Here is a 57,671-nt window from a genome sequence, read left to right on the forward strand (position 1 = left end):
GGACGTGGTCGACTCCGCGGGTCGCAGCGCGGACACCGCCGGCGAGTTGCTCGACGCCTACGCGCCGATCGCCGGGCAGGCCGCTCCCCTCGCCTCGCAGTTCGTCGAGGAACTCAGCCCCGAGGAGGTGCATGCCGCCATTTCGATGCTCGATCAGTTCCCCGAACTGGCCGACCACATGCGTTCCCTCATGCCGATCCTCGGCACCCTGCAGTCCGTGGCTCCCGAGATCCACGAACTGCTCGGCGTCGCCAAGGACGTGCGCCACGCGATCGTCGGGGTGCCCGGCTTCAATTTCCTGCGACGCCGCGGGGAAGACAAGGAAGACGACTGACGATCAGGCGCGATAGCCGTCGGTTCCCGCTCGGCTGAGCACGAGTCGCGACAGCACCGCCCGCGACGACAGTTTCAGCAACGCATCGACGATCTCGACGACATCGCCCACCTCGAGCATCTCGTTCGCCGGGATCTTCTCCTTGATCCAGTCCGACATGTCGGTGTCGACGTATGCCGGGGCGATCGACGACGCGCAGATCCCGTTGCCCGATTCCTCCGCGTTGAGGGTTTCCACGAGGGAGATCAACGCGGCCTTCGTCGCGCCGTAGACAGACAGCCCTGCTTCCGAGAAGACACCGGTGATCGACGACAATGCAATAACTTTCGCACCTCGGTCGGGTTCGGCTGCGGCTGCGGCGCGCAGCAGCGGCAGCGACGCCTGCAGCAACGCGAACGGGGCGGCCAGGTTCACCGCGAGGGTCTTGTCGAATCGTCGCATCGGAAATTCGGCGATGGTACCCGACGTCCCGACACCGGCGTTGAGGACCAGCGCCCGCATCGTCCCGAATGCTTCCTCGTGGGCACCGACGATCTGCGCGGCCGCGGACGGGTCCGCGAGATCCACGGTGACCACCCGCACCTCGGGCGCGCCGATCCCTCGCAACCGCGCGGCGACCTCCTCGAGCCGCTCCGGGTCGCGTGCAGTGACGGTCAGCCCGTAGCCCCTGTTCGGCGAGGCGGGTGGCGACCCCCAGTCCGATACCGCGGGACGCCCCGGTGACGAGCGCGCTACGAGTGCTCATGCTGCGTGTCCTTTCAGGGCCGCGAGGCCCGCCGCGACGAAGGCCGGAACGGAGTCGCCGGCCTTGTCGAAGCCGTCACCGACGGTCGCACCGACTCGCCAGCGGTGGTTGATGCCCTCGGCGATCACGGCGAGTTTGAAGTTCGCCAGGGCGAGATAGAAGTCCCAGTGCGCGATATCGCGTCCGGTGGCGACCGCGTACATCTGGGCGAGGTCGTCGGTGGACGGTAGCCGCGGACTGGTCCACGCGGCGGGCATGCCGAGCACCAGGTCGAGCGCAGGATTGCGGTACACGCACATCATCGCGAGGTCGGTGAAGGGGTCGCCGAGCGTTGCCATCTCCCAGTCGACCACGGCGACAACCTCTCCCACATCGCTCGGGGAGAGGATGGTGTTGTCGATACGATAGTCGCCGTGGACGATCGACGGTGCGGGTGATTCGGGGATTGCTTCGACGAGTGCCGCGTGCAATCGGTCGATGTCGGGGAGATCGCGGGTCTTGACGCGCTCCCACTGCCCCGCCCACAGCTTCACCTGTCGGGTCACGTAGCCGCCTGGTCGCCCGAACTCACCGAGCCCGACGGCGCGGTAGTCGACGTTGTGCAACTCGGCGATCACACGCACCAGCTCGCCCGTGCACAAGGCGATTTCGTCGGCAGAGAGGGTGTCGAGATCGTCCTTGCTGCGGATCACTCGGCCGGGCACGCGGGCCACGATGCTGAATGGTGCACCCATTACCGTGTCGTCCTCGCACAACGCGACGGTGTGCGCGACCGGAACGGCGGAGTCCTGCAGAGCGTGCGCGACCCGGTATTCGCGGGCCACGTCGTGCGCCGACGGGGTGAGTCCGGAGGTCGGGGGACGACGCAGAACCCAGTCGGAGGCACCGTCGGTGATGCCGTAGGTGAGGTTCGATTTGCCCCCGGAAATCAGCTCTGCGCTGAGCTCACCGGCGACAGCAACACCCGAGTGTTCCAGAAATCGCTGCAGTGCAGTCAGATCCAGGCCCTCATGGCGAACAGCCGTCACGACTGCACCCCCCGTGCTGCTGCCGCCTTGCGTGCAGCGCCGATCGTGCGCTTGGCGATGGCCCAGCGATGCACCTCGGACGGCCCGTCGTACACGCGGAACGGGCGGACTTCACGAGACAGACGCGCGAGCGGCAGATCTTCGGACACACCGAGCCCTCCGCACATCTGAACGGAGCGGTCCACGATGCGGAAAATCGCTTCGGCTGCAAACGTTTTGGCGATAGATGTCTCGTTCGCAGCGTGTGATCCGGCGTCGAGCGCCCAGCACGCCTGTACCAGCAGTGCCCGGGTGGCGGCGATGTCGATCTCGTTGTCGGCGACCATCTTCTGGATCATACCGAGATCCCCGAGTCGGGAGCCGAAACCTTCGCGTTCGGCGACGTAGCCGACTGCGATATCGTGGCCGCGGCGGGCGGCACCGAGCCACCGCATCACGTGTGTCATGCGGGCCGGTCCGAGCCGGACCTGTGCGTACGCGAAACCCTGGTCGACCTCACCGAGTACCGCCGAATCCGGAACGACGACGTCCTCGAAGGACACCTCGCAGTGGCCGCCGATCATCGACTTGTCGAGGGTGTTGATGTGCCTGCCGACGGTCAGTCCCGGAGTATCGGCGGGGGCGAGGAACATCGTGGCGCCGCCTCGCTGCCCGGGCTCACCGGAGGTGCGGGCCATGATGATGAAGAATCCGGCTCCGTCGGCGCCGGTGATGAAGTGCTTGAGCCCATTGATCTTCCATCCGCCCGGGGCCTTCTCGGCTCGGGTCCGCAACGCGTTGGGGTCGGCGCCCGCACCGGGGGCAGGCTCGGTCATGGCGAACGCGGATCGCACGTCGCCGGACGCGAGCGGCGCCAGGAACTGCCGCTTCTGCTCGTCGGTCGCGATGTGAGCGAGCATGTGCATGTTGCCCTCGTCGGGGGCTGCGATGTTCAGCGCGGTCGGCCCGAACAGGGAGTATCCTGCGGCCTCGAAGACGGGTGCCCGGTTGACCATGCCCAGTCCGTGTCCGCCGTATTCGACCGACACGTGCGGGGCGAAGACGCCGGCGTCCTTGGCTGCCTTCTGGAGTTCGACGCGGGCGGTCTCGCCGCCGGCCGCGGCGATATCGCCGCCGTGTGCGTCCTCGACGGGCAGCACCACGTCCCGGATGAACTCCTCGGTCTTCACCACCAGTTCGGTCACCCGGTCCGGATACGACAAGTCGACTGCCATCACCACTCCTCCCATAAACCGACCGATCGATCGCTCGGTACTGAATACCGTGGCACACCCGACTGGTGAGGGTCAACCCCGACCGGCGGTTACCGCACGCCGACCGAACTACGCGCGATCGTCAGATACCGCTCGACGATCTCGTCGGGCGACTGCGGCCCGCCCGCCCGGTACCAACTCGCCACGGCCACGCACATGGTCGTCACTGCCCGGCTCGCATCCTCCGGATAGGGCGTGCCGAACGCCCCCGTCGTTACCCCCTCGCGGACGATCTCGTCGATCATGCGTTGTTGACTGTCGCGCAGCGCGACGAAGGCCGCCCGACTCTCCGGTTCCATACTGCGCATCTCCGTGGATGCCACAAAAGCTTCGTTGCGGCGGAACATGTGGAAGCGCAGCAGCGATTCGACGACCGCGTCGAACTTCTCCGACGGACTCGGCCCCGCCTCGGCGAACGCACGGCGACTGCGATCGAGCAGATCGTTCATCACGGTCGTCGTCAACGACACCAGCAGCGCCTGCTTGGACGGATAGTGATGATAGAGACCGGGGACCGAGAGCCCTGCCCGCGCCGCGACCTCGCGGATCGACGTGCCGTCGTAGCCGCGCTCGGCGAACGCCTCGAGCGCGGCCGCCAGTGGCTTCGGTAGCACCGCCGGTTCGTACGTGCGCCACGAGCCGGTGCTGCCGGCGTCGAAATCCTCTCGGGTGCCCATGAGATACCACCGTAGGCGACGCCGGAGCACCCCTGATCGACATGAACGCGCAAGCCGCAACCCGCCGATCTCCTATCCGATACAGTGAGTAACTGTAACTTGCGTCACGAAAGGTTCGGCAAAATGATCCACGTTCAGCACAGCGCCGTCGCCGCGATTCCCCTCGACATTGCATTCGCCTACGTGGACGACCATCGCACCGTCCCCGAATGGATGTTCGGGATCAGCCGGTTCGAGCCGGTCGGCGCGCAGGTCAGCGGACTCGGCGCGCTCTTCGACGCCACCATGCGCATCGGACCGAAGAGCCTCGATTCCCGCGTCGAGGTCGTTGCGTGGGAACGCGATCGCACCATCGTGCTGAGTGCGGTCTCGGGCTTTCGCACGTCGTCGAGCTGGAGCTTCACCGACCTCGGCGACGGACACTCCCGGCTCGACGTCGACTTCGGATACGAACTTCCCGGCGGTCTCGCCGGGCGCGCGCTGGGCATGCTCATCGAACCGGCGGTCGGCACCGCCGTCCCCCAGACCGAGCAGGCGCTGCGCGCACGGCTCGGACAGCTGGCCTGATCAGAAGTTGCCGCGCGCGGCCTGCTCCCGCTCGATCGCCTCGAACAGTGCCTTGAAGTTGCCCTTGCCGAAGCCCAGCGACCCGTGCCGTTCGATCAGTTCGAAGAACACCGTCGGGCGGTCACCGATCGGTGTGGTGAAGATCTGCAGCAGATAGCCGTCCTCGTCGCGGTCGACGAGGATCCCCCGCCGCTGCAATTCGCCGATCGGCACCCGCACCTCCCCGATCCGGGCACGTAGTTCCGGGTCCTCGTAGTAGGCGGATGGGGTCGCGAGGAACTCGACGCCGTCGTCCCGCATCCGATCGACCGCTGCGAGGATGTCACCGGTCGCCAGCGCCAGATGTTGCACGCCGGGGCCACGGTGGAACTCGAGGAATTCGTCGATCTGGGATCGCTTCTTGCCGACGGCCGGTTCGTTGAGCGGGATTTTGATCCGATGGTTGCCGCTGCACACCACCTTGCTCATCAGTGCGGAGTACTCGGTGGCGATGTCGTCGCCGACGAACTCGGCCATGTTCGCGAAACCCATTACCCGGTTGTAGAATTCGACCCACGTGTCCATCCGGCCGATCTCGACATTGCCGACGACGTGATCGAGTGCCTGGAAGAGAGTGTGCGGTGCCCGCCTGCGGTAGGCGGAGGCCTTCGCGACGTATCCGGGCAGATAGGGGCCGCCGTATCGTGAACGGTCGACCAGCGTGTGACGGGTCTGCCCGTACGTCGCAACGGCGGCGAGTCGCACCGTGCCGTGTTCGTCGGCAATCTCGTGTGGACCGTCGAGGATCGTTGCGCCGCAATGACGTGCATGCTCGATACACCGGTCGACGTCGGGAACCTGAAGTGCGATGTCGACGACCCCGTCGCCGTGCACGCGATGCTGCTCCGCGAGGAGACTATCCGGATCGACCGCACCTTCGACAACGAATCGTACTGCGCCACTGATAAGTACATACGAATGGCGGTCTCGGTTCCCGGTTACCGGACCGGAGTAGGCAACCAGATCCATGCCGTACGCGGACTGGAGATAGTGCGCGGTCTGCGTCGCATTCCCGACAACCCACACCACGGCGTCCCACCCTTCGACGGGGAACGGGTCGCGGTCTGAATCATATTCGACGAGACCGACCAACCGGCGCAGCGTCTCGGCGTCGAGCCGGGCACGCCGCTCACTGTCGGTCAGTATGTATTCGAGCGTCATGGCGGAGTCCTCCTTCGGCGACGACCGGGTGTCACCGTGCGGCCTGCATTCCCAGGAGACCGCGTGATCAGGAACTGCGCAATCCCGTGTCACGGAGGTGGTCGAACTGCCCGGAACTGGGGGCGAAAGCGCAATTCAGCTATACAATCGGTACAGTTTCGCCCGCGATCGGGAGGACATGACCGTGCGCGCACCCGTGCAATTGGACGAACTCGACTTCGCACTGCTCCAGGCCATCCACGCCGAACCGAAAGCCGGAGCACTCGAACTGTCCCGGACACTCGAGGTCGCCCGCGCCACCGTCTCCGCACGCCTGCGCCGACTCGAGGAATCGGGTCTCGTCGCCGGATACGAACCACACATCGACTTGGCCGCAGCCGGATTCGAGGTACACGCATTCGTGACGATGGAGATCGCGCAGGGCGCCCTCGAAGCGGTTTCCGGGGAACTCGACGCGATCCCCGGCGTCCTCGAAGCGTTTGTGACCACCGGCTCCGGCGACATCCTCTGCCGTATCGCGGCAATGTCCCACCAGGGCCTGCAGGACACACTCATCGAACTGAACCGGTCATCGGTGATCACTCGGTCGACGAGCGTGATCGTCTTGTCCGAATTGGTGCCGTACCGGACGATGCCGTTGTTACGCACCCTGCAACCTGCCGGGTCCGCGAAAGCGCCGGCCTACCGGCGGCCGCGATGAATCCGCTGCCGCCGGCAGGCCGGTCATGTGCGGAACACAGCAGACCCGGGTCCGTGCTCACCCCTCCGCGAGCACGAACCATGACGGGTACCAACTCTGCTCTGTTCCCCGCTGATCAGCGGTACGAGTAGTCCGTGTACGAGGGGATGTCGTTCACCGCGGACATTGCGGCGGCGAAGACCGCAATCCACAGCACGATCCCGACAACCATGAACACCGCCCATACGATCAGCGCGATCTTGCCGAGCTTCTTCGTCCGGTCCGATGCTGCCTGAGAACCGGTGAAATCACCTGCGGCCCATAGGGGATACACCTTCGACGAGTGCGAGAACGCCGAGAACGCCAACGGCCAGAAGAAGATGATCGTCGCGATCGCCCAGCCCTTGTTGTCCGGCGGCATCACCGGAAGGGACTGCTGTGCGGGACCGCCGATCTGGTATCCGGGCTGCGGGTATCCGGGCTGCGGGTATCCGGGCTGCGGCATCTGCGGAACGTGGTGGGTCATTCTTACTCCGTTGCTCGTATCGACTGTGGCGAGCGCAGCGACGGGGAACCGCCTGGACAGCTGGATCCCCCTGTGAACCCGTCTGACGATGAGAGGAGCCCCGGCGATGAAATGTTCCCGGCTGTCGACATTGCCTTCCACGCCTGTCGTATGTGCTCCCACGATGATTCGGTGCGACCGCCGGTGAAGTCGCGAACGTCTGCCATGAACAACAAACTAGAAGGCTTCGAATTTCGGGACGGCATACTGGCTCGATAACTGGGGTTATCGATCGTGAACTCTCCCGCAACCTCGGCGGCATCGACGATCTAATCGTTCCGTTCCCGGTCTTCACGAATCGAGCCGTCTCATGAGCAGCCCGCACCAGCCTGATCCCCGCATCCAGCCGCCGTACCCGAACCACGCGCCGCAGCAGCCGGGCGGATGGCAGCCCGCCGGATTCCCGCCGGCGCAGCAGCCGAAGAAGAAGCGAAGGTGGCCGTGGATCGTCGGCGGGATCGCCGCGGTCTTCGTCGTCGCCTCGATCGCCGGCGGCGGGGAGGAGAAGCCGACGGGATCTGCGGGTGCAGGTTCCGACAGTCCGGCCGGAGTCGCGGATGCACCGCCCGCTCCGGTGCCCGATGATGCGCCTGCCGCGATGAACACCCCGGTCCGTGACGGCAAGTTCGAGTTCGTCGTGACCGGCGTGGAGGCGGGCCTGACGTCGCTGGGTGACAATCCTTTCCTCGCCGAGGATGCACAGGGACAGTTCGTGGTCGTCACTATGACCGTCACCAACGTCTCCGACGCGCCGAAGGGCCTGAGCCCGAGTGATCAGAAGCTGATCGATGCACAGGGCCGCGAGTTCGGCCCTGATTCGTCGGCTGCGCTGAATCTCGATACGGATGTGGCGTTCTGGGACGAGATCAACCCTGGCAACACCGTATCGATGCCCGTCGTATTCGACATGCCCGCCGACGCGGTACCAGCCGCGATCGAACTGCACGACTCCATGTTCTCCGGTGGAGTGACCGTTTCCCTTCGATAGTCGCCCGGTGTGCCGTTGTGGACCCTCCAACAGCCACAAAGGCACACCGGTCGAAAGGACCTCCGATGACCGACAACAACACACCCGCCGGCTGGTACCCACAACCCGATGGCAGCCAACGCTTCTGGAACGGATCGGCATGGCTCGACCTGCCCGATCCCACCGCGTCCGCCGTCGCACCGAAACGCACGATCCCGAAGAAGCCGATCATCATCGGTCTCGTCGTCGTGGCCCTCGCCGCCGGAGGAGGCACGGTGGCGTGGAAGGTCAACCACGACGCTCAGGTCGCGGCGCAGGTCGCCGCCGCGGAGGAAGCCGCGAATCGCGAAGCCGAGCGCATCGCGACGGAGAAGGCAGAGCAGGAAAGCCGCGATGCCGCCGAACGACTGTCCAGGTCGCTGAGTGTCGCCCAGATCGAATCGAGCATCGAGACGATGGCGAACGAACATGTGAACAAGGGTATGTTCGACGGGCCGGTCCTCAACGTCAGTTGCTCACCGACCAACGGAGGATCCACCGACAATCTCACCGAAACCACCACGGTGTTCGAATGTTTCGTTGCCACCGAGGAGGTGGGGGACGGACGCATGCGCGGCTACACCTACCACGCGACCATGAACTGGTCGACCGAGAAGTTCACCTACGGGTTCGGCGCACCGTAGCAGCCGGATGATGGACGACCCGTCGGCCGGGCAGTGTGAGTCGCCGCCACGCGGGGAACAACGCGCCGACGACAACACCCCGAATCGAAAACACCGGAGTTTGACCTTCACGTTGGTTGAAGTTCGATGATGGCCGGGTGCACACTTCTGATCTGATGTCCATCGGGGCGTTCGCCGAACTGACCGGCCTGACCCCCAGCGCCCTGCGGTTCTATGCCGACTCCTCGCTACTCCTCCCCGCCGAGACGGACCCGGTGTCGGCGTATCGCCGCTACCACCCCGATCAGGTGCCGCGCGCGACGATGCTCCGCCGGCTCCGGGAAATTGCGATGCCGCTGAACTCGGTGAGGGCCGTGCTCGACGCGGAACCCGCCGAGGCGGCCCGGTTGGTCGACGAGCACATCACCACGGTTCTCGACGAGGCCGCCGCCGCACGACGAACCGCGGCACGCCTCACCGCGGCGCTCACCGACGCGCCCGGCACGACGATCGCCGTGCTGAAGGGACCGGTACTGGCCGATGCGATCGAGCAGGTGTCGACCGCGACGACACGGAACCCGGCGATGCCGGTCCTCGACGGCATCCACCTGGAAGCCGGACCGCAGGCCGTCACATTGACCGCGACCGATCGGTACCGGCTTTCGACGCGCACACTGGTGCCAGAGAAGCCCATATCGGCGACCTGGTCCGCGACCGTCGACGCCGGTGATCTGCGATCCGCGGTATCCGAGGTGCGGCGCAGCACGCTGGTACGCATCGATGCGTCGACGCACGGAATCCGGCTGCGACTCACCGACCGTGACGATCAGCATTGCGGGTTCGTGGCCGAACCGTTCCCCGACTACCGCGCGATGCTCGCGGGCACGCCCGCGCCGTCCACTCATGTGACGGTCTCGAAACACCTGCTGTTGCGCGCGTTGGAGGACGGCTCCGGTGACCTGTTCGGGCTGACCGTGACCGACCGGGTTCCCGACTTCGTCGGGGCCGACGGGCAGTCACTCGGCTCGCTCGAGGCCGCAGCGACCGGGGACGATATTCGGATCACGTTCCAGCTCACCACGTTCTATCCCGCGATCAGCACCGCGATCGGCCCCGATGTACTGCTCGACCTTCGGGGGGAGGGTCAGCCCGTGACGGTCCGGTCCGCCGACCGCGGTGACCTCACAACACTCGCAATGCCCGTTCGCCCCGACGACTTTGCCTGACGCATCCCCGAGGAGTAGTCGATGACCATGACCCACCCTGACCCGATCATGATTGCGATCACCCACGCGGTCGCCGACGGTCGGGCCGGCGACACCACGTCGGCCCGGACGAAACTGCAGACACTGTGGTCCGAGATCGGTGTCCTCGGCGATCCGTTGCACCGGTGCACACTCGCACACTATCTTGCAGACCTCTACGCCGATGCAGCCCAGGCTCTTACGTGGGACGTGCGCGCCCTGGATGCCGCGCAGGCGGTGACCGAGCAACGCGTGCAGCAGCACGACACGTCTCTGCACATCGCGGGCTTCGCGCCGTCGTTGCATCTGAATCTCGCGGACAACTACCGCCGACTCCGCTCTTTCGAGGCTGCTGCAGAACACATCTCGGCTGCCCGCGAGCATACGGCGGATCTGCCGAGCGGGCCGTACGGCGACACCATCCGCACCGCGATCGCCGAAGTAGCCGACGCGATCATCCGGAAGGACTGCACGCCACGCGCTTCCGCGCCCGGCACTTCCGGGTGACACCTCGCATGTTCAGCGGTGCACCACGCCGAGGATCCGCCGCGACATGTGCGCCATACCTGCGGCATTCGGGTGCAGCGGGCTCGACGACGGTCCCGCCTCGCGCCCCTCGAACCACCGTTGACCGGGAGCGGCGCACGCGTCGTGTCCTTCCACCCCCGTGGTGACATCGACGAATTCGACGCCGGCGGTGACTGCCGCCGTCGCGAGGACACCGTTCATCATCCCGAAGAAGCCCTTGGCCCACACGGCGTCGGCGTCGCTGACCGGAAGGTTCGGCCAGCATCCGTGATCGCCGACGATGCCACCGTGCCCGACGAGCACGACGCGCGCGGTGGGCGCTTTCGCCCGGATCGCGACGAGTGTCGACCACACCTTCGGGCCGAGTCCCGCGAGCGCCGACATTGCCCGGTCCGTGACCGCCGGATCGTTGCGGCAGCCGGCATCACCGCCGGGTGTGGTGGTGTAGCACGGGGAAATTATTGTGGGCCAGGCAATGTCGTTTCCGCCGATGCTGAGGGTCACGAGTGTGGTGTCCGCCGGCATTCGCTCGAGCTGTGGCGGAACCGGCCCCGCCGACGTCGGTTGCGGTGTGGTCGTCACGTGTTCGGTGCGAGCTCCGGTACACGACAGGTTGAGGTACGATGCGGCGCCCGCGCCCTGCGCGACGAGGCCCGGATAGCCGAGATCCGAGCGTTGACACCCGCCGGTTCGGGCGGCCGCATCGAGTGATGGTCCGGCGGCCCGGGAATCCCCCAGGGCGACGTACCGCACGCCGCCGGAGGCGGGGGCAGCCCCGACGGTCGCAGGAAGCGCGATCGAGACGGCGGCTGTCATCGCGACGACGGCGGCGCGAACTCCAACATGCATTCTCATGATCAACAGTATCGGCGACAACCGCGGTGACGGCGGGGAGATCGAGGGCCGCGTTTCCTGCGTTACGGAACGACGGGGTGGGCGTCCGGCTCCGCTTCGCAGCCGGACTGCCCTCGTCAACGAGCCACGATCCCCGATGCCACTTCGCTCCTGATCACACGCTCGAGCAGTTTGCCGGACGCATTGCGGGGCAAGGTGTCGACGTGCTGACCGGGCACTTGTAGTGCGCAAGCCGAGTCCTGGCGTAGTCGACGACGTCGGCTTCGGTGACAGCGGTACCCGGCATGGCTACGACGACGGCATCCGGAGACTCCCCCATCGTGCCGAAGGCACGCCGAGCATTTCGCTGCCCTACGCAGCTATCTCGCCACGACCGCCACGCATGGCATCGACGGACTCGACGCCCTCATCCACCTCGCAATCGGCGAACTGATGTGGGCAGCACAAGAAGTGATCGCAGCAGCCAACTCCGCCGCGATGTTCTTCCACATGGGCCCACCCATGCACTTGGTCCCGGTCGCCGAAGGTACCGACACCCAGAAGCGCTGGACAATCCACGCATTCGCCGAACACCGGGTCGACACAATGGCACTGACCGAATCCGAAGCTGAACCCGAAGCCGGGTCCGACATCGGCGCCGACCGCACCAAAGCCATCGAACAACCCGACGGAACCTGGCACATCGAGGGCGTGAAGCGATTCGTCTCCGGCGGCAGGTGCGGGTGGCCGCACGGAGTTTCGCCTTCCGGCTACCCGACCCTGGTCAAGGACCTGAGGAAGAACGCGAGGTTGGCGGGACGTTCGGCGAGGCGGCGCATGAAGTAGCCGTACCACTGCTGTCCGTAGGGTAGGTAGACCCGCAGGTGCTGCTGGCCGGCGACGAGCCGGAGTTGTTCGGTGTCGCGGATGCCGTAGAGCATCTGGAGTTCGAATTCGTCGGCGGTGCGGCCCTTTGACTCGGCGAAGTGCAGCGCCGCATTGACCATCGCCGGGTCGTGGGACGCGACCATCGGGTAGCCCTGACCGTTCATCAGGATCCGCAGGCACCGAAGGTACGCCGCGTCGACCGCGGTCTTCCCCTGGTACGCAACCGAGGCAGGTTCCTTGTAGGCGCCCTTACACAACCGGATTCGCGATCCGGGGCCGGACAGGTCCTTGCAATCGGTCTCGGTGCGTTTCAGGTAGGCCTGCAAGACCGTGCCGAGCGACGGGAATTCCTCGCGGAGTTCGCGCACGATCGACAACGTCGAGTCGGTGGTGGTGTGGTCTTCGGCGTCCACGGTCACCCACGCGCCGGCCTCCTCTGCGGCGGTACAGATCTTGTGGGCGTTCTCGAGGGCGATCTTGTGTCCGTCTCGGGGCAGGAGCTGCCCTAGCGCCGAGAGCTTGAGCGATACCTCCACATTGCGCACGTGGGAGGGCGGGAAGGCCACCGTGTCCTTCTCACCGTTCTGTGTGAACTCGGACAGGGGCGACAGCAGAGCGAGGTAGTGCGAGACCGTGTTGGTGGCCTGCGCGAGGTCGGTGGTGTCCTCGCCGAGGTGGTCGATGGTGATGTATCGGCCGGAGTCCAAAATCGAGGTGGCCGCGGCCACGGCCTGGTCCTCGGTTTCGCCGGCGACGAACCGGTCGACGAGGTTGCGGGTCACCGGGATCTTGGTGACGGTGCGTTCCATGCGGGGAGAGCGGGCTGCGGCCAGCAGGGCGGGACGCAGCAGGGCGGACAGTGCCATCAGATGTCCTGGTGCGGGTAGCGGTGGTCGGTGGCGGGAACGAAGGTTTCCTTGATGGTGCGGGTGGAGGCCCAGCGCAGCAGGTTCTGCGGGGAGCCGGCCTTGTCGTTGGTGCCCGAGGCTCGGGCGCCACCGAACGGCTGCTGGCCGACGACGGCGCCGGTGGGCTTGTCGTTGATGTAGAAGTTGCCGGCGGCGAACCGCAGGTCGTCGGTGGCCTTGGCGATTGCGGCGCGGTCGTCGGCGATGATCGACCCGGTCAGCGCGTACGCGGAGCCCTTGTCGACGAGGTCGAGGACCTTCTCGAACGATCCGGCGGCGGAGTCGTCGTAGACGTGCACGGACAGGATGGGCCCGAAGTACTCGGTGCGGAACGCGTCGTCGGTGGGGTCGTCACCGAGGAGCACGGTGGGGTCGACGAAGTAGCCGACGCTGTCGTCGACGTGGCCGCCAGCGGCGATGGTCAGGCTGGGGGTGGCCTTGGCGCGGGCGATGGCGTCGGCGTTGCGGTCGAAGGCCCGCTTGTCGATGACGGCGCCACCGAAGTTCGAGAAGTCTGTGACGTCAACATATTTCAGCGTCGACGCCTTGTCGATGAAGTCGTCACCCATTTTCGCCCACACCGACTTCGGGACGAACGCGCGGGAGGCGGCGGAGCACTTCTGACCCTGGTAGTCGAACGCGCCGCGGAGCAGCGCGGTGGTCAGGGTGTCGGGGTTCGCGGAGGAGTGCGCGAGGACGAAGTCCTTGCCGCCGGTCTCGCCGACCAGTCGAGGGTATGAGTGGTAGTTCGAGATGTTGTTGCCGACCTGCTGCCACAGGTGCTGGAACGTGGCGGTGGAACCGGTGAAGTGGATTCCGGCGAGGCGGGTGTCGGCGAGAACGACGTCGGAGACCGCGGCGCCGGAGCCGTTGACGAGGTTGATCACACCGGGCGGCAGTCCGGCGGCCTCGAGCAACTTCATCGTCCAGTACGCGGCAACGGCCTGCGTCTGCGACGGTTTCCACACCACCGTGTTCCCCATCAGTGCGGGCGCGGTCGGCAGGTTGCCGGCGATGGCGGTGAAGTTGAACGGGGTGATCGCGTACACGAAGCCCTCGAGCGAGCGGTACTCGAGCTTGTTCCACACGCCGGGGGAGGAGATCGGCTGGTCGGCGAGGATCTGGCGGGCGAAATGAACGTTGAACCGCCAGAAGTCGATCAGTTCGCACGGGGTGTCGATCTCGGCCTGGTACGCGGTTTTCGACTGTCCGAGCATGGTTGCGGCGGCGAGGGTTTCGCGCCAGGGCCCGGACAGCAGGTCGGCTGCGCGCAGGAACACCGCCGCCCGGTCTTCGAACGCGAGTGCCCGCCAGGCCGGGGCTGCGGCGGTGGCCGCGGCGACCGCGTCCTGTATGTCCTGTGCGCCTGCGTTGGCGAAAGTGCCCAGGACGGCGGCGTGCCGGTGTGGCTGGACGACATCGACGGCGGGGGTGTTGCCGCGCCGGTGCTGCCCGCCGATCACGTGGTGGATCTCCGTCGGATTCGACCCGAGTTCGGCCAACTTCGCCTGCAGCCGCGCCCGCTCCGCACTGCCCGGCGCGAACGACCCCACCGGCTCGTTGACGGGCTGCGGGGTGGTGATGATGGCGTCCATATAAACCTCCTACGGGATGTGGCGGCGAAGTCGGCCGCCGCAACGAACTAGCCGTAGTCAACACCAGCTCGGCGACAAAAGAATGAGCCAGTCGAACAAATCTCTATTATGTCAGTTGTACTATCAGCCAACTGATCGTGTCATCCCGAAGTGGAGATGGTCCCGTGAATTCTGATGGCGGAACCAATGGGGGTTCAACTGATTCGTCCGGCCGTGCCACCGGAAGCATCACGCTGCGTGAGCTTCTCAGCGTCCTCGACACCTCGGTCGTCGAACTGGTCGACGCGCCGGCCGGCACCGAGATCGCGCTGTCGTCCGTCGCACTCGTCGACAGTTCCGATCTGGCCGCCGAGACCGATTCGCAATTTCCGCTGTCGGACCTGTACCTGCACGTCGGGATCGGCACGACGGCGGCCGTGCGCTGGTTCGACGACATTGCCCTCCGCCCGCCCGAGCGCCGGATGCGTGCGGTGATGTCCAAGAATGCGGCCACCACGACGGTACTGCAGGCAGCGGCGCGCCGTGCCGGCGTCGCGTTGGTGGCGGTGCACCCGAAGGCCCGCTGGGACCACGTATTCCCGCTGGTGCGGCGCATGCTGGACCGCTCGCGCCGCAGCACGGGCCTGGATGATCCGGATTTGGTCGCCACCGACACCGACCTGTTCGGGTTGGCGCAGATCGTCGCGCAGAACGCCGGCGGCATGGTGTCGATCGAGGACGCGCAGTCGCACGTGCTGGCCTATTCCGCCTCTGACGAGGCCGCGGACGAGTTGCGGACGCTGTCGATCCTCGGCCGCGAAGGACCTCGTGAATACCTGCGGGCACTGCAGCAGTGGGGAGTTTTCGACCGCCTCCGCAGCAGCGACGAGGTCATCGACGTACCCGCCCACCGCAAGCTCGGCACGAAGCGGCGACTGGTGGTCGGCATCCGGCAGTCCTCCGAGGACGCCACGTCATCGGCGCGCACGCTCGGGTCCATCTGGCTGCAACAGGGGGTGGCGCCGTTCGCCGAGGACGCCGAGGACGTGCTGCGCGGCGCGTCCGCGATCGCCGCGCGGATCATCTCCCGCAGTCTCAATGCGCCGTCCACGGAGGGGCTGCTGATCCAGCGGCTGTTCGGGGTCCGCGGGGGTGGCGTGGACGTCCCGTCCGTGGTCAATGCCCTGAACCTGCCTGCGACCGGGCCCGCGGCGGTCGTCGGTTTCGCTGTTGGCGCCACCGATGCCACCGGTGCCGGCCTTAGCGAACTGGGCAGCATGTTGCGCCTGCAGGCCAGTTCCTTTCGCCGCGACTCCGTCGCCACGATTGTCGGTGAACGCGCCTACGTGTTGCTCCCGCGCTACACCAGCCCGAAGTCGGTGACCACCTGGACTCGGCAACTCGTCGAGCAGTTCGAGGCGAAACGGTCGGTCGTGCTCCGGGCGGCGATCGCGATCCCGGTACCCGATCTGGGGCAGGTCGCGGGAGCGCGGGTGGAGGTCGATCGTGTTCTCGACGGCACCGCCGCGACCTTTCCGGAGGGCCGGGTGACCACCCTCGCGGAATCCCGCACCGCGGTGCTGCTCGGCGAGATCCTCGATCTCGTCGACGGACATCCCGAACTCCACGACCCGCGGTTGGACGCCCTGTTCGAGTACGACCGCAAGCACGCGTCGAACCTGTGCGAGAGCGCGGAGAGCTACCTTGCTCATTACGGCGATGTTCGCGGCGCCGCAACCGTTTTGCAGGTGCATCCGAATACCCTGCGCTATCGCATCCGCCGCGTCGAAGAGATTGTCGGGGTCGACTTGCAAGACGCCTCCGATCGCCTGCTCCTCGAACTACAGCTCACCCTGCGCCTACGGAAAGAAGGGGGCACGCCGACCGCCTGAGCATGGCGACCTCCGTAGCCTCCGCCTTGGCGAGCAGGCCAAAAAGTCGCCGCTCTTTTCAAACGGCTGACCCAATACTTCACAGGGGATGTCCCGGTTAACTATTCGCCACGGGTTCGTGGCAATGGGGCCGCGCTCGACAACCTTTCGGCGAAGGAATGGTGAGCTCACGGTGAGCATGTCGATAGAGTCCGATGCACGCGAGAAGTCGCTTCGGTTCGCGTCTCAGGTCGAGAAGTTCGACGATGTGCGTTCGGCGTTCTTCCGCCATGCAGCCCAGGACGACACCGTGGCGGCGGACTCCACCGTGCGCCAGCACCTGGATCTGGCCGCCCACCGCGCGCCTGCCGCCGATCTGGTCGCCTTCCTTCCCTCCGACCTCGACGCGCGCACCGATCCCGCGCTGGTCGTCGTCACCGACGACATGCCGCTGCTGGTCGACGCCTTGACCGCCGTCGTCGAGTCGATGGGCGCTCCGATCTCCCGCCTCCTTCATCCGGTGCTCTCCGCGATCCGGACGCCCGAGGGCGAACTGGTGGACCTCGAGCGCGGCAGCAATACCGGCGAGCCGATCGCCGAATCGTGGATGCGCATCGAATTCGTCTCGGCGCCGAGCGGGAAGGTCCGTGACCGCATCATCGGCTCGGTACGGCACACACTGCTGACGCTGCGCCAGATCACCGCCGACCAGTCTGCGATGGCCGACCGGCAGCGCGAGGTCGTTGCCGCGGTGAAGCGGATCGAGACAACCGGGGCGGCGGTCCCGTGGAGCCCGCAGGAGCTCGGGGACACCGCCGACCTCCTCGATTGGCTCCGGGCCGGGAACTTCACGTTCCTCGGATACCAGTACTGCACCGCCGACGGCGCCGGCCGGAGCCTCGGTCTGGTCCGCGCCACCGACGGCTACCACCACGCTCTGCCGGAGTGGACTCCCGGCCGGACGCCCTCCGTGATCACCGTCGCAAAGGCGCCGGAGTTCCCGAGCGCGGCCCAGGGCCTGCATCCCCACATGATCTCGGTCGCCGACTTCAACGGCAGCGCCGTCGCCGGCGAGCACCGATTCATCGGACTGTTCACCGTCACCGCACTGCACGAGAACGTCCTCGACATCCCGGTCCTGGCCCGCCGGGCCAGGGATGTGATCGCCCGGGCCGGCTACCGGCTCGAATCGCACTCCGGTCAGGCGTTACTCGAGATCATCCAGGACCATCCGCGCCCGGAACTGTTCGCCATCGACGACGACGACCTCTATCGCACCGTGGTCGCGGTGCTCGGCGCCGCCGCTCACCAGCAACTGCTGTTGTTCCTGCGCCCGCGAACCGGTCAGGGGATGATCTCCGCGCTCGTCTACCTCCCCCGCGACCGGTACACCACCGGCGTGCGGATCGCCATGCAGAACCTACTGCTCGGCGAGTTCCCCGGATCGAGCATCGATCACACGGTGCGCGTCACCGAAAACCCAATGGCACTGGTGTGTTTCACGATCCGCACCGAAAAAGACACCGCGATCGACCCGGACTTCGACTGGGGCGCCACCCGGGCGAGGGTCCAGCAGCGCCTGACGGCAGTGAGCCGCACCTGGGACGACGAACTTCACGACGTTCTGTGCGGCGAAGGCGGAGCCCGCACCGCGCTCGGTGCGCACTACGCCGCGCGCCTGCCCGAGTCCTACAAGCAGGACTTCAACCCTCGCCGCGGGGCCGCCGATCTCGCCCGGCTCGAGAACCTCGACGCACACGGCATCGACGTCCGGATCTATCCGCGCCGCACCGGGGAACACACCGAGCTGCGTTGCACGCTCTACGTTGCCGGGGTGCGAATCTCGCTGAGCGAGGTTCTGCCCATCCTGCACAGCCTCGGTGTGGACGTCCTCGACGAGCGTCCCTACCCGGTCGTCCGCCCGGACGGGTTGTCGACGTGGATCTACGATTTCGGGCTGCACCACCCGCGGACGCTGGCCGATCTGACCGCCACCGGCGCCGACGCCGGAACCGCGCAGGGCGGGAGGGACGGCCTCGCGACACGGTTCTGCGACACGTTCGTCGCTGCCTGGTCCGGCCAGGCCGAAGTCGATTCGTTCAACACCCTCGTTCCCCGCGCCGGCCTGACCTGGTCGGAGACCGCCCTGCTCCGGGCGTACGCGAAGTACTTGCGTCAGGCCGGCTTCGTGCACAGCACCGAACGCATCGCGAGCGTGCTGGCCGAGCATCCGCGCACCGTCCGGGCCCTCGTGCAGCTTTTCGCCGCCCGACTCGACCCCGACCGCGCCGACACCGAGAACGCGGAATCGCTGACCGGACAGATCACCGAGGCGATCGACGAGGTCGTCAGCCTCGAAGCCGACCGCATCCTGCGCGCCTACCTCAACCTGCTGCACGCCACCGTGCGCACCAACTACTACCGACGCGGCAACGCTCAGGTCCATTCGTCGAGCGCTCTGGCGCTCAAGTTCGAACCCGCCGCGTTGACCGAATTACCGCAGCCACGACCGCGGTTCGAGATCTTCGTGTATTCACCCGAGGTCGAGGGTACGCACCTGCGCTTCGGGCTCGTCGCCCGCGGCGGCCTGCGCTGGTCCGACCGGATCGAGGACTTCCGCACCGAGATCCTCGGGCTGGTCAAGGCACAGGCAGTGAAGAACGCAGTCATCGTCCCGGTCGGCGCCAAGGGCGGCTTCGTCGTCAAACGACCACCTGCCTCCACCGGCGACGCCGACGCTGACCGCGATGCCTTGCGCTCCAGTGGAATCGACTGCTACCGCGCGTTCATCGGAGCCCTGCTCGATGTCACCGACAACGTCACCCCCGCTACCGGCGACCTGGTGCCGCCGCTGTCGGTGGTGCGCCGCGACGGCGACGATCCCTATTTGGTGGTCGCCGCAGACAAGGGCACCGCGACCTTCTCCGACGAAGCCAACACCGTCGCGCAGCGATACGGGTTCTGGCTCGGCGACGCCTTCGCCTCGGGCGGCTCGGTGGGCTACGACCACAAGGCCATGGGCATCACCGCCAAGGGCGCGTGGGAAAGCGTGAAGCGGCATTTCCGGGAAATGGGAATCGACACCCAGACCGAGGACTTCACCGCTGTCGGTGTCGGCGACATGAGCGGTGACGTCTTCGGTAACGGCATGCTGCTCAGCGAGCGCATCCGGCTCGTCGCCGCGTTCGATCACCGGCACATCTTCCTCGATCCCGAGCCCGATGCGGCCGGCTCGTACCGGGAGCGGCGCCGGTTGTTCGAACTGCCGCGCTCATCCTGGGACGACTACGACCGGTCGCTGATCAGTGCTGGGGGAGGGATTTTCGAACGGACCGCCAAATCCATTCCCCTCTCCGACCCGATCCGCGAAGCCCTCGGTGTGACACCCGACGTCGCGCGACTGTCCGGGCAAGATATGGTTGCCGCGATCCTGCGCGCACCGGTTGATCTGCTGTGGAACGGCGGCATCGGAACCTACGTCAAATCGTCCGGTGAATCCCATCTCGACGTGGGGGACAAGGCTAACGACGGAGTCCGAGTCGACGCCCGGCAGGTGCGCGCCAAGGTGATCGGCGAGGGCGGCAACCTCGGGGTCACCGCCCTCGGCCGCATCGAATTCGCCCGACACGGCGGACGCATCAACACCGACGCGCTCGACAACTCCGCAGGGGTCAACTGCTCGGACCACGAGGTCAACATCAAGATCCTGCTCGACGGGCTCGTCTCCACCGGACGACTGGACGCGGCCGGGCGCGACAGCCTGCTGCGGTCGATGACCGGCGACGTCGAAGACCTCGTGCTCGCCGACAACATCGCGCAGAACGACCTGCTCGGTACCTGCCGCGCCACCGCCGCGAGCCGGGTACGTGTGCACGCCAGGCAGATCCGGGCCCTCGCTGCCGGGCGCGACCTCGACCGCACGCTCGAAGCGCTCCCGACAGACGAGGAACTCGAGCGGCGGGAGAAGCGCGGCACGGGGCTGACCTCGCCCGAACTGGCCACCCTCACCGCCCACGTGAAACTTGCCCTGAAGGCGGAACTGCTCGCCAGTGACCTGCCCGACGGTGATGCCTTCACGGGCCGGCTACTGCACTACTTCCCCGAGCGACTCCGACGCGAATACGGCGATGCCATACTCGACCACCGCCTCAGACGAGAGATCATCGCCACCGTCGTCACCAACGAGGTCGTCGACACCGGCGGCGTCACCTATGTCTTCCGGCTCGGTGAGGACCTCGGTGCGTCGAGCACCGACGCGGTCCGCGCCTACGCCGCCGCAAGTGCAATAGTCGGTCTCCCGGAACTGGTCCGGCAGATCCGCACGGGCGCGCCGAACACCGCCGTCTCCGATCTCATGATGACCGAGGTACGTCGACTGCTCGACCGGGTGTCGCGGTGGCTGCTCAACCACCGTCCGCAACCGATCGCGATCGGCGCCGAGATCGCCCGCTACGGCCGGGCGGTCGAGCACCTGATGCCGAATGTTCCCGGGTGGTTGCAGGGCCCGGACGCCGCCGTCGTCCGTGCCCGCGCGACCGAGCTGACCACGCTCGGCGCCCACTCCGACCAGGCCACCGCCGTTGTCAGCCTGCTGCACGGTTTCTGCGCAATGGACATCATCGACATCGCAGACCTCGAGGACCGTGACGTCGACGAGGTCGGCGAACTGTACTACACGCTCAACGCCCACCTGAGCGTCGACTACCTGCTGACCGCGATCTCGGGACTCGACGACACCAACCGTTGGAATGCTCTCGCCCGGCTGGCCCTGCGCGACGACGTCTACAGCTCCGTGCGCCTGCTGACCGTGGACGCCCTGTCCGGATCGTCCCCGAACGAGACCGCCGCGGCGAAGATCACCTACTGGGAAGCAACCAACACCTCACGGCTGACCCGCGCCCGGGCCATCCTGGCCGAGATCTTCGCGTCCAACCTCGCCGACCTGGCCACCCTGTCGGTGGCCGCCCGGCAAGTGCGGACCATGGTCGGCCGCTCCCGGCCGCAGCAGCCCACGAACTGACGACGAAGACAATCCGGTCACGACGCCAAGCCGGCCAAGCCGGCAAAGCGTGGATCCTGGACAAGAAGTGTGCCACCACGGGTTGGCACCGCGATCATGCCCGCAAGAGCACTGCGCGGCGCCCGGCGACCGCAGATGATCCGCCCCCGGCCTCCGTGACCATCGAAGTACGACCCGAACGTCATTGCCGCGCTGATCTTCTGCTGGGCAGTGTTGGGAATGCAGGGACGGCAAGCGGCTCGCTCCGGTCCTGAGCGAGCTGATATCGCGACTGCGGCACAAAGAATGTGCCCCCTGAACTGCGATGATTGATGTTCTTCACGCAAGAATCAGTCCAGCTCGAGAACGGCACTTCCAGTGCAAGTGTCCCGCGCGTTCAACGCCGAGTCCGCGCTGTTCGACGACGACAACATCGTCTCGTACGGTGGCCTGATACCGGTGATGGCCTTGGCGCAGCAGACATGCCTGTCCGACCGAGTGTATGCACCGTCAACCATCGGAACATCGCTGCGCGAGTTCACATTCGGACACGCCCGTCAACTCGAATCTAGTGCTACGTGCACATTTGATCGCACTGACGAACCGGGCGGAGTTGCTACCCGGTCGTGAAAGACAGATCTATCTCGACATCGATTCGCTGCTCCGCCCGGTCTACGGGTCGGCGGTGCGCGCCTGCCTCGACGCGGTTGCGCGCATCGCGCACGTCGCACTCGGCCGTCCGCGATCCGGCTGAGGAACTCTCGCGTGAGCAGTGGCGGCGGTCGCTGGTCGAGGGTGCGGTCATCTCCCGATCGGTCGACGACCGCCTCACCTCACCGACCGTCGGCGGACGTCAACAGGTCGGCGATCGCGGCGACGTGCGCCGTCTCCTCGACGAGTTCGGCCGTGCAGACGGCATCGTCGAGGTCACGCCCCACCGCCACCAAACCGTGTCCGGCCAGCATGATGGCACGCACCTCCGGTGGACCCGAGAAGGCCGCCAGCACCTCGTCGACCTGTTCCGGTCGGACGGAGTATCCGCCGGTATCGATGACCGGCACGGGGCCGCCGAGTTTGAGCACGGCGTGATACGTGCTTGCGGGGATCTGTTTCCACTTCGCCGCGCACGCGATCGCCCAGGGTGAGTGACAGTGCACGACCGCCCCGACCTCCGGCATCCGCGCGTAGATACTCCCGTGCAGGAGCGCCTCCTTGGTGGGTGGCCGCGAGCCGACGACCAGCCGACCCGAGAAGTCGGCCACGACGGCCGCGTCGACAGAGGAGTCGGCGAACGACGCGTTCGACGCCTTGGCAGCCATCAGTTCGGCACCCGGAATTCGGACCGAGACGTTGCCGCCGTTGCCGGACTGCAGGCCTTGCTCACGGCAGCGGTGCTGGGTCGCGAGTACGGCCATCCGTTCCGCCGTGTAGTCAGGTGTCACCGAGTCGTTGGAAGTTACCGAGTCGTTGGAAGTCACCCTCGGGCCCCCGTCCGCGAACTCATCAGCATGAGCATCTCCTCGGCTGCCGCATGCGAGAACGCGGGATCACAGAGATTCGCGTCGACCCGCTTGGTGACGATGTCCGCGCGCAGACCACGTTCCAGTTCGTCGAGGATCGCGGCGTCGACCGTCGGTTCATGGAGTGGTTCCCCGGGCCGCGTCATCGTTCGTAAGCCGCCGGTCGGAAGCAGAACCGTCACCGGACCCGTCGCGGCGTTGAGGCGTTCGACGACGAGCCGGGCGACGTCCCGGGCCTCGTTCTCACGCAACTTGACGTGCGCGAGCTCCGCGTTGTGCCAGATCATCTTTCGGTCGTCGACATCGGCGAACAGTTCGCCCTTCCACTGGCAGATGAAGTCGATACCGCCGGGTGCGACGACCATCGGGATACCGGCACGGGCGCCGGCCGTCAGTCGGTCGGTGGTACCGGCGCCGAACCCGCCGCCGAAGTACTCGTAGACGATCTCGTGGAGGGTGAGGTCCATCGTCGCGGCGAGAGCGCCGTCGGCCACCAGTTCTTCGAGAACCTGGCCACCGACGCCGGTGGAATGGAAGCAGCAGACCGGTCGGCCCGCAGCCTCCAGCTCGGCGACCGCCTGGACGACCCCGTCGTTGGTCGCCCCCATCAGCGTGGTGCCGATCGTGTCCTCCGCGGGTCGTCCGATGTCCCGGCCACCGGCTGCAACCATTCCGACGACGGCGCCGGCCGCGTTGGCCAAGATCCGCCTGCTGATGAAGTTGAGGCCCGCGAGATCGGTGACTGCGGGCATCACCGTGATGTCCTTGGTGCCGGCGACCATGTCGAACTTCCTCGTCCCGCACGCGACGGTCGAGACGATTACCTTGGGAAAGCCGACGGGAAGTGCTTGCATCGCCTGGGCGGCCATCGTCGTGTTCTGTAGTCCGCCGAGCCCCAACACCCCGTGGATGCGCCCGATGTCGTGGAGGTCACGCAACGTTCGGGTCGCGCCCCGCGCCATCACGTCGAGGAGAAACGCCCTCGGGCTGCCCACGATATCCGCCCAGACGTGCCCGGCGGCCGTGGCGACGTCTTCGCGCCGGATGTGTTCCGGCGACGTCTCGTGCGGCGAGGTGAACTGCTTCGACGTGCTCACGTCGATGATCACCGCGCGTGCGCCCCGCGCGGCCAGTTGTTCCACGACATAGTTCACCTCGGCATCCTTGGTGTCGGTGGACGCGACGACGGCGATGGTGCTGGTCATGGCGCCAGGCCCAGCACCGGGGTGTCGCGGATGCGGTCCATCAGGGGCCGATCGTGCGAGCCGAGGATGAAGTCGTTGCCGGCAGCTCGGTCCCGCTGGTTCTCGATCGAATGCCACATGCCCACCGCGTCCACGTACCGGGCCGGGGGCGTGATGTCGTAGTGCATTTCGGGCAGCGGCCTCAGGTTCTCGGGGCAGAAGATCGAGTCCCCGGAACAGATGAAGCTACCGGCGGCGGTGTCGATCTCGACCGAGATGTGCCCGGGTGAGTGTCCATGCGTTTCGAAGACGCGCACGCCCGGGATCAGTTCTTGGTCGCCCGAGACGGTGGTGAAGTCGATTCCCTCGAAATGGGGGGTGATACCGAGTGCCGAATTTTCGTACGACTTGTAGTACATCGGGATCGGGTTTCTCGCGAATTCGAGTTCACGCTCGTGGACATAGATCGTGGCCTCGGTGAACTTTTCGAGATAGTACGAATGGTCCCAATGAAGGTGGGTGAGCGCGATTGCGCCGATGTCTTCGCATCGCATGCCCAGCGCGGCCAGACGCTCGTGGATGGCCATCCCCTCGGGCTGGTGTGATCCCTTGTGGTGGTAGGTGGACGCGCGGTCGGTCCAGCTCATTCCGGTATCGACGAGGAGCGGTGTCTCGCCGCCCTCGACGAGGAATGCGAACGCGGGGATCTCGATCCGCTCGTCGGTCGCCTCGGGCACATAGGGGTGTACCGAGTGGTGGAACAGGTATTGCGACGGCACCGTGGTCACGAACCCGGTGTTCAATGGGCGGATCGTCAAACTCATCGCGGCAAACTCCTCTGTCAGTGGATCGGCGATGACCGATCACCTGTGCGGCGGGTAGGAATGGTTGCTGGGCAACTCGGCACGAACGGCCGTGATCACCCGAACGGCGCGAGACCGCGGTTGTAGTAGGCCAACGGAACCTCGTCGCTGAGCGAACCGCCCATGGCGACGACGGACCCGTATGCCACGAGGTGGGTACCGATCTCTTCGGTCTTGAGGATCGTGCAGTCGAGCCAGCAGAGTGCGTCGGCGAGAAGGGGGCTGCCGGTACGTGCCCGGTCGATCGTCAACCCGCTGAAGCGTTCGGTGTGGTCGAGACCGGGAGTCGCGAAGCGCTGTGCGACAACGCGCTGGGACCCACTGAGGATATTGACCCCGTAGTGGCCGCCACGGCGGATCACGTCGGTGGTGTACGACCGGTTGTTGAGGCACACCAGGACGGTCGGCGGATCATCGGATACCGAGGTGAAGGCGCTGACCGTCATACCGGCAGGCGTGTTGTCGCATTCGCCGGTGACGACAACGACACCGGTGGGCAGCTTGGCCATGGCTCGACGCAACTGCCCGCTGGGGATGGTGCAGACGGTCTCGAGGGTGTCCATTGTCATGACTCCTTAGCTGAGGGCGTCGACGGGCGGGTTGATACCACGCAGGACCCACCGGCCCAGGTGCCGCTTCTTGACGTCTTGGGGGTCGTGAGTCGACAGGGTCCGCGCGTTGCGCCAGAACACGTCGAGGCCGGCTTCGCGGGTGGTCGAGCGGCCGCCACCCATGCGGTGGATGTCCCCGCACACCTCCAGGCTGGCCTCCGTTGCGGCGACCTTGGCGCACATCATCGCCACCGAGACCCGTGCCCGGGCATCGTCCGTCGAGGGTGTGAACCCCGTGATGCCTGCGGCGGCCTGTTGGATGAGTGCCCGGGCCCCGGCCAGAGTGATGTAGTGCTGGCCGATTTGCCATTCACCAACAACGGACAGGTCATACGGATTGTCTGCGACCGTCGGTGCCGGCGCGTGGCCGAGGTAGTCCGAGATGGCGCGAAGCGCGCCGGTCCCCAGGCCCAGCAGGATGGAGGCGAACATGACCTGATTGATCGGTCCGCTGACGTCCTCGTGGGGAGCCACCTTTGCGCCGGGCGCCCAGTGGTAGCCGTCGGGGACGAACACGTCGGTAAGTTCCACGCTGCAACTGCCCGTGGCACGCTGCCCCATGTTGTCCCAGTCGTCGATGATGCGCACTCCGGGCGCGTCGAGCCGGACCAGCGCGTTGTAGAGTCCGCCGGCTTCGACGCTCTCGTAGTCGCTGTGCAGCAGCAGCGTGATCGCATAGGTCGCACCCTTGACGCCGGTGGCGAAACGCTTTGTGCCGTTGAGGATCACGCCACCCTCGACCGGAGTGGCTGTGGTGCGATAGCTGAACCTCGGTTTGACATGCTCTGCACCGGCCGAGCAGAACCGGGCGCCTCGAAGCACCTCCTGTGCCAGTTCGGAGCGATGCTCGGGGCTCAGCGGCGACGATGGCCGCAGGAGCATTGACCCGACCGAGTAGTTGATCATCCAGATTTGTGCGGTCGAACTCTCACCGCTGGCGATGTTCGTCAGGATCTCGGTCACCTTGGGCAGGTCACCGTAGAGTTGGTCGGCGGCGATACCGCCGAGATCGCGGGGCACGGCGAGGCGACTGAACCCGGCGTCGTGCAGGTCGGCGAGATTGTCGCTCGGGTAGTCTCCGGCCGTGTCCACGGCGGCGGCGGTCTTGGCGAACTTGACGCCGAGTTCTTCACTGACCGCTACGAGTTCAGCGGCGTTGTCGATCGGGGTCATGACAGACCTCCTACCTTGAGGGTGGCTTCGGGAGTTTCTACTTCGGAGAAGCGGGGGGTGGTGGTGTATCGCGGCATGATGGCGAAGAGGACGACGGTGATGGCGAGCAGGGTCACGCTCGTGGCGATGGTCGGACCGAATCCGGCGGTGTGGTCCACGATCAGACCCAGCATGTAGGGACTGACCGCGAGACCGAGAATGTATGCCGCATAGGCCAGGCTGTAGATCTGGGAGAACCTGTTGAGCGAGAAGTATCGTGAGATCAGCAGTGTCACGATGTCAACTTCGGCACCGAGGCAGAAGCCGACGGCGAAGGCCGCGATGATCGCGACTTCAGGGCCGGCGACGAGCATACTGCCCAGGCCGATAGCTCCCAGCGCCATGGTTACGGCAGCAACGTAGGGGGCGAAGATGCGGTCATAGAGGTATCCGCTGACGAGCCGGCCGACCACGACGCTGACGCCGAGTGCGCTTTGCACCCACAGGGCGCGTTCTGCGGAGACGCCCGACCGCAGCATGAGGTCGTACAGGTGGATCACGAGGCCACCGATGGCCAGTGCCATGCAGACGAATGCTGCTGCGAGACGGAGGAACACGGGGTCCGAGATGATTCGGCGCGCCGGGATCGGGGGGAGCTTCGGCGCCGCCTTCGCCTGCCGACTGCCGCTCTGTGGACGGTCGGCGGGCAGCAGCAGGTACACGATGCAGGTGCTGACCAGCACGGTGCCGGCCAAAACCATATACCCGGTCCGCCAACCCGAGTCCCGAATGATCGGACCGAGAACCTGCGGGACGACGATGGCGGTCAGTCCGCTGCCGGACAACATGATGCCGACGGCCAAGCCGCGCCGCTTGTTGAACGCGCGGCTGACGCTGCGCCCGAAAGTGATCGGGCCCGTCCCCAACGACAGGGCCATGGTTATGACTACGACAACCATGTACACCGCATAATTGTCGCCGAGCGAGCAATGATCACAACCTGTGGATCCCGGGAGGGCGTACCTTCCCGGATGATGATCTTTGACGAAACAGGATTCTGATCAAGACCAGCGTTGGCGCGCTGGCGGGAAGGCACGCCCATGGTCACGGTAGTACACGAAGAGCAGGACCCGAGCGAGACCGGTTCGTCGCACTCGTTGCTCGACGAGATCGTCCGCGACGGTGCCCGACAGATGCTCGCCGCGGCCCTGCAAGCCGAGGTCGCCGACTATATCGCCCGGCACGCCGGTGAAGTCGACGACAACGGCCACCGCCTTGTCGTACGCAACGGCTACCACGCCGAACGCGACGTGATGACCGCCGCCGGCGCAGTGACGGTCAAGGCCCCACGCGTGAACGACAAGCGTGTCGACCCCGACACCGGTACCCGCAAGAAGTTCGCATCGTCGATCCTGCCTGCGTGGGCACGCAAGTCCACGCAGGTGTCCGAGGTGTTGCCGTTGCTGTACCTGCATGGCCTTTCCACCAGCGATTTCGGGCCCGCGCTGGAGCAGTTCCTCGGATCCGGCGCCGGGCTGTCCGCCTCGTCGATCACCCGGCTGACCACGCAGTGGCAGGACGAGACGAGAGCCTTCGCCCAGCGCGACCTCTCGCAGGTCGACTACGTGTATCTGTGGGTCGACGGCATCCACTTGAAGGTCCGTCTCGAACAGGAAAAACTGTGCCTGCTGGTCATGCTGGGCGTCCGCGCCGACGGCCGCAAGGAACTCGTCGCGCTCACCGACGGGTACCGGGAATCAGCCGATTCGTGGGCTGACCTGCTGCGCGACTGCCGCCGCCGCGGTATGCGTGCCCCGCACCTGGCGGTCGGGGACGGGGCTCTCGGGTTCTGGAAGGCTATCCGGGAGGTGTTCCCCGACACCCGTGAGCAGCGCTGTTGGTTTCACAAGCAAGCCAATGTTCTTGCTGCGTTGCCGAAGTCGGCGCATCCGGGTGCGCTGGCGGCGATGAAGGAAATCTACGGCGCCGAGGATCTCGACAAGGCACAGGTGGCGATCGCGGCATTCGCTCGCGACTACGGGGTGAAGTACCCGAAGGCGGTCGCGAAGATCGTCGACGACGCCGATGTCCTGCTCGAGTACTTCAAGTATCCGGCCGAGCATTGGGTGCATCTACGTACGACGAATCCGATCGAATCTACTTTTGCCACAGTGCGTTTGCGAACCAGGGTTACCAAGGGCCCGGGTTCGCGGGCGGCGGGGATGGCGATGGCCTACAAGCTGATCGAGGCGGCTCAGGCAAGGTGGCGGGCCGTCAACGCTCCGCACTTGGTCGCTCTGGTACGGGCCGGGTCGGTGTTCCATCAAGGAAAGCTGCTCGAACGTCCCGTCGATATCACCCCGGAACCGTCACCGGACACCCCGGTGTCCGAGGTTGCCTGACGAACTCAGATCCACAGGTATTGACAATAGCTCTCGCCGAGCTGCGAAATTACCAGATATCCAGTCGCCATGCACAGACCTGATATGGCCGCCGGGATGCGGGAGCCTAATCGGTCGACGAGGCGACCGGCAAAGGGCAGGCACGCCGCGAAGGCGATGTTGTACACCAGGACCACAAGGGAGAGGGATGAGACACTCCACCCGAAGCTCGTGTGCAGGCTGGGAAAGAACAACGCATTGGTATAGAACGGAATCGCGATGAATCCGGTCGCGATACCGAGGACGGACGCGAGTAGGACACGCCAGTTGGTTCGGAATTCCGACCCACTTGTTGCCTCAGAAGTGATGACAGACATGGACTTCCAATCGGGTGAGAGGAACGGATTCGAGTCGCCGCCATGGCCACGTTCCCTGGCAACGTGAGGTCAATCACATCGTTCCAGTGCTTTCCGATGTTAGGACCACTCAGCGCACTTACGTAATGGCTCGTCGTCCATAACCCTACGCATCCAGATGGTAAATGGAACATGACCTGCCGTGCATCGGTGCCGAAACGCGCACCAGCGCCCGACACGGCAGCCACCCCGGCCGGTCACCGACCAGAAGACTTCCCCATTGACGCCGATCCGGCACCGGCACACGGCAATTCGTTCGATCTCACCGAATTGCCCGATGATGCGACATACCCATCGCCGCCCCCCTCCGGGCACTGACGACCACATCACACCGACCGCGGGATGCGGGGCATTCGGCTGCCCAGCCGTCATCGGCGCCGACGAGAAGCGCCGACCGCCGTCGCCACTGACGGTTGCGACCTGGGAGTATGCAACGCACAAGTGGCCAGCGATCCATATTCCCCTGCGAGTTGCTAGACATGCATACATTGCTGCCGTTGCCAAGGGATGCCTACTCTGACATTACTCACATGCACGAAGGAGTCGACCAATGGTTACCACCGCAGCGCGACGTCTGCCCGATCCGGTTCGCCCCGCCGGACAGGACGATGTCTCTGAACTCGAGCGACTTCTCTTGCTCGCCGAAATCGCGAACGACGTGGACGGATTCGAGTCCTTGTCATCGGCGACAACCCACCTCTGCCGCGCAGTTCTGGGAGTGATGAATTGCCAATTCGCTTGTGTCCGACTACCGGATACGTCTGGCAAGCAGTTGGTGGTCGTCGGCGCCAGCGATCGCGAACTGTTTCCCACCGAAGATGTCCTCGAACTACAACCCACGGATGTTTCCGGAGTATGGGGCGGCTCGCGAACCCCGAGCGTCGAGGCATTTGCGACGGGCCAGGCCCAGATGATCAGCGCACTCGACAACGTCGAAGGACACGATGCCTGGCAGGAACGCACGCGGCGCCTGGGTATCAGAGCACTCCTGGCACTGCCGTTGATCCGGCACGGCGAGGTCCGCGGCGTCCTCAACTGCCACTGGACCCACGAGTTCACACCCAGTGATCCACAGATGTTGACCCTGCGAGTCGTCGGCCGACTGGCCGCCCTCGCTGTGGAGTCCGCCAGTCGAAGTGATGTTCGCCGGCGCAACGAGAAGTCCCTCACCACGGCGCGCGACCAATCGGTTGTGCTCGCTCAGGAAGAAGAGCGGTTGATCGCAGCGCAGACCGAACTCGTGGCGGCGGGTGCCCGACAGCCGAACGCGGCGCTGCGTGGCATTGCTTCAATCCTCAGCGACCATTTGCGCACCGCGGTCGGCATCGTCGGCGAGAGTGACGGACTGATCGTAATCCAGGGCCCACCAGACCAAACACGTTCCCTAGCATCATCTTTGGAAGCCGAAAAGACCGGCGACGGTGCGGTCGACACGGTGATCAGACGGGCCGTCGACGGTCCGACGGGAGCCCTCGGCGCGATGGTCTTCTCCTCCGACTCACGCGACGATCCCTACGTTCGACGACTGCTGTCCTTCACCGGGAACCTTCTGACCACCGTGCTGCAGCGCCGCGCCGGCGACAGCGACGCGGCCACCATGGCACGCCCGTACGCCTTACTTGCACTGTGCCACGGTGACCTCGAGGGATCGCAGATCGAAACCGCATGCGACGTACTCGGCATCGGGTTGAACACACCCCTCGACGTTGCGGTCGCACGGTTCGATACGGCTGAGGCCGCCACCCGCTTCGCCTCCTATCGGCGGGCGTCGGGCTGGGGACGTGTCGTCGCCCAGCTGGCCATCGGCCGAGAAGTAGTGGTGCTACTCGAAAGTGAACCGGCGACCGTCGCGGTCCCACCGCTCGACGGCACGGACATCGGCCTGAACACGGTCGGTGTCAGCCGACGCGGCGCCAAGATCACGGCTCTTCCCACCCATCTCGGCGAGGCGCGGGTCGCGGCTGCCGCCGCCAGAACCGGCACCGTCGCCGTCTACGGCGATTTGGGTCCGGCGGCCGACCTCGTCATGCACGTACCGACCGATGATCTTCGCGCCATCGTCGACGACCACCTCGGGCCGCTGAAGGAATACGACCAGCAGCACCGCACACAACTGTTGCAGACACTCGAAGCGTTCATCCAGGTCGACGGGAACGTGGACCGGGTCGCCGAGTTGCTGACCATCCATCGCAACACCGTCCATCAGCGGCTTCGCCGCATCTGCGAACTGTGCGGCGTCGATCTCGGGTCCTTCTACGACTTGTCCCGCCTGTGCCTGATCGTCCAGTGGAACCACTACCTGGAAAGCGGAAGCCGATAGCCACGTCGAGCGTCACCGAGAAGGGCGAGGCATTCTTTCCGGTCATCGCGCCGATGATCGACTGGGGGGCAACGATGGTTCCACGCTCCCGACGGCCCTGCGATCATTTTCACCCACCAGTCCTGTGGCAAGAACTTTGTGCCGCGCCTGACCTGCAGCAACTGCGCGCAGCAGCTTCACGCACGGGAGATTCTCATCGAGGAACCGGGTTTCCGGCACCCCTGAGCTACCGGACCACCGCGAACCGCCGGAAGACGAACCCACCCTCGAACGGGATCTCCTCGACCTGTTCGAGCCGAATCGGCCGGTCGACGTTCAGGAACAGTGGCAGCCCGCCACCGACCACGATCGGCAGGAAATACCCGGTGACCTCGTCGACGAGCCCCTCGTTCAGCAGGGGCGACGCCGTCGTCGGACCGGAGAGCGTGATCGGCTTCGGCGACGCGGCCTTCAATCGGCTGACGTCGTCGGCGTCGAGGTGTCGCACCATCCGGGTGCGGGCGCCGGACGTATCCGCGCGTGTACCGGAGACGACGATCTTGTCGGAAGCCCGCCACGCCTCGGCGAATTCGCTCATCGCCGGGGTCATGTCGGGCAGTTCGTCGGCTGTCTCCCAGAAGACCATCAGTTCGTACATCCGGCGCCCGTAGATCGCCGTGCTGCACCGCGCCAGTTCGGCACCGGCATGGCGGTGGAGGTCGTCGCCCGGCGTGGTCCAGTTGAAGTTCCCGTCGCGGCCGGCGACGTACCCGTCGAGGGATACCTGCCCCATTCCGAAGATCAGTTTGCCCATCGACACTCCTCCCAACGGTGCCGGCGAGGTGCGGCCGACGTTGCCGAGTGCATTGTTGCCGAGAGCGCCGCACCTGTCACGCAGATCGAGTCTTGTGCCGGCTTCCTACGGGCCGGTCGACTCGGCGGGAACAGCATCGGTGTCGTCGATGCGTCCGTCGAACCCGTCGGAAATATCGGAGATGATCCCGAAGATCACGAAGACCGCTGCGAGAATCCCCGCGACGACGACACCGCGCCGGACCGTCGGTGGCGCCGACTCCGGAGGCGGCGACGCGAACGCCGCGGGATCTCCGGCCAGGTAGGCGCGGTGCCCGGCCTCTGCGCGGGCCGCGAGACCGGTGTACCGAGCCTTCTGCCGTGCCCGGTAGTCGCGGATCGGTTTCCCGACGGCGAGGTAAGTCAGGCCGACGGCGAACATGAGCTGAACGATCGCGTCGGGGATCGTTCCCTGAACGAGTGCCACGACCGCCAGCCACAGCGTGATGCCCGCGAACATCCCGGCGAGCACCCGCAGATAGGGCTTCACGTTCACTCCTTCGCACCTGCCCGGCCACGCGTGGCGGGGCGCCTTGCCGGTGAAATCGGGCGGGGCAGCGGCCGCGTTACGGTCGCCACGATAGTCCAGCGGCCCCTTCGACGTATACCCGATTCGCGGTCCCCATGAGGCGTCGATTCAGCGAACGATCCCGGCGGTGCGGGCCGCGCGCAGCCAATCCGGGAATTCGCTGAGCAGGCGACGGTACAGTTCGGCATCGCTGATCACGGCGATGTCGTCGACGCTGAAGAACCCGGCGTTGTCGACGACGCGGCCGCGCATGGTGTCGAGACTTTCGAGGATCCCGTAGTCGGCCTTGCCGAGCCCGACGAACTGCCAGAACGCGGGCAGCGCGGAGGCTTCTTTCATCAGGTTGCTGATCTGCTTCTTCTGGTTGAAACCGCCATCGGTGAAGAACAGCACGAGCGTCGGCATCGTCGCGCCTGCCGTCAGCGAAGCGATGATTTCTCCCATGATGGGCAGTTCGTCGTTGAAGCCGCCGATGTGCGCGTAGTCGATCCCGCCGTGGATGCCTCTCAGGTGCAGGTAGGTCGACGTCCACTCGTCGACTTCGTGGACAGTGATGTCGGGGAGCCGGGCGAAGGACTCGCCGTAGAGATATGGCTCGAGGGTGCCGTCGTCGTCGACCTGCACGGCGATCGGAACCATGCGTTCGACGACCTCGTGGATACGTTTACGCGAGTACTCGCGGTTCATGCTGCCGGTCTTGTCGATGACGAGGACGACCCGTGCCCGCACCCCCGGCGCACCCTTGTCGAGGAGAACCTTGGCGACCTCGCGTTTGCGCAGGTCCAGCTTCTGGCGCTTCTCGAGGGACAGTTTCTCTTCGCCCGCGACGGTGCGGACGCCGCTCGGGTCTATGCGAACAGATGCGGGGGCAGCGGGTGCGTCGTCGATCTGCACGCCGTGTTCGGTGACGAGGGCGGGCAGGCCGGCGTCCCAGCCTGCGGAGACGTTGCGGATCTTCCATTCGCCGTTGCGGCGATAGAGTTCGAGGAGCACCGCGGCGCGTTCAGTGGTGAGGTCCAGGGCTTTCGCGGATGCGGCGCCGGTGGGGTGTGCGACGTCGACGCCGAGACCGGGCACGGATGCGAGGCTCCCGGTGACACTGTCGTCGAGGGCCACCGCGACGGAGAGCCGGTCGATCACCGGCGGAATCGTGGTGAGGTCGATGGCGACGCGGTCGGCGGAGACCAACCGGACAGCACCTTCGGGGGATGCCGGTTGGTTGAAGAACACGAAGTCGGCGTCGTTGCGGACCTTTCCGTCGGCGCCCAGTTGGAACACCATCAGGTCGACGGTTCCCTGCTTCGCTCCGGCCACCGACACGGTCACCGCGCCGGCGCCGATGGTGGTGTTCTGCCCGCGTGCAAGCTCAGTCATAGCAACCTCGGCCGTCCCCGGCCTATCCCTTTCGTCCGGATTCTCTCTCCGTACTCTTCCATGCCCCGACCGGACGCGCATTCGGCCGTCTCGATGGAACATTTCGCGAACCTGTGTGGGGTTTCATCCGGATGGCGAACAATATTCCACACAAGATCTATGCGGTCGGCCCCGGAAGGAGGGTCGGTTCATGCCGACGATCAAGCACGCGCCACTCGCGGCCATCGACCCTGCCACGTTGTACAAGATCGTGGCGCTCCGCATCGACGTGTTCGTCCACGAGCAGTGGATCGTCGACGAACCCTAGCTGGACGGTGTCGACCTCGAACCCACCACCGAGTTGTTCTGGCTCGAGGAGGACGATTCGGTAGTGGCGACACTTCGCCTGATCGCCGACGGCGATCCCGCCCACATCGGCCGCGTCGCCACCGCGCGTTCGGTTCGTGGCCGAGGGTTCGCCGGGAAACTGATCGGCGCTGCCCTGTCCGCAACCTCTACCGATATCGACATATCCGCACAGGCATATCTCGAAAGCTGGTACGAGCGATTCGGATTCACCCGCACGGGCGCGAACTACATCGAGGCCGGGATCGACCATCTGCCGATGCGCTGGACCAATCCACAACTGTTGTGGTGAGGGAACGCGAACTTGTGTGGAATTTCATCCGGATAGCGAACGAAATTCCACACAAGCACATCGCGTGTCCGCACGAAACGCGCAGGAATCTGCTCCACGTTCACTGTGCCGGAACCGCCCATCCCGGATACGGCGGCAGCGTCGGATACGGCACAGCGACGGTGTCGTTCACCCGAGTCGGGCGTGTTTCCGGCGCGTCCGGAAACTTGTATTCGCAGGCGTATCTGTCATCGAAATCACCGGTGGTGAAGCCGTGACGGGTGACGGTCCACCCACCGAACATATCGGTCTGCGGCGCGCGCGCAGGCCCTTCACCGGTGTGGGACACCAGACTGGTCCCGTCCGGACCGGGCACAAAATCGACGAGCATCGCCTGCGGGTATCTTCCTCCGAAATTCGAGTAGGTGCCGTCGGGCCGCGCAGAACTCAGCGAGTAGTCTCCTCTGCACGCCATCGCCTGGAAACCCTGCTCCGTGTCGGTCAGCGACATCAAGTGGAACTGCAGGGTACCGATGATCGGGTTCGGGTTGTAATTGGTCCGGTCGTTGATGTCAGGACGGTCCACCGGATAGTACTGAACATGCCCGGCTGCCTTCTCGAAACCCGGATATCCAGCCGCCGTCGAATGCGCAAAGCTGGCAACGTAATACGACTCGAGATACGCGCGGACCGCCGTTTCACGCACCCCGAACAGATCCAGACCCGGCTCGGCACCCCACCGATAGGTGTACTGGATCAATTCGGGCAACTCGTACGGCTTCGGCATGTCCACCGTGGTCGGAGACGGAGCAGACGCACACCCGGACACACCGAGCGCCACCGCGAGGACCAGCACACCGACTTTGAGACCGTTCATGATTCGGCTCATCGCGGCACACTCGCCCGGGCCGCCTCGAACGCAGAAAAGGAGTCGCTCATCGAATCCGCCGGCAACTGCCCACCGTGCGACCATGCATCGCATGTCCGCACGCAACGCACAGGAATCTGCTCCACGTTCACTGTGCCGGAACCGCCCATCCCGGATACGGCGGCAGCGTCGGATACGGCACAACGAGAGTTTCGCGCACACTCCGCGGACGAGTTTCCGGCGCGTCCGGGAACTTGTACTCGCAGGCCAGATCGTCGTCGAAATTGCCAGTGTTGAAGCCGTGACGGGTGACGGTCCACCCACCGAACATATCGGTCTGCGGCGCGCGTGCAGGCCCTTCACCGGCGTGGGACACCAGACTGGTCCCGTCCGGACCGGGCACAAAATCGAGGAGCTTCACCCACGGCAGTCTGGCTCCGTAGTTCCTGTAGGTGCCGTCGGGCCGCGCCGAGTTCAGCGAGTAATGCCCTTCACACACCATCGCCTGGAAGCCCTGCTCGGTGTCGGTCAGCGACATCAAGTGGAACTGCAGGGTACCGACAAGCGGAGTCTCGGTGTAGTTGGTGCGGTCGTTGATATCAGGACGGTCCACCGGATAGTACTGAACATGCCCGGCTGCCTTCTCGAAACCCGGATACCCGGCCGCCGTCGAATGCGCGAAGCTGGCAACGTAATACGACTCGAGATACGCGCGGACCGCCGTTTCACGCACCCCGAACAGATCCAGACCCGGCTCGGCACCCCACCGATAGGTGTATTGGATGCGATCGGGCAGTTCGTACGGCTTCGGCATGCCCATCGTGGCCGGCGGCGGAGCAGACACGCATCCGGACACACCGAGCGCCGCCGCGAGGACCAACACACCGACTTTGAGGCCGTTCATGATTCGGCTCATCGCGGCACACTCGCCCGGGCTGCCTCGAACGCAGAAAAGAAGTCACTCAACGGTCTTCCCGAATTGTTGATAGCAATGTTGGCATCCGAGCCGAACTCTGAGAGAAAGGTATCCGGTCGATGCGATGCGATCTCGGTCAACGTCCTCATCCTGTTGTCGTCGGTCCGGTACGGATCCCACTTCGAATCCGCGGGTAACTGCCCACCGTTCGCGGCCTCGATGCCGATCGCCATGTTGTAGTACGTGGCCGCACGCGATACATCCGTCGACGCGTTGACGGTCACGGACCCGATCTGATCGGTCGTGCTCAGATGCGCGTCGCGGACGGACGGCGACGCCGTGTCGATTCCCGCTGCCAGCAACGGACCGACCAGAGGAACGAAGGATGCCGTCCCGTACAGGGCAGCTTTCGCCGTGTCGAAAACCACACCGCGACGGTCCGACGCATCCGCCTCATCGTCGCGGCGATTCTCGAACTCTGCACCGAGCCCGGATTCGACGACGCCGACCAGTCGTCCCGACCATTCGGCGTAGGCGATCCCGGCGGAATCGGATGTCGCCCACAACTGCTGTAGTGACGCGACCGACGTCGACGCTTGCGCGGTCAGATGCCCGGCCGCCTCGACATCGCTGGACAGCACGGCATACAACGCCGGCGCATTCTCGAAGCCCAGAGCGCCGTACCCCTGCGTCCCGGTGTCCGATTCGGGCACGCCCACCATGTCCGCCAGATACGGCGCCACCGCAGCCGCAAGCCCCTGTGTCACCACCGGATTCAGCTCACCGATCGACTTCCCTTCCGCACCCGGAACATCGAGCACCGCGTCAGAATGCTCGGACAGCAACCGAGACAACCCGAACGCGGTTTCCCCGGCGCGCGTCGCCCGCTCGACCGCTGCCGGATCATCACCGACGACGATCGCGTCCGGGGCGATCCAGTCGAACATCCGCGTGACCGACTGTTCGCCGGACTCGGACCAATCATGCTGCAACAACGGAAGAATCCGGTCCTCCCGAACATCTGCATCGACGACCATGTCGTGCACACTCCCCTGGTCACGGCCACCGGACTCGACCAAATGTCCGAGGAGTCCGTCGAATGTCGCCGACCCGGCATCCTCCAACTCGATGAAACTGTGGGGTCCGGGATCGATACCGGCGAAGAGGCCGGCACGGTCGAGTAACGCCCGATTGATCAGATTGTCCTGCTGCAACACCGCGTCCCCCGCCCCGTATGCCTGGGCGAACCGATCGAGTAGCCCCGCATCCGGAATCCCGGTATAGAACACCGGCGGATTGCCGGTCACACGCGCTGCGGTGGCAGGCGAGTCGAAGAACTCGGCGATACCCGGCGGCAGCCCACCGGTCCCTGACTCGGCGGCACCGACCATGTGTGGACCCGCAGCCAACGCGAGACCGTTCGCCAGCAGACGTTGCCCGTCGCCGGCACCGTGGCGGGCCAACTGCTCGGACAGGTCTGCGAACCTGTCGACCCCGAGCGCGCCGTACAACTCCTGCATGTAATCGAGCGTGCTCTGCGGGACGACGATCTGCTCACCCCGCGCCAACGCGGCCAGTTGATCGGCGCTCGGTTGAATCCCGCGCAGGTCGCGGCGCACCCTGTCGATCTCAGCGGGGCTCAACGCGGCGCCGTCGGTGATGCGGGCTGCGAGTTCGCGGGCCTCGATACCGGAAGTTCCGATCGTGTCGGGGACCAGGGCGGTCAGTTCGGCCAGTGCTTCGCGCACCATACGGGCCGCGTGGGTGTCGGCGTCGGTCAGGCCGGCCACCGCATTGCCGACCGTCCACTTCCAGTAGTCGAGGTCGGCTGCCTCGGTGAGCGTCCCCGCGACGACCTGCCAGTCGTCGCCGACGATCGCGCCGGCGGCCTGGGCGGCGGCGACGGTGCCGAGCAGGTGCAGCCTGGTCGATTCGAGGCTCCCGAACGCGGACCGGTACGCCTCGGCGATGTCCGCGACCCGATCAGCGCACCGCAGCATTCGTCGGCTTTCGAACTCGGCGCGCTGCTCCGCGGCGGCCTGGGCGTCGCTGACCCAATGGTCGTGGTCGCGCATCAGCGACACGTCACGATGCAACGATCGGGCGATGTCGGCGAGTGTGCCGCGCGCACCGTCGATAGCGTGTGCGACGCCGTTCAGGTGCTGAGGCTGCCATCGCGCGACCTGCGTGTGCGTCGGTGTCACGCGGTTTCTCCGGTGTTGCGAATCCGAGCGGTGAATTCGTCGTCGGTGATCACGTAGTTCTTCGCGCCGCTCCCTGCGATGTAGGCCATCTGATCGATCGGGCCGGCAAGCACGTCGAACGCTCCGGTAAGTGTGGCGATGGCGGTCGACGACACTGCATCGAGTTGCGATCCCGGCAACGAATGCGCCAGCACGCCGAGGTCGTTCCACGGGCCGGTGTGATGCGTATTTCCCGCGGTCCGGACGTCGTCCGCGTAGTCCATGAGCGTGGTGGCGAGTGCCGCGAGCATCTCCGGATCGACCTTCACCGCGACCACCCACCGCATTCCGACCGGGCAGAACAGAACAAGATCACCCTCGCCCCCTGTGGTGTCGGGTCGCCCCGAATCGGCGTTCCCCCTGAACCCGACTTTGAGGGCAGACTACACAACCCGGGCACGCCGGGCCACGCGTCGATGATGGCCCGGAGTTTCTCGAACTGTTCGACCCGCTGGGCCGAATCGGAGTGGAGGAACTTGACGTTGACGGTCGTCGCACCCGATTCGGCGAACGCTGAGACCCGCTCACGCACATACCTTTCGGGACCGATCAGGGAGATCGCCCGCACCAACTCGTCGGGGACGGCAGCGGCGGCGGCGTCCTTCCGGCCGTCCAGATACAGATCCTGGATGATCTTGGCATCGTCCTCGTACCCGTAGCGGCAGGCGATGTCGTTGTAGAAGTTCTTGCCGCGGGCACCCATACCGCCGATGTACAACGCGAGGGTGGGTTTGACCAGATCGAGCAGATGGTCGACGTCGTCGCCGATCGCTCACGCGGGACTCGCGTAGACCTCGAGGGCACCGAGACTCGAATCGCGCAGCGCCGTGCCCTTGCCGAGTGCCTCACCCCACACGTCACCGGCACGTTCCGGGTTGTAGAAGACCGGTTGCCAGCCTTCCGCGATCTCCGCGGTCAGGGCGACGTTCTTCGGTCCCAGCGAGGCAATGACGATCGGGATACGTTCGCGCACCGGTCGATTGATGAGATTCAGCGGCTTCCCGAGACCCGTCCCCCGAGCCGCGGGCAGCGGGCAGCGGGCAGTGGGCAGCGGGCAGCGGAATCTGATGGCGCTTCCCGTCGTGGATCACCGGTTCTCACCGCCACACCTTCTCACCGCCACACCTGACGGCAGATGTCGACGAGTTCTCGGGTACGCCCGAGTGGCGCGTTGTAGGGCACACCGTGGAAGCCTTCGATGACCTGCGGTCCCGACGCGCCGATGCCGAGCACGAACCGCCCGTCCGAGACGAAGTCGAGGCCGGAGTACGCCTCTGCCATGAAGATGATGTCGAGACCTGCGCGTTCGAGTTCGACAACCCCGGAAACGGCCTCGGTGAACCCGCCACTGTAGGTGATCATCGTTCCGATCCGCATCGAACACTCCCGTCGAATTGTGCGGTACTGCACTCGAATACGTGCTTCCGATTCGGACGGCGGCACTATCGGCAGTTCGGCATCCCGCGCAACATAGAGCAAGGACGCAGTGCCGATCGGTTCATTGCCGCTGCCCATGCGCGTCGGAGGGTGACCATACAGTGCCGGCATGGCCACCACGCGACACAGCAATCCGCTCGATGCCGACCCCGGATCAGTGTTCGGGTTCCGCACGTCTCCGCTGTATCCCGATTCGGAACAGGAAACCGGTCGCTTCGCGGCGGTGACGGTGCTCGCCCGCCCACCCGAACTGATCGTCCTGGGTGTGCTCGACGGGATCTGGGATCGGATGCCGACGTTGGGCGAGGTGCGCGATCGGCCGGTGCTGCGCCGGTCCCGCTTCTCGTTCCGGCGGTCCCCCGCCGTGTTCGCCACCGATTCGACATATGCGCCGGACCTGCGCGATCTCACGCTGCTCGGCGTGCTGCCGATCACCGGCGAACAATCGCGGTTCGCGGAGAGTTACGCGTCGGATCGGGCGGTGGGACGCTCGTATTCGACGCCGACGATGGCCGACCGGGACGCGGAAGGAGAATGGCGGTGGGCGCACGACCGCGAATCTCTATTGCAGGAGCAGGCACGCGAGGATGCGCGGCGACGCCTCGAGCAGGAGGCAGCGGCGGAGCGGTACCGCACGCGATTGTCCGGCCTCACGTGGCAGCAACTGCTGGCGGAAGATCCGTTCACGCGGTGGTCGCTGTCACCACCGTTTCCGCCCGAGGAGTTCCGTCGCGCCGCGACCACACGGGTCCACGAAACGTACCGGGCATTGCAGGTGCTCGGCGAGAAGCCGCGCAAGGTCGCTGTCCGACGGGAACTGAAGTCGCTCGTCCGGTGGATCAACAACGCCGACGCGGAAGCCGGGTACGTCATCGAAACGGAAGAGCGGGAAGATATTTGCCGTGTACTCGACGAGATCACGCATGTTGCGCGGCAGCAGAGCCTGATGAGCGAGGTGGATGCGTGGCGCGATTGGTGAAGGCCGGTTCCCCCTTTCAATCTATACACGATTCATGCCCCTCATGATGCCCCGATTTTCGGTTCATACTCGCCCGCAGAACGCCGGGACCTGCGGGAAGGGGCAGCAACATGAGCTACGTACTGGGCTTCGAGGAGATCGACCGTACACGGATCGGGGTGGTCGGCGGGAAGGGCGCGAACCTCGGGGAACTGTCGCGCGTCGACGGTGTGGATGTCCCCGCGGGTTTCTGTGTGACGACCGATGCGTTCGCGCACATCCTCCGCGAGGCGGCGATCGCCCCACTGATCGACCGGCTCGCCGCTCTGGCCCCGGATGATCGCGAGCAGATCCGCGAGGTGAGCGCGCAGATCCGGCGCACGATCGAGGACTGCGCTGTTCCGGACGAGGTGACGTCGGCGATCGCGCGGGCCGTGTCGCAACTCGGCGAGCGCACCGCGTGCGCGGTCCGGTCGAGCGCGACCGCCGAGGATCTGCCGTCGGCGTCGTTCGCCGGGCAACACGACACGTATCTGAACGTGGTGGGCGCGGCGGATGTGCTGCGGCACGTCGGTCGGTGTTGGGCATCGCTGTTCACCGAGCGCGCCGTGACATATCGCCGGCGCAACGACATCGACCATCGGATGGTGCGGATGGCGGTGGTGGTGCAGCAGATGGTGATCCCGGATTCGTCCGGGATCATGTTCACCGCCGACCCGGTCACCGCCGACCGGACGGTGATCTCGATCGACGCCGGGTTCGGGCTCGGGGAGGCGCTGGTGTCCGGGCAGGTGACACCCGATGTGTACACGGTGCGCGGCGACACCGTGGTGGCCCGTACGATCGCGACCAAGCAACGTGAGCTGCGTGCCAGGCCGTCGGGTGGAACCCGGATGCAGGATGTGGAGCCGCGGCGACAGAGCGAGCCGGTGCTGTCGGATGCGCAGATCGTGCGGCTTGCGCAGGTAGGCCGACGCATCGAAGCGCATTTCGGTTGTCCGCAGGACATCGAATGGTGCTTGTGCGACGGCGATTTCCGCATTGTGCAGAGCCGTCCGATCACCACCCTGTTCCCGATCCCGAAGGCCGACGACGACGAGAACCGTGTGTACGTCTCGGTCGGCCATCAGCAGATGATGACCGACGCCATGACACCGCTGGGCCTGTCCTTCTGGCAGATGACGAGTTCGGCCCCGATGCGTGACGCGGGTGGGCGACTGTTCGTCGACGTCACCGAACGGTTGGCGTCCCCGACGGCCGGTCCGGCGCTGGTGGCCGCGCTCGGCAAGTCCGATCCGTTGATCGGGGATGCGTTGCAGACCGTCCTGGATCGCGGGTTCGTCCGGCACCGCGCGGACGAACCCGTCGGTGCAGTCCCGATACACAGCGCACCGGACGCGATCACGTCCGATCCGGCGATCGTCGAGGAGCTGATCGCACAGAGCGAGGCGTCACTCGCGGTGTTGAACCGCGACATCGCAGCAAAGTCGGGGACGGAGCTGATCGACTTCATCCGCACCGACATCGGCGAGTTGCGGCGGGCACTGTTCGATCCGCGGGGCCTACAGGTGATCATCGCCGGAATGGACGCCGCCGACTGGCTGAACGACAAGTTGTGGGAGTGGCTGGGTGAGCAGAATGTCGCCGACACGCTGTCCCAATCGGTTCCGCACAATGTGACATCGGAGATGGGTTTGGCGTTGCTGGATGTGGCCGATGCGATCCGCCCGCATCCGCAGGTGGCCGCTTTCCTTCAGCGCGTGGAGGATTCGGGATTCGACGACGCCGTGCTCCTCGACGAGTTGGGCACGTTGGACGGCGGCGGGAAGGCCCGCGCCGCCGTCGAAGGCTATCTCGACCGGTACGGCGCGCGGTGTGTCGGTGAAATCGACATCACCCGGCCGCGGTGGCGTGAATCCCCGACGACGCTGGTGCCTGCGATCTCCAGCAACATCAAGGGTTTCGGTCCGGGCGCTGCCGCTGAGCGTTTCGCGCAGGGTCGACGCGCCGCTGCAGAGAAGGAACGAGAGGTTCTGGACCGCGTGCGCGCCCTGCCCGACGGGGAAAGCAGGGCTGACGAAGCGAAGCGGATGATCGACCGTGTCCGCATGTTCGCCGGGTATCGGGAGTATCCGAAGTTCGGGATGGTGTGCCGCTACTTCGCCTACAAGCAGGCGCTGCTGCGTGAGGCGGATCGTCTCGTCCGATCCGGCGTGATCCGCGACCGGGAGGATATCTTCTACCTGCGGTTCGAGGAACTCGCCGATCTTGTTGCGATGCAGCGGGAACGCAACGAACTGATCGACGAACGGCGCGACGAGTTCCGTGCGTTCCGGTCGTCGACGGCGCCGCGGGTGCTCACGTCCGATGGAGAGATGCTGACGGGGGCGTATCGCAGCGATGGACTTCCCGACGGTGCGCTGGCCGGAATGGCGGTATCGAGCGGGACAGTCGAGGGGCGCGCGCGGGTGGTTCCGGACATTGCGCACGCCGATCTCGACGCCGACGACATCCTCGTCACCGCTTTCACCGACCCGAGTTGGACTCCGCTGTTCGTCGCGATCAAGGGTCTCGTCACGGAGGTGGGTGGGTTGATGACGCACGGCGCGGTGATCGCGCGGGAGTACGGTCTGCCCGCGGTTGTGGGCGTGGAGAACGCCACCCGTCTCATCCGAGACGGGCAGCGTATCCGCGTGAACGGGGCGGACGGGTACGTCGAGATCTTGGAGTAGCGAGCGCATCGCGTGCTTCTGTGTGGATTTGTGCCCGCAATGCGGACGCAAATCCACACAGAAGCCATCGTGTTGCACGGCACCGGGATCACAACTTAGACTGCCCTAAGTTACAGGGAGTAACTTAGCGAGTAGCAAGGGTGCACACACGTGATCGGCAGACGTCCGCGCAGGTTCGAGATCGACGACATCGTTCGCGTCGGTCGCGGACTCGGAATGCGCCGGCTGAGCATGAACGCCGTCGCCTCCGAACTCGGTGTCTCGTCGACCGCGCTGTACCGGGCCGTCGACGGCCGCTGGGGACTCGAACGCCTGGTCGGGGAGAGCCTGCTCGGCGACCTGGAACTCCACGACGACCCCGACGACAACACCGGACAACACCTGCTGTCCTTCGGGCTGCAACTGTGGAATTTCATCATCCGTCACCCCGGACTCGGGGTGTACATGCAAACCCTGTTTCCCCGCGGCGACGGCGGCCGGTCGCTGATGACACACCAGATCGAGGCACTGTGCCGGCGCGGATACGCCCCGGACGTCGCCCTCGCGATGTCCAGCGTCATCGCCAGCCTCGCCATCAACTTCGCGGCCGCCGAGGACGCACAGACCGAACGCATCGACGGACTCGAAGCGCAACGCCAGGAGATCACCGATCAACTCATGACCGATGAGAATCTGGGTGACGTCCACCGCGACCTTCCGCGTGTCGATCACACCGACTACGTGAAACTTGTTTTGTCAGCAACGATCCGGGGAGTTCTGTCGGCCGCCCCACCCGGGCGGCCACTCGATCAGGTAGTCGCCGACCTGGCGGCGGTAGGAGTGGAGGTCTGATGGCCAAGCGCGGATTCCAGGGGGCGATGATGCGCGGGTTCGGTGCCCGCGATCACGACGCCGTGGTGACCGGCACCGAACTGCTCGCACCGCACTTCCTGCGGGTGCGGATGTCGTCACCGACACTGTTCGACGACGCCGATCCGGGCCCTACGGCGTGGGTTCGGATCTGGTTCCCCGACCCCGACGACGGAAATGTCGAATACCAACGCGGATACACATTTTCGGAGACCGACCCGGAGTCGGGCACGTTCGCGATCGACTTCGTGCTCCACGAACCGGCCGGACCCGCGTCGACCTGGGCGAAACGCGCCACATCCGGCGACCACATCAGTGTCACCTCGTTCGGCTCGAAGACACTCGAGATCCCCGACGAACTGCCCGCCGGATACCTGCTGATCGGTGATTCCGCGTCGATTCCCGCGATCAACAGCATCCTGCGCGCCCTCCCCCACGATGTCGCCGTCGAGCTGTATCTCGAACGGCATCATGACGACGACCATCTCATTCCGATGGCCGATCATCCTCGGTTGCACACACAGTGGGTTCCCCGGACCGGATCGACCTCGCTGGCTGCGGCCGTCGAAGACCGCGACTGGTCGAACTGGTATGCCTGGGCCGGCCCCGAATCCGGCTCGCTCAAACACCTTCGGACCCGGCTGCGCGACGACTTCGGCTTCCCCAAGTCCGAGCTGCACGCGCAGGCGTACTGGTATCACGGACGCGCGATGGGCAAGCTACGAGCCACCGACGACACAGCCGTCACCGACGACACAGCTGTAGCCGACGACACGCCCATCGAAGCGCACACCACCGAAGCGCAGACCACCGGAGCGCCACCCGTCGAGGACTCCCGCGTCGAAACCCCTCTCGTGGCACCGGTATCCGAGAGAGGAACCTGGAGGGCACAGGCCGGCGGCCGGCTCATCGCCCCCCTCAAACCCACCCTCGTCACCGCCGGTGTCGTCCAGGCGATCGTCACCCTCATCCAGCTCGCCCCGTTCGTGCTCCTCACCGAACTGGCCCGTCGCATGCTCGACGGCGCACCGTCGGCGCAACTGTGGAGTCTCGGCGTGTGGGCGATCGGGCTGATGGGCTTCGGTGCGCTGCTCGCTGCTGCACTGACCCTGTGGCTGCACACCGTCGACACCCGCTTCGAACGCGATCTGCGGCAACAACTTCTCGGGAAGCTCGCGAAATTACCCCTCGGTTGGTTCACCTCCCGCGACTCCGGCCGGGTCAAACGGCTCGTGCAGGACGACACCCTGTCGTTGCACTACCTGGTCACCCACGCGGTGCCCGACGCGGCCGCCGCGGTCGTCGCACCGGTCGCCGTGCTGATCTACCTGTTCGCCGTCGACTGGCGGATCGCCCTCGCGTTGTTCCTGCCGATCCTCGTCTACATCGTGACCATGATCGTCATGATGGCCCAGTCCGGGCCGAAGATCGCGCAGGCCGCCCGCTGGGCCGAACGGATGGACACCGAAGCCGCCGGCTATCTCGACGGCCAGCCGGTGATCCGCGTGTTCGGAGGCGCCGCCGCTTCCACCTTCCGGACGCGGCTACGGGAATACATCGGGTTCCTCAACGACTGGCAGCGACCGTTCACCGGCAAGAAGACGCTGATGGATCTCACGACCCGCCCCGCGACCTTCCTGCTGCTCATCACTGCACTCGGCACCGTGCTCGTCACCGGCGGCACCAACCCGACGACGCTGCTGCCGTTCCTGTTCCTCGGCACCACCTTCGGAGCCCGGCTCCTCGGCCTCGGCTACGGCCTGTCCGGCCTGCGCGACGGGATGCTCGCCGCCCGCCGCATCCAGGTCGCGCTGGACGAACCCGAACTCGGATCGCGATCCGCCGCGGGCGCCATCCGTGACGGGGTCACCGCGGTACGGTTCGACGACGTCCGCTTCTCGTACCGGCCCGGCGTTCCGGTGCTCGACGACATCTGTCTCGACCTCGGCACCGGAACGGTCACCGCGCTCGTCGGCCGGTCCGGGTCCGGCAAGTCCACCTTGGCGGCGCTGCTCGCCCGATTCCACGACGTCGACGACGGCGCGATCCGCATCTTCGGTCGCGACATCCGCGAGTTGAGCCCGGACGAGTTGTACCGGCAGGTCGGCTTCGTGTTCCAGCAAACCCAATTGGTGCACGGCACGGTCCGCGAGAACATCGCGCTCGCTGTCCCCGACGCGACCGATCAGCAGATCGAGGCGGCCGCCCGCGACGCCTACATCCACGACCGCATCCTGGAACTGCCCGACGGCTACGACACGATGATCGGCGCGAACCCACCGCTGTCCGGCGGTGAGCAGCAACGCATCACGATCGCACGGGCGATCCTCGCCGACACCCCCGTCCTCGTCCTCGACGAGGCCACCGCCTACGCCGATCCCGAATCCGAATACTTCGTGCAGCGGGCCTTGAGCCGGCTCACCGAGGGGCGCACCGTCCTGGTGATCGCGCACCGACTGCACACCATCGTCGGGGTCGACCGCATCGTCGTTCTCGACGGCGGGCGCGTCGTCGAAACCGGCACCCACACCGAACTACTCGCCCGCGGTGGCCGATACCGGACACTGTGGGACGCGGGCACCGCCCCGACCGACCGATCCGTCACAGATCAGGAGTTCGCCCGATGATCCGGACCCTGCGCAGTGTGCTGCCGCCCGGCAGTCGCCGCCTCGTCACCGTGCACCTGACACTGACCGTCGTCGGGGTGCTGCTCCGCGCCGCCGGGGTCGTGCTGCTCGTGCCGCTCATCGGCGCCCTGTTCGGTTCGACTCCGTCCGATGCCTGGCCGTGGCTGGCCGCGCTCGCCGCCGTCACCGCCGGCGGTTGGGTCGTCGACGCGTGGGGTGCCCGCTTCGGATTCAACCTCGGGTTCGGCCTGCTCTCGCACGCCCAGCACGAGGTCGCCGACCGTATCGCCCGCGTCCGGCTCACCTGGTTCACCGCCGAGAACACCGCGACCTCTCGTCAGGCGATCGCCGCGACCGGTCCCGACCTCGTCGGCCTCATCGTCTATCTGGTGACGCCCCTGCTCGGCGCGGTGCTGCTGCCACTGGCCATCGCGATCGCCCTGTTTCCCATCTCGTGGGTGCTCGGGCTTGCGGCGCTCGCCGGGATACCGCTGCTGCTCGGCGCGTTCCTCGCGGCCGGCCGATTCTCCCGCACCGCCGACCGCGCCGCATCGGACACCAACATCGCGCTCACCGAACGCATCGTCGAATTCGCACGCACGCAGCAGGCACTGCGCGCGGCGCGGCGGGTCGAACCGGCACGCAGTCACGTGGGTAGCGCCCTCTCGGAGCAGCACGCGGCGACGTTCCGGTTGATCCTCATGCAGATCCCCGGTCAGGTGCTGTTCAGTCTCGCCAGCCAACTGACGCTGGTGATCCTGGCCGGTACCGTGACCGCGCTGACCGTGCGCGGCGACCTGACCGTCCCGGAAGCGATCGCCCTGATCGTCGTGATCGTCCGGTATCTCGACCCGTTCACCACCCTCGGTGATCTCACCGCGGGTGTCGAATCGTCGATGACCACCCTGCGCCGCATCCGCGCGGTGCTCACCGCCCCGGTTGCGGACGAATCCGGAACGATGACGATCGTTGGCCGACCACCGCGAATCGACATACAGAACATCAGTTTCCGATACGACGACGGCGCACCCGCGATCGTCGACGGTCTGAACCTGACCTTCGAAGCAGGCACCACCACCGCGATCGTCGGGCCATCCGGTTCCGGCAAGAGCACGATTCTGTCCCTGCTGGCCGGCCTGCACGAACCGGGCTCGGGTCGGGTCTTGATCGACGGCGTGGACGCTTCGGAACTGGACCCGGTTTCGCGGCATCACCTGACCGGCATGGTCTTTCAGCATCCGTATCTGTTCGACGGCACGATCCGCGAGAACATCCGGGTCGGCGACCCGGATGCGGACGACGCCGCGTTCGTCGGCGCCGCGGCCCTCGCGCGAGTCGACGAGATTGTCTCGGCCTCCCCGGACGGCTGGAACACTCGCGTCGGTGAAGCCGGTAGCGCACTCTCGGGTGGTGAGCGGCAACGCGTTTCGATTGCGCGGGCACTTCTCAAACCGGCCCCGGTCCTGCTCGTCGACGAAGCGACGAGCGCACTCGACACCGAAAACGAGATCGCCGTGGTGCGGGCACTGACCGCCGACCCGACACCGCGGACCCGCGTGATCGTCGCGCACCGGCTCGCGAGCATCCGCGCCGCCGATCGTGTCGTCTTCCTGGAGAACGGCCGGATCGTCGAGGACGGTACCGTCGACGACCTGCTGGCCGCCGGTGGCCGGTTCGCCGAGTTCTGGCGGGAACGCGACGCCGCAGCCGGGTGGCGGCTCGACACCGCACGCAGCGAGTAACGTCAGGGCACGGCAGCGAGGTGTCGCTCGAGCATCGGTGCGAGCGCGATCCTGGCATCGGTGAACGGATCGGTGCACCGCAGAGCCCGACTCTGCACGATGGCCCCTTCGATCACCGACAACAGCAGTCCCGCGACTGCGCGCGCGTCGGCGGCCGCGAATCCCGCCGCGACGAACCCCTCGGTGAGGACACCTGTCCATGCCGTGAACCCCTGGCCCGCCGCGGCACGCACCGGTGGGTTCTCCTCGTCGAGGGCCGCGGCCATCATGAACGAGCCGAGGCGGAGGTCGCCGGAGTCGAGGGGGTCCCGCCAGAACGCGAACAGGTCGTCGAGCCATTGCCCGACCGATTCGGCGCCGCGGAAACGTTCGGCCGTCACGGTCAGGTGGGACGACACCAGCCTGGTGACGATGCGGGTCGCGGTCTCGACGAGCTCACCCTTGCCACCGGGAAAGTGGTGGTAGAGGGAGTTGCGGGAGGTGTTGCTGCGTTTGAGCAGCTCGGTGAGACCGGCGGCGTGGACGCCGACCTCCTGAACCATCGAGATGGTGGTCGTGAGCAATCGGGCGCGCGGCCGCAGTGTCGTCAATCCGGACCCCTTCCCGCTTGTGTGAACCGATCGGTTCATGTTAGCTGTACTCCGCACGTGAACCAATCGGTTCACACGGAGAGGATGCCATGCCTGCCGCCATTGCCACCGCAGCTTCCGCCGCCCACGCCGCGATCCTCGGCATCGGTGCGTACCGGCCGCGCCGGGTCGTGCCCAACGCCGAGATCGTCGACCTCATCCAGTCCTCCGACGAATGGATCCGGACCCGCTCCGGCATCACCGCGCGCCGGTGGGCGGAACCGGACGAAACCATCGTCTCCATGAGCGTGGCCGCGGCCCGCGATGCGCTGGCCGCCGCCGGCGTCGACGCCGCCCAGATCGACACGGTCGTCTTGGCCACGTCGTCGCAGATGGTGCTCGGCCCGTCGGCCGGCGCGATCGTGGCGTCGGAACTCGGCATGGAGGACACCGCGGCATTCGACGTCTCCGCCGGGTGCGCCGGATTCTGTTACGCCCTCGGCAACGCGGCCGGCCTCGTCCGCACCGGTCAGGCACAGCATGTGCTGGTCATCGGCGTGGAACGACTCTCCGACCTGCTCGACCCGACCGACCGGACCTGCGCGTTCATTTTCGCCGACGGGGCCGGTGCCGTGGTGGTGGGACCGTCCGACACCGAAGGAATCGGCCCGGTCGCCTGGGGTTCGGACGGCACCCAGACCACAGCGATCAAGCAGGACAAGGACTTCAAGACTTTCTTCGCCGAGGTCGCCGAGGCCGCCGGTAGTGACGTCGCACCCGAACGCCCCTACATCCGGATGAACGGCGCCGCCGTGTTCCGCTGGGCCGTCACCTTCCTCGAGAAGGCCTGCCGCGGAGCCTTGGAGAAGGGCGGCGTCACCGTCGACGATCTCGACGCCTTCGTGCCGCACCAGGCCAACAGCCGTATCACCGATGCGCTCGTGCGGGCACTGGACCTTCCGGACTCCGTCGCGGTCGCCCGCGACATCGTCGAAACCGGCAACACCAGCGCCGCTTCGATCCCGATGGCGATGGAGGAACTGCTCCGGTCCGGCGCCGCGAAGCCCGGTGACACCGCCTTGCTCGTCGGATTCGGTGCCGGACTCGCGTACGCGGGTCAGGTGGTGAAGTTGCCGCCGCTGGCCTGAATCGACGCTCGCGCAGCGTATTCCCAAGGCTCGGGCATGACGTTCCGGCGCTCGGGCAGCAGTGATGTGAAGGCGCGATGCGACTGCTGCGGCCGCATCTGCCTTCGCCGAAAAGTTCGTCCCGAGAGCAGAATCTACATACGTATACAATTGCCGTTGTCCCGGACCGCGAAGAACGCGGACCGCTCTAGATCAGCCTGCCCGATGGCGGTCCACCAGGAAAGTCATCAGCGTCGACATGGGAGTATGGGCGACACGACGACCTGGCCGCTGCGGTGTCCGGCACAGCGTGCAATGCAGAATCGGGGTAGATGCGTATGGCAACGAGCAGGGATGTCGCACGGCTCGCGGGGGTGTCCCAGGCCACGGTCTCGCGCGCGCTCAGCAACGGCAAGGTCAGTGCAGCCACCCGTAAGAAAATCCTGGAGGCGGCCGCGTCAGTGGGATACGTCCCGAATCTCGGGGCGCGAGCAATGAAGACGGGCCGCGTCGACACCATCGGGGTCGTCGTCGCTGACCTGACCAATCCGTTCTACCCCGAGATCCTCGATGCATTGACCGAGTACCTGGACCGAGCGGGACAGAAAGTGACGTTGTGGAACTCCGACGGGCCCGGCAATGATGCTGCCCTGGAAGCGATCAACGCCGGATCGATCGACGGCGTCATTTTCACCACGGTGGTCGAAGCCTCGGCTCCACTGCGCGCCGCGCTGGCTAAGAACAGCCCCGTCGTACTGATCAATCGAGTCGTCGAGACTTTGCAGTGTGATCAGGTGGTCAGCGACAACGCGGTCGGCGGCGGCACAGTTGCCGACTACTTTCTCGCCAACGGACACACCAAGATTGCAATGCTCGGCGGGCCGTCCAGCGCCAGTACCGCCCGCGACCGGACCCGTGGTTTCGCTGAGCGGTTGCGCGAGGCCGGGGTGCCTTTGCGGGCCGAATGGACTGTGGAGGGAACCACATTCAGTCACGACTACGGGTATGCCGCAGCGAGTAAGATCCTCGCGTCCGCAGACCGGCCGACGGCGATCTTCTGCAGCAATGATCTGATCGCATTCGGCGCGCTCGACGCCGCACGTGCCGCTGATGTCGCTGTGCCGGAAGAACTGTGGGTGGTCGGATATGACGATATCGCGATGGGTGCATGGCCGGCGTTCGATCTGACCACGATGCACCAACCGACGCGGACGATGGCGGAGGCCGGGGCTGAAGCTCTGCTCGAACGAATCGAGAATCCGAACGCACCGTACAAGACACTGACTTTCCGTTCCCACCTGGTTCAGCGGGGGTCGACGGCGGCCACACCACCGACCGCTTCGACACCGCCGCGCACCGACGACACGCCTCGACACGACGACGACGGAGCGCCGGTGTTCAGCTACGGCGGATAGCGTTCTGCCCGGGCGTTCGCCCCGCCAGAGACCACGACGTCCGGGTCGCGCAGTCGCGACCCGGACGCATGTCACACCGTTCAGTGGTCTCGCATCTACCGTCCCGTGGTGGGGTCGTGTTCTTCGCTCCATCCTCGGCGTAGCCGCACCCGAGGTGCCGTTTCCGGTGACCAGTACGCACCGGCGATCGTGATGACCGAGGTGAGCACCATGTATCCGGCGACGAGCCAGTAGCGATCGAAGTCGGGGCCGACCAGGGCGGTGGCGAGCAGAGGCGCAAATCCACCGGCCAGCACTGCGGCGACCTGAGGCCCGACCGACGCCCCCGAATACCGCAGCTTCGGCTCGAACAGCTCGGTGAAGTAGGCCGGTTCCACCGAATAGCACAGGTCGCGCCCGATGTTGCAGGTCAGGATGAGCATCAGCAGAATCATCAGGAAGTCGCCGGTCTGCACGCCCCAGAAGAACGGATATGCCATCAGCGCCATGACCACCGCGCCGGCTATCACTGTGTAGCGGCGGCCCCACCGGTCCGAGACCCAGCCCCAGAACGGAATGGTGAACAGACCGAGGCCTGCCATGATCATCGTCGCGAGCAGGATGTCGTTCTTGGCAACCAGAATTTCGGGACCGTAGGCCAGCAGGAACGTGGTGTAGATGTAGTAGTTCGCGTTTTCGGCGAAGCGCATCATGATGACCCGCACGATGGTCACCGGCCGGGTCTTGATGACCGTGACGACGGGCATCTTCTCGATTTCGCCCTTCGCCTTGATTTCTTCGAAGACCGGGGATTCGGCGACCTTGCTGCGAATGTAGAAGGACAGTGCGACCAACACGATCGACGACAGGAACGGAATCCGCCAACCCCAGGATTCGAAGGCTTCCTCGGGCAGCAACCCGACGACCAAGAAGAAGGCTCCGTTCGCCAGCAGAGTGCCGGCCGGCACGCCGATCTGCGGCCACGAGCCGAAGAATCCGCGACGCTTCGGTGGTGCGTACTCGGTCGCCATCAGCGCCGCGCCGCCCCATTCCCCGCCGACCCCGAGTCCTTGCACAATGCGCAGCAACACCAAGATGATCGGGGCTGCGATGCCGATCGAAGCGTAACCGGGCAGACAGCCGATCATGAACGTTCCGAAGCCCATGAGGCCGAGGGTCATCATGAGCATCTGCTTGCGGCCGACCCGATCGCCGAAGTGCGCGAAGATCACTCCGCCGATCGGTCGTGCCGCGAAGCCGATCGCATAGGTACTGAACGACAACAAGATCCCCACGAAGGGATCGACGTTCGGGAAGAACTGGCTGTTGAGGATGATCGCCGCGGCGACACCGTACACGTAGAAGTCGTACCACTCGATACACGAACCCAGTACCGAGGACACCATCGCCCGCCGGCGCATGGCCGGATCGACGGTCACGGCAGGAGCAGCGGAACTCGGTGGTGGCGGGTTCGTCGATGCGTCGACAGACATGTGAGCTCCAATACTGAAGAAACGGGGAGTGGCGCAGATTGCATCTAATCGAGCCTGGCACAGATTGTATACGTAATCACTTCAGATACGAAGAGGTTTCTGTTCGCCCTGGACCCCATGCGTGATTCCACCAAGAGGGAACGCGCATATACGCAGCTCAAAAGCGGATGTAGCGGAGCCTACCGACGGAAATAGCGCAGCACCCTTGCCGACCTGATGTGCATACGTATACAATTCCAGTCAGTGACCGGCGCCATGTTGGGAGCGGTCACGTGACTTCCATCGGCGGGCGACCGTCCGCCGACCACTCGATGGAGGAGTTCTCAGATGACGACCGCCGCAACTCACCGCCCCGAGATCCGCACCCTCGACCTCAAGGTTCCTCAGAAGGAGAGCGTCGAGCGAGGCAGCACCTCGTCGGTGCGGACGACCGTGGAGAACGTCATCGAGGACATCCGGCAGCGCGGTGACGCCGCCGTGCGGGAGTACTCGGAGAAGTTCGACAACTACGCGGCCGACAGCTACCTGCTCAGCGACGAACAGCTCGACGAGATCGTTGCGCGGGTGCCGCGCCAGGTGATCGAGGACATCACGTTCGTGCAGGAACAGGTCCGGCTGATGGCCCAGAAGCAACTCGAATCACTCACCGATTTCGAGATCGAAACCCTCCCCGGCGTGTTCCTCGGGCAGAAGAACGTCCCGATCCAGGCGGCCGGCGCGTACATCCCCGGCGGCAAGTACCCGCTGCTCGCCAGCGCACACATGACGATCATCACCGCCAAGGTGGCCGGCGTCGAACGAGTAGCCGCCTGCACACCGCTGATCCGCGGTGAGGTGCCGGACGCGACCATCGCCGCGATGCGCCTGGCCGGAGCCGACGAGATCTACCTGCTCGGCGGTATCCAGGCGGTCGCCGCGATGGCCGTCGGCACCGAGACCATCCGCCCGGTCAACATGCTCGCCGGCCCCGGCAACGCCTTCGTCGCCGAAGCCAAGCGGCAGTTGTTCGGCGAGGTCGGCATCGACTTGTTCGCGGGCCCGACCGAGGTGCTCATCGTCGCCGACGAACACGCCGACCCGTTCATCGTCGCGGTGGACCTGCTTTCGCAGGCCGAACACGGCCCCGACTCACCGGCGGTGCTCATCACCACCAGTGAAGAACTCGGCCGCGCCGTGATCGAGCACATCGACACCATCCTGGTCGACATGCCCACCCGTGACTACGCGGACGTGGCCTGGCGCGACTGGGGCGAGGTCCGGGTCGTCGGGACCTTGGACGAGGCGTACGCGCTGGCCGACGAGTACGCATCCGAGCACGTGCAGATCCTCACCGAGAATCCGCGCGAAGCGCTCGACAAGATGCACGACTACGGCGCTCTCTTCCTCGGTGAAGGAACCTGTGTTTCCTACGGGGACAAGGTCATCGGCACCAACCACGTGCTGCCCACCCGCGGTGCGGCCCGCTACACCGGCGGCCTGTGGGTCGGCAAGTACCTGCGCACCGTGACGTACCAGGAGGTGACCAACACCGAGTCCAGCGCATTCTTCGGTGAACTGTGCGGCCGCGCGGCCCGGGTGGAGTACTTCGAGGGTCACGCTCGGTCCGGCGATGTGCGCGCCGCCAAGTACCGGGGCGAGGCGCTGTCGTGGTCCGATCACCGCTTCACCACGTAGGCAGAAGCACATTCGGCAGATACACCATCCGCCGACCGGTCGCGGTCTCCAACGATGTTGTGTCCCAACAGTATTTGCTGTGATCCGGCCCCTGACCCCGATACTGCGACGCAGTGTTACCTCCGGAATCCGAATCCGAAAGTAGAACTATGACCACTCTGGACAAGATTTCACGTGCCAGCGTCGTGGGATCGGGGTACATGGGCGGAGGGATCGCGCAGGTCCTCGCCTTGGCCGGATATCCTGTGACCCTTGCCGATGTCGATGCGGCAACCGCGCGAGAGTCGCGTGAGCGGCTGATCGCACAGGCTGCGCAGTACGAATCCCTGGGTTTGTTTGCCGTCGATGCTGCCGCGACGGTCGCCGATAATCTCAGTGCCGCATCGTCGATCGAGGATGCGGTCTCCGACGCGGACTACATCACCGAAGCGGTACCCGAGGTCATCGACATCAAGCTGGGCACACTGCGTCGGGTAGCGGCCTCGGCGCGAACGGACGCGATCATCGGTACCAACACCTCGGCGATCCCGATCGAGGACCTCGCGAAGGAAGTCCGCGGTCCCTCTCGCTTCCTCGGCGTGCATTGGATGAACCCCGCACCGTTCATCCCCGGTGTCGAGCTGATCGCCGGCACCGCCACGGACCCGGAGGTTGTCGGCATCGTCGAAACGTTCATCAGATCGCTCGGCAAGATCACCGCCAGAGTGGCCGACACACCTGGTTTCGTGGCCAACCGGCTGCAATTCGCGCTGTACAAGGAAGCCCTGTCGATCGTGGAGGAGGGGACCGCGACACCGGAGCAAGTAGACGCCGTCGTCAGCAGCACATTCGGTTTCCGACTCGCCCTCTTCGGGCCGTTCGCCATCGGGGACATGGCGGGGTTGGACGTCTACAAGGGTTCCTACGACACCCTCGAGCGGGCCTACGGGCAACGGTTCGCCGCGCCCGGCCTACTCGTCGACCTGATCGAACAGGGCCGGCTAGGAATCAAGTCCGGTCGCGGTCTGCTCGACATCGCCGACTCGGAGAAGGACGCGCTCGTCGCCTACCGCGAACAGGCCTACGCCCGATTGTCCGCGCTGCGAGCGGACCTCGGTCCCGCACCCGGTCTGTAACAAGGCAATTCGGAAGCATGGTCCACCACTCGCTGCCTGCCCGATTCGGGCGGGCAGCGAGTGGTTTCGCAACCGCACAGATAGTCGCGGTTGCTCACATCGATGCCGCACCCCTGGACTGTGCGTGCTCCCTACCGTGGTGTTCGCCGGGTAAGGCTCCATCCGGTCCGGTGAACGAGTGCACCGACCAGTGCCCCCAGCACGCCACCACCCAGAACCAGTGCAGCCATGTACCCGAAGGGTGAGGGAGAGTCGATGCTGACGGACGCGAAGTCGAGCGGCTGGTAGCCGGCGATGTAGAAGTCGAACGGCCGCGAGGCGAACCACCACAGCACGGCAGCGCCGGCGATCCCGCACAACACACCGAAACCGGTGAACACCAGCACGGTCATGATCGTCGGCCGCGGCTTCATGGCCCGTCCGTCACCGGGCCGTCGGATCCGTCCGCCACGGACGGGGTGTTCGTCGGGATGCCGTGCCCGGGCATCTCCCACAGTTGTGCAGGGTCGAGGTCGCTGTCGTCGCCGATGTCCTCGGGTCCGCCGCCGAGACAGACCTGCCCGTAGTCCATCGCCGGTATCACCGTCGATTCCACGACCGGGCTCGT

The 57,671-nt window shown here is 65.8% G+C and carries 47 protein-coding genes and 5 pseudogenes (1 of these 52 running past the window's edge); 23 read left to right on the plus strand and 29 right to left on the minus strand.

The genetic code is table 11. The features are described from left to right. A pseudogene (locus WAX14_RS00470) lies at positions 1-334 on the plus strand (ribulose 1,5-bisphosphate carboxylase large subunit); the annotation flags it as partial. 3 nt (positions 335-337) lie between these two features. Here WAX14_RS00470 and WAX14_RS00475 read toward each other — a convergent pair. The 4 genes and pseudogenes from WAX14_RS00475 to WAX14_RS00490 all read right to left on the minus strand — a co-directional run bounded on the left by WAX14_RS00475 (position 338) and on the right by WAX14_RS00490 (position 4,037). Then, a pseudogene (locus WAX14_RS00475) lies at positions 338-1,079 on the minus strand (SDR family NAD(P)-dependent oxidoreductase). Further along, positions 1,076-2,107, minus strand: coding sequence for a phosphotransferase family protein (locus WAX14_RS00480; RefSeq protein WP_422626135.1), 1,032 nt, complete (start codon positions 2,105-2,107; stop codon positions 1,076-1,078). The pseudogene WAX14_RS00475 and the gene WAX14_RS00480 overlap by 4 nt, the downstream one beginning before the upstream one ends. Continuing rightward, entirely contained in the window at positions 2,104-3,321 is a 1,218-nt protein-coding gene (locus WAX14_RS00485; RefSeq protein WP_422626136.1) for an acyl-CoA dehydrogenase family protein, read from the minus strand. Before WAX14_RS00485 ends, WAX14_RS00480 begins: the two co-directional genes overlap by 4 nt. 89 nt (positions 3,322-3,410) lie before the next feature. Then, complete coding sequence (locus WAX14_RS00490) at positions 3,411-4,037, minus strand: TetR/AcrR family transcriptional regulator (RefSeq protein WP_422626137.1); 627 nt, start codon at positions 4,035-4,037, stop codon at positions 3,411-3,413. Between the two features lie 123 nt (positions 4,038-4,160). Between WAX14_RS00490 and WAX14_RS00495 the strand changes: the two genes are divergently transcribed. Then, on the plus strand, positions 4,161-4,604 hold the full coding sequence (locus WAX14_RS00495; protein ID WP_422626138.1) for an SRPBCC family protein: 444 nt from the start codon (positions 4,161-4,163) through the stop codon (positions 4,602-4,604). On the opposite strand, the gene hppD is transcribed toward WAX14_RS00495, so the two are convergent. Further along, entirely contained in the window at positions 4,605-5,804 is a 1,200-nt protein-coding gene (hppD, locus tag WAX14_RS00500) for a 4-hydroxyphenylpyruvate dioxygenase (protein WP_422626139.1), read from the minus strand. Between the two features lie 184 nt (positions 5,805-5,988). Between hppD and WAX14_RS00505 the strand changes: the two genes are divergently transcribed. Next, positions 5,989-6,504 carry an Lrp/AsnC family transcriptional regulator gene (locus tag WAX14_RS00505; RefSeq protein WP_422626140.1) on the plus strand — a complete coding sequence of 172 codons (516 nt, stop codon included), beginning with the start codon at positions 5,989-5,991 and terminating at the stop codon, positions 6,502-6,504. A 115-nt stretch (positions 6,505-6,619) separates the two neighbouring features. Here WAX14_RS00505 and WAX14_RS00510 read toward each other — a convergent pair whose 3' ends face one another. Next, positions 6,620-7,009, minus strand: a complete 390-nt coding sequence (locus WAX14_RS00510; protein ID WP_422626141.1) for a CD225/dispanin family protein — start codon at positions 7,007-7,009, stop codon at positions 6,620-6,622. 349 nt (positions 7,010-7,358) lie between these two features. Between WAX14_RS00510 and WAX14_RS00515 the strand changes: the two genes are divergently transcribed. The 4 genes from WAX14_RS00515 to WAX14_RS00530 all read left to right on the plus strand — a co-directional run bounded on the left by WAX14_RS00515 (position 7,359) and on the right by WAX14_RS00530 (position 10,428). Next, a complete protein-coding gene (locus WAX14_RS00515; protein ID WP_422626142.1) occupies positions 7,359-8,036 on the plus strand; it encodes a DUF4352 domain-containing protein in 678 nt (225 codons plus the stop codon). Positions 8,037-8,101: 65 nt separating this feature from the next. Beyond that, positions 8,102-8,698: a DUF2510 domain-containing protein gene (locus WAX14_RS00520; protein WP_422626143.1), complete on the plus strand. Its 597-nt coding sequence runs from the start codon at positions 8,102-8,104 to the stop codon at positions 8,696-8,698. Between the two features lie 137 nt (positions 8,699-8,835). Next, positions 8,836-9,903: a MerR family transcriptional regulator gene (locus WAX14_RS00525; RefSeq protein ID WP_422626144.1), complete on the plus strand. Its 1,068-nt coding sequence runs from the start codon at positions 8,836-8,838 to the stop codon at positions 9,901-9,903. A gap of 27 nt (positions 9,904-9,930) precedes the next feature. Beyond that, positions 9,931-10,428: a hypothetical protein gene (locus WAX14_RS00530; protein ID WP_422626188.1), complete on the plus strand. Its 498-nt coding sequence runs from the start codon at positions 9,931-9,933 to the stop codon at positions 10,426-10,428. A 12-nt stretch (positions 10,429-10,440) separates the two neighbouring features. Here WAX14_RS00530 and WAX14_RS00535 read toward each other — a convergent pair whose 3' ends face one another. Then, on the minus strand, positions 10,441-11,304 hold the full coding sequence (locus WAX14_RS00535; protein ID WP_422626145.1) for an SGNH/GDSL hydrolase family protein: 864 nt from the start codon (positions 11,302-11,304) through the stop codon (positions 10,441-10,443). A 432-nt stretch (positions 11,305-11,736) separates the two neighbouring features. Between WAX14_RS00535 and WAX14_RS00540 the strand changes: the two genes are divergently transcribed. After that, on the plus strand, positions 11,737-12,129 hold the full coding sequence (locus WAX14_RS00540) for a hypothetical protein (RefSeq protein ID WP_422626146.1): 393 nt from the start codon (positions 11,737-11,739) through the stop codon (positions 12,127-12,129). Here WAX14_RS00540 and WAX14_RS00545 read toward each other — a convergent pair. After that, the gene (locus WAX14_RS00545; RefSeq protein ID WP_422626147.1) at positions 12,054-13,037 is read right to left on the minus strand and encodes a proline dehydrogenase family protein; all 984 of its coding nucleotides are present in this window, start codon (positions 13,035-13,037) and stop codon (positions 12,054-12,056) included. The two genes, WAX14_RS00540 and WAX14_RS00545, sit on opposite strands and share 76 nt — an antisense overlap. Then, positions 13,037-14,674, minus strand: a complete 1,638-nt coding sequence (gene pruA / locus WAX14_RS00550; RefSeq protein WP_422626148.1) for an L-glutamate gamma-semialdehyde dehydrogenase — start codon at positions 14,672-14,674, stop codon at positions 13,037-13,039. Before pruA ends, WAX14_RS00545 begins: the two co-directional genes overlap by 1 nt. 164 nt (positions 14,675-14,838) lie before the next feature. Between pruA and WAX14_RS00555 the strand changes: the two genes are divergently transcribed. The 3 genes and pseudogenes from WAX14_RS00555 to WAX14_RS00565 all read left to right on the plus strand — a co-directional run. Next, entirely contained in the window at positions 14,839-16,545 is a 1,707-nt protein-coding gene (locus WAX14_RS00555; RefSeq protein WP_422626149.1) for a PucR family transcriptional regulator, read from the plus strand. Positions 16,546-16,723: 178 nt separating this feature from the next. Beyond that, positions 16,724-21,544, plus strand: a complete 4,821-nt coding sequence (locus tag WAX14_RS00560; protein ID WP_422626189.1) for an NAD-glutamate dehydrogenase — start codon at positions 16,724-16,726, stop codon at positions 21,542-21,544. A 357-nt stretch (positions 21,545-21,901) separates the two neighbouring features. Then, positions 21,902-22,244, plus strand: a pseudogene (locus tag WAX14_RS00565) (IS1380 family transposase); the annotation flags it as partial. A gap of 112 nt (positions 22,245-22,356) precedes the next feature. Here the strand turns inward: WAX14_RS00565 and WAX14_RS00570 are convergent. From WAX14_RS00570 to WAX14_RS00595, 6 genes are all read right to left on the minus strand, one after another. Continuing rightward, the gene (locus WAX14_RS00570; RefSeq protein ID WP_422626150.1) at positions 22,357-23,001 is read right to left on the minus strand and encodes a class II aldolase/adducin family protein; all 645 of its coding nucleotides are present in this window, start codon (positions 22,999-23,001) and stop codon (positions 22,357-22,359) included. Further along, positions 22,998-24,248 (minus strand): Tm-1-like ATP-binding domain-containing protein, encoded by a 1,251-nt coding sequence (locus WAX14_RS00575; RefSeq protein WP_422626151.1) that lies wholly within the window; start codon positions 24,246-24,248, stop codon positions 22,998-23,000. Before WAX14_RS00575 ends, WAX14_RS00570 begins: the two co-directional genes overlap by 4 nt. Then, positions 24,245-25,051, minus strand: a complete 807-nt coding sequence (locus tag WAX14_RS00580; protein ID WP_422626152.1) for an N-acyl homoserine lactonase family protein — start codon at positions 25,049-25,051, stop codon at positions 24,245-24,247. Before WAX14_RS00580 ends, WAX14_RS00575 begins: the two co-directional genes overlap by 4 nt. Positions 25,052-25,146: 95 nt before the next feature. Then, positions 25,147-25,659 carry a flavin reductase family protein gene (locus WAX14_RS00585; RefSeq protein ID WP_422626153.1) on the minus strand — a complete coding sequence of 171 codons (513 nt, stop codon included), beginning with the start codon at positions 25,657-25,659 and terminating at the stop codon, positions 25,147-25,149. 6 nt (positions 25,660-25,665) lie between these two features. Continuing rightward, positions 25,666-26,874 (minus strand): acyl-CoA dehydrogenase family protein, encoded by a 1,209-nt coding sequence (locus WAX14_RS00590; protein ID WP_422626154.1) that lies wholly within the window; start codon positions 26,872-26,874, stop codon positions 25,666-25,668. After that, positions 26,871-27,818, minus strand: a complete 948-nt coding sequence (locus tag WAX14_RS00595) for an MFS transporter (RefSeq protein WP_422626155.1) — start codon at positions 27,816-27,818, stop codon at positions 26,871-26,873. Before WAX14_RS00595 ends, WAX14_RS00590 begins: the two co-directional genes overlap by 4 nt. Before the next feature lie 135 nt (positions 27,819-27,953). Between WAX14_RS00595 and WAX14_RS00600 the strand changes: the two genes are divergently transcribed. Beyond that, positions 27,954-29,255: an IS256 family transposase gene (locus tag WAX14_RS00600; RefSeq protein WP_422626156.1), complete on the plus strand. Its 1,302-nt coding sequence runs from the start codon at positions 27,954-27,956 to the stop codon at positions 29,253-29,255. A gap of 5 nt (positions 29,256-29,260) precedes the next feature. On the opposite strand, the gene WAX14_RS00605 is transcribed toward WAX14_RS00600, so the two are convergent. Next, positions 29,261-29,611, minus strand: coding sequence for an MFS transporter (locus WAX14_RS00605; RefSeq protein WP_422626157.1), 351 nt, complete (start codon positions 29,609-29,611; stop codon positions 29,261-29,263). 589 nt (positions 29,612-30,200) lie between these two features. On the opposite strand from WAX14_RS00605, the gene WAX14_RS00610 reads away from it, so the two are divergent. Continuing rightward, on the plus strand, positions 30,201-31,970 hold the full coding sequence (locus tag WAX14_RS00610; RefSeq protein WP_422626158.1) for a helix-turn-helix domain-containing protein: 1,770 nt from the start codon (positions 30,201-30,203) through the stop codon (positions 31,968-31,970). Between the two features lie 226 nt (positions 31,971-32,196). Here WAX14_RS00610 and WAX14_RS00615 read toward each other — a convergent pair whose 3' ends face one another. The 3 genes from WAX14_RS00615 to WAX14_RS00625 all read right to left on the minus strand — a co-directional run bounded on the left by WAX14_RS00615 (position 32,197) and on the right by WAX14_RS00625 (position 34,704). Beyond that, positions 32,197-32,763: a dihydrofolate reductase family protein gene (locus WAX14_RS00615; RefSeq protein WP_422626159.1), complete on the minus strand. Its 567-nt coding sequence runs from the start codon at positions 32,761-32,763 to the stop codon at positions 32,197-32,199. A gap of 105 nt (positions 32,764-32,868) precedes the next feature. Then, on the minus strand, positions 32,869-33,291 hold the full coding sequence (locus tag WAX14_RS00620; protein ID WP_422626160.1) for a hypothetical protein: 423 nt from the start codon (positions 33,289-33,291) through the stop codon (positions 32,869-32,871). A gap of 147 nt (positions 33,292-33,438) precedes the next feature. Next, on the minus strand, positions 33,439-34,704 hold the full coding sequence (locus WAX14_RS00625; RefSeq protein ID WP_422626161.1) for a vWA domain-containing protein: 1,266 nt from the start codon (positions 34,702-34,704) through the stop codon (positions 33,439-33,441). Positions 34,705-34,894: 190 nt separating this feature from the next. On the opposite strand from WAX14_RS00625, the pseudogene WAX14_RS00630 reads away from it, so the two are divergent. After that, positions 34,895-35,341 (plus strand): annotated as a pseudogene (locus tag WAX14_RS00630) (GNAT family N-acetyltransferase). A gap of 100 nt (positions 35,342-35,441) precedes the next feature. On the opposite strand, the gene WAX14_RS00635 reads toward WAX14_RS00630, so the two are convergent. The 6 genes and pseudogenes from WAX14_RS00635 to WAX14_RS00660 form a co-directional block, all read right to left on the minus strand. Then, positions 35,442-36,197, minus strand: coding sequence for a hypothetical protein (locus tag WAX14_RS00635; protein ID WP_422626162.1), 756 nt, complete (start codon positions 36,195-36,197; stop codon positions 35,442-35,444). Positions 36,198-36,336: 139 nt separating this feature from the next. Beyond that, on the minus strand, positions 36,337-37,104 hold the full coding sequence (locus WAX14_RS00640; RefSeq protein ID WP_422626163.1) for a hypothetical protein: 768 nt from the start codon (positions 37,102-37,104) through the stop codon (positions 36,337-36,339). Then, on the minus strand, positions 37,101-39,308 hold the full coding sequence (locus WAX14_RS00645; protein WP_422626164.1) for a hypothetical protein: 2,208 nt from the start codon (positions 39,306-39,308) through the stop codon (positions 37,101-37,103). The genes WAX14_RS00640 and WAX14_RS00645 overlap by 4 nt, the downstream gene beginning before the upstream one ends. Next, complete coding sequence (locus tag WAX14_RS00650; protein ID WP_422626165.1) at positions 39,305-39,616, minus strand: hypothetical protein; 312 nt, start codon at positions 39,614-39,616, stop codon at positions 39,305-39,307. The genes WAX14_RS00645 and WAX14_RS00650 overlap by 4 nt, the downstream gene beginning before the upstream one ends. Beyond that, positions 39,613-40,320 (minus strand): annotated as a pseudogene (locus tag WAX14_RS00655) (LLM class flavin-dependent oxidoreductase). Before WAX14_RS00655 ends, WAX14_RS00650 begins: the two are co-directional and overlap by 4 nt. 140 nt (positions 40,321-40,460) lie before the next feature. Continuing rightward, the gene (locus WAX14_RS00660) at positions 40,461-40,709 is read right to left on the minus strand and encodes an LLM class flavin-dependent oxidoreductase (RefSeq protein WP_422626166.1); all 249 of its coding nucleotides are present in this window, start codon (positions 40,707-40,709) and stop codon (positions 40,461-40,463) included. Positions 40,710-40,893: 184 nt separating this feature from the next. Here WAX14_RS00660 and WAX14_RS00665 point away from each other — a divergent pair, with 184 nt between their 5' ends. From WAX14_RS00665 to WAX14_RS00685, 5 genes are all read left to right on the plus strand, one after another. Continuing rightward, positions 40,894-41,763 (plus strand): hypothetical protein, encoded by an 870-nt coding sequence (locus WAX14_RS00665; protein WP_422626167.1) that lies wholly within the window; start codon positions 40,894-40,896, stop codon positions 41,761-41,763. 110 nt (positions 41,764-41,873) lie between these two features. After that, positions 41,874-44,474 carry a rifamycin-inactivating phosphotransferase gene (gene rph / locus WAX14_RS00670; RefSeq protein ID WP_422626168.1) on the plus strand — a complete coding sequence of 867 codons (2,601 nt, stop codon included), beginning with the start codon at positions 41,874-41,876 and terminating at the stop codon, positions 44,472-44,474. 150 nt (positions 44,475-44,624) lie between these two features. Continuing rightward, entirely contained in the window at positions 44,625-45,305 is a 681-nt protein-coding gene (locus WAX14_RS00675; protein ID WP_422626169.1) for a TetR/AcrR family transcriptional regulator, read from the plus strand. Further along, on the plus strand, positions 45,305-47,950 hold the full coding sequence (locus tag WAX14_RS00680) for an ABC transporter ATP-binding protein/permease (RefSeq protein ID WP_422626170.1): 2,646 nt from the start codon (positions 45,305-45,307) through the stop codon (positions 47,948-47,950). Before WAX14_RS00675 ends, WAX14_RS00680 begins: the two co-directional genes overlap by 1 nt. After that, positions 47,947-49,692: an ABC transporter ATP-binding protein gene (locus tag WAX14_RS00685; RefSeq protein ID WP_422626171.1), complete on the plus strand. Its 1,746-nt coding sequence runs from the start codon at positions 47,947-47,949 to the stop codon at positions 49,690-49,692. Before WAX14_RS00680 ends, WAX14_RS00685 begins: the two co-directional genes overlap by 4 nt. 2 nt (positions 49,693-49,694) lie before the next feature. On the opposite strand, the gene WAX14_RS00690 is transcribed toward WAX14_RS00685, so the two are convergent. Next, complete coding sequence (locus WAX14_RS00690) at positions 49,695-50,282, minus strand: TetR/AcrR family transcriptional regulator (RefSeq protein WP_422626172.1); 588 nt, start codon at positions 50,280-50,282, stop codon at positions 49,695-49,697. Positions 50,283-50,371: 89 nt separating this feature from the next. Between WAX14_RS00690 and WAX14_RS00695 the strand changes: the two genes are divergently transcribed. Together WAX14_RS00695 and WAX14_RS00700 are read left to right on the plus strand one after the other, a co-directional pair. After that, positions 50,372-51,409 carry a beta-ketoacyl-ACP synthase III gene (locus tag WAX14_RS00695; protein ID WP_422626173.1) on the plus strand — a complete coding sequence of 346 codons (1,038 nt, stop codon included), beginning with the start codon at positions 50,372-50,374 and terminating at the stop codon, positions 51,407-51,409. A 317-nt stretch (positions 51,410-51,726) separates the two neighbouring features. After that, the gene (locus WAX14_RS00700; RefSeq protein ID WP_422626174.1) at positions 51,727-52,803 is read left to right on the plus strand and encodes a LacI family DNA-binding transcriptional regulator; all 1,077 of its coding nucleotides are present in this window, start codon (positions 51,727-51,729) and stop codon (positions 52,801-52,803) included. Between the two features lie 95 nt (positions 52,804-52,898). On the opposite strand, the gene WAX14_RS00705 is transcribed toward WAX14_RS00700, so the two are convergent. Then, positions 52,899-54,275 carry an MFS transporter gene (locus WAX14_RS00705; RefSeq protein ID WP_422626175.1) on the minus strand — a complete coding sequence of 459 codons (1,377 nt, stop codon included), beginning with the start codon at positions 54,273-54,275 and terminating at the stop codon, positions 52,899-52,901. 327 nt (positions 54,276-54,602) lie between these two features. Here WAX14_RS00705 and hisD point away from each other — a divergent pair, with 327 nt between their 5' ends. Continuing rightward, complete coding sequence (hisD, locus tag WAX14_RS00710) at positions 54,603-55,949, plus strand: histidinol dehydrogenase (protein WP_422626176.1); 1,347 nt, start codon at positions 54,603-54,605, stop codon at positions 55,947-55,949. Between the two features lie 149 nt (positions 55,950-56,098). Then, positions 56,099-57,064, plus strand: a complete 966-nt coding sequence (locus WAX14_RS00715; protein ID WP_422626177.1) for a 3-hydroxyacyl-CoA dehydrogenase family protein — start codon at positions 56,099-56,101, stop codon at positions 57,062-57,064. A gap of 131 nt (positions 57,065-57,195) precedes the next feature. Here WAX14_RS00715 and WAX14_RS00720 read toward each other — a convergent pair whose 3' ends face one another. Together WAX14_RS00720 and WAX14_RS00725 are read right to left on the minus strand one after the other, a co-directional pair. Beyond that, the gene (locus WAX14_RS00720) at positions 57,196-57,477 is read right to left on the minus strand and encodes a hypothetical protein (protein ID WP_422626178.1); all 282 of its coding nucleotides are present in this window, start codon (positions 57,475-57,477) and stop codon (positions 57,196-57,198) included. Then, positions 57,474-57,671, minus strand: partial view of a hypothetical protein gene (locus WAX14_RS00725; protein ID WP_422626179.1) — the 3' portion only. It continues 12 nt past the right edge of the window; 198 of the gene's 210 nt are visible here — the last part of the coding sequence; its start codon lies off the right edge, out of view — the gene reads right to left on this strand; its stop codon occupies positions 57,474-57,476. The genes WAX14_RS00720 and WAX14_RS00725 overlap by 4 nt, the downstream gene beginning before the upstream one ends.

Origin of the sequence: Rhodococcus sp. (in: high G+C Gram-positive bacteria), assembly GCF_049299235.1 — a bacterium.
GTDB lineage: Bacteria > Actinomycetota > Actinomycetes > Mycobacteriales > Mycobacteriaceae > Rhodococcus.

Excerpts from the sequence above, each read along its gene's own strand:
- WAX14_RS00485 (WP_422626136.1), bottom strand. The coding sequence starts at position 3,321 with ATGGCAGTCGACTTGTCGTATCCGGACCGGGTGACCGAACTGGTGGTG.
- WAX14_RS00490 (WP_422626137.1), bottom strand. The coding sequence starts at position 4,037 with ATGGGCACCCGAGAGGATTTCGACGCCGGCAGCACCGGCTCGTGGCGC.
- WAX14_RS00495 (WP_422626138.1), top strand. The coding sequence starts at position 4,161 with ATGATCCACGTTCAGCACAGCGCCGTCGCCGCGATTCCCCTCGACATT.
- hppD (WP_422626139.1), bottom strand. The coding sequence starts at position 5,804 with ATGACGCTCGAATACATACTGACCGACAGTGAGCGGCGTGCCCGGCTC.
- WAX14_RS00510 (WP_422626141.1), bottom strand. The coding sequence starts at position 7,009 with ATGACCCACCACGTTCCGCAGATGCCGCAGCCCGGATACCCGCAGCCC.
- WAX14_RS00515 (WP_422626142.1), top strand. The coding sequence starts at position 7,359 with ATGAGCAGCCCGCACCAGCCTGATCCCCGCATCCAGCCGCCGTACCCG.
- WAX14_RS00520 (WP_422626143.1), top strand. The coding sequence starts at position 8,102 with ATGACCGACAACAACACACCCGCCGGCTGGTACCCACAACCCGATGGC.
- WAX14_RS00530 (WP_422626188.1), top strand. The coding sequence starts at position 9,931 with ATGACCCACCCTGACCCGATCATGATTGCGATCACCCACGCGGTCGCC.
- WAX14_RS00535 (WP_422626145.1), bottom strand. The coding sequence starts at position 11,304 with ATGAGAATGCATGTTGGAGTTCGCGCCGCCGTCGTCGCGATGACAGCC.
- WAX14_RS00540 (WP_422626146.1), top strand. The coding sequence starts at position 11,737 with ATGTGGGCAGCACAAGAAGTGATCGCAGCAGCCAACTCCGCCGCGATG.
- WAX14_RS00545 (WP_422626147.1), bottom strand. The coding sequence starts at position 13,037 with ATGGCACTGTCCGCCCTGCTGCGTCCCGCCCTGCTGGCCGCAGCCCGC.
- pruA (WP_422626148.1), bottom strand. The coding sequence starts at position 14,674 with ATGGACGCCATCATCACCACCCCGCAGCCCGTCAACGAGCCGGTGGGG.
- WAX14_RS00560 (WP_422626189.1), top strand. The coding sequence starts at position 16,724 with ATGTCGATAGAGTCCGATGCACGCGAGAAGTCGCTTCGGTTCGCGTCT.
- WAX14_RS00575 (WP_422626151.1), bottom strand. The coding sequence starts at position 24,248 with ATGACCAGCACCATCGCCGTCGTCGCGTCCACCGACACCAAGGATGCC.
- WAX14_RS00580 (WP_422626152.1), bottom strand. The coding sequence starts at position 25,051 with ATGAGTTTGACGATCCGCCCATTGAACACCGGGTTCGTGACCACGGTG.
- WAX14_RS00585 (WP_422626153.1), bottom strand. The coding sequence starts at position 25,659 with ATGACAATGGACACCCTCGAGACCGTCTGCACCATCCCCAGCGGGCAG.
- WAX14_RS00590 (WP_422626154.1), bottom strand. The coding sequence starts at position 26,874 with ATGACCCCGATCGACAACGCCGCTGAACTCGTAGCGGTCAGTGAAGAA.
- WAX14_RS00600 (WP_422626156.1), top strand. The coding sequence starts at position 27,954 with ATGGTCACGGTAGTACACGAAGAGCAGGACCCGAGCGAGACCGGTTCG.
- WAX14_RS00605 (WP_422626157.1), bottom strand. The coding sequence starts at position 29,611 with ATGTCTGTCATCACTTCTGAGGCAACAAGTGGGTCGGAATTCCGAACC.
- WAX14_RS00610 (WP_422626158.1), top strand. The coding sequence starts at position 30,201 with ATGGTTACCACCGCAGCGCGACGTCTGCCCGATCCGGTTCGCCCCGCC.
- WAX14_RS00615 (WP_422626159.1), bottom strand. The coding sequence starts at position 32,763 with ATGGGCAAACTGATCTTCGGAATGGGGCAGGTATCCCTCGACGGGTAC.
- WAX14_RS00625 (WP_422626161.1), bottom strand. The coding sequence starts at position 34,704 with ATGACTGAGCTTGCACGCGGGCAGAACACCACCATCGGCGCCGGCGCG.
- WAX14_RS00635 (WP_422626162.1), bottom strand. The coding sequence starts at position 36,197 with ATGAACGGTCTCAAAGTCGGTGTGCTGGTCCTCGCGGTGGCGCTCGGT.
- WAX14_RS00640 (WP_422626163.1), bottom strand. The coding sequence starts at position 37,104 with ATGAGCCGAATCATGAACGGCCTCAAAGTCGGTGTGTTGGTCCTCGCG.
- WAX14_RS00660 (WP_422626166.1), bottom strand. The coding sequence starts at position 40,709 with ATGATCACCTACAGTGGCGGGTTCACCGAGGCCGTTTCCGGGGTTGTC.
- WAX14_RS00665 (WP_422626167.1), top strand. The coding sequence starts at position 40,894 with ATGGCCACCACGCGACACAGCAATCCGCTCGATGCCGACCCCGGATCA.
- rph (WP_422626168.1), top strand. The coding sequence starts at position 41,874 with ATGAGCTACGTACTGGGCTTCGAGGAGATCGACCGTACACGGATCGGG.
- WAX14_RS00680 (WP_422626170.1), top strand. The coding sequence starts at position 45,305 with ATGGCCAAGCGCGGATTCCAGGGGGCGATGATGCGCGGGTTCGGTGCC.
- WAX14_RS00685 (WP_422626171.1), top strand. The coding sequence starts at position 47,947 with ATGATCCGGACCCTGCGCAGTGTGCTGCCGCCCGGCAGTCGCCGCCTC.
- WAX14_RS00695 (WP_422626173.1), top strand. The coding sequence starts at position 50,372 with ATGCCTGCCGCCATTGCCACCGCAGCTTCCGCCGCCCACGCCGCGATC.
- WAX14_RS00700 (WP_422626174.1), top strand. The coding sequence starts at position 51,727 with ATGGCAACGAGCAGGGATGTCGCACGGCTCGCGGGGGTGTCCCAGGCC.
- WAX14_RS00705 (WP_422626175.1), bottom strand. The coding sequence starts at position 54,275 with ATGTCTGTCGACGCATCGACGAACCCGCCACCACCGAGTTCCGCTGCT.
- hisD (WP_422626176.1), top strand. The coding sequence starts at position 54,603 with ATGACGACCGCCGCAACTCACCGCCCCGAGATCCGCACCCTCGACCTC.
- WAX14_RS00715 (WP_422626177.1), top strand. The coding sequence starts at position 56,099 with ATGACCACTCTGGACAAGATTTCACGTGCCAGCGTCGTGGGATCGGGG.
- WAX14_RS00720 (WP_422626178.1), bottom strand. The coding sequence starts at position 57,477 with ATGAAGCCGCGGCCGACGATCATGACCGTGCTGGTGTTCACCGGTTTC.